Source organism: Micromonospora sp. MA102 (assembly GCF_025460765.1).
In the GTDB taxonomy this organism is placed as follows: domain Bacteria; phylum Actinomycetota; class Actinomycetes; order Mycobacteriales; family Micromonosporaceae; genus Micromonospora; species Micromonospora halotolerans.
In genome coordinates this window covers 57,672-115,342 of the sequence record NZ_JAMWEG010000021.1, presented here as the reverse complement: position 1 = coordinate 115,342, position 57,671 = coordinate 57,672, and the positions used below count along the sequence as shown (strand labels likewise).

General features: G+C 70.0%; 47 protein-coding genes and 2 pseudogenes (1 of these 49 only partly in view). 23 read left to right on the top strand and 26 right to left on the bottom strand.

Going from position 1 to position 57,671, the window contains the following annotated elements:
* Positions 1–170: 170 nt before the first annotated feature.
* The 5 genes from NFX44_RS29260 to NFX44_RS29240 all read left to right on the top strand — a co-directional run bounded on the left by NFX44_RS29260 (position 171) and on the right by NFX44_RS29240 (position 5,613).
* A complete protein-coding gene (locus tag NFX44_RS29260; RefSeq protein WP_262286834.1) occupies positions 171–665 on the top strand; it encodes a YfbM family protein in 495 nt (164 codons plus the stop codon).
* Positions 666–998: 333 nt separating this feature from the next.
* Entirely contained in the window at positions 999–3,479 is a 2,481-nt protein-coding gene (locus tag NFX44_RS29255; RefSeq protein ID WP_262286828.1) for a M14 family metallopeptidase, read from the top strand.
* Positions 3,480–3,568: 89 nt separating this feature from the next.
* On the top strand, positions 3,569–4,393 hold the full coding sequence (locus NFX44_RS29250; protein WP_262286827.1) for a hypothetical protein: 825 nt from the start codon (positions 3,569–3,571) through the stop codon (positions 4,391–4,393).
* Between the two features lie 259 nt (positions 4,394–4,652).
* Complete coding sequence (locus NFX44_RS29245; RefSeq protein WP_262286826.1) at positions 4,653–4,799, top strand: hypothetical protein; 147 nt, start codon at positions 4,653–4,655, stop codon at positions 4,797–4,799.
* A gap of 1 nt (position 4,800) precedes the next feature.
* Positions 4,801–5,613, top strand: a complete 813-nt coding sequence (locus NFX44_RS29240) for an aminoglycoside phosphotransferase family protein (RefSeq protein ID WP_262286825.1) — start codon at positions 4,801–4,803, stop codon at positions 5,611–5,613.
* A gap of 94 nt (positions 5,614–5,707) precedes the next feature.
* Here NFX44_RS29240 and NFX44_RS29235 read toward each other — a convergent pair whose 3' ends face one another.
* Complete coding sequence (locus tag NFX44_RS29235; protein ID WP_262286824.1) at positions 5,708–6,295, bottom strand: GIY-YIG nuclease family protein; 588 nt, start codon at positions 6,293–6,295, stop codon at positions 5,708–5,710.
* Positions 6,296–6,444: 149 nt separating this feature from the next.
* Between NFX44_RS29235 and NFX44_RS29230 the strand changes: the two genes are divergently transcribed.
* Entirely contained in the window at positions 6,445–6,618 is a 174-nt protein-coding gene (locus NFX44_RS29230; RefSeq protein WP_262286823.1) for a pyridoxamine 5'-phosphate oxidase family protein, read from the top strand.
* A gap of 228 nt (positions 6,619–6,846) precedes the next feature.
* Positions 6,847–7,725 (top strand): macro domain-containing protein, encoded by an 879-nt coding sequence (locus tag NFX44_RS29225; RefSeq protein WP_262286822.1) that lies wholly within the window; start codon positions 6,847–6,849, stop codon positions 7,723–7,725.
* Positions 7,726–8,027: 302 nt separating this feature from the next.
* On the opposite strand, the gene NFX44_RS29220 is transcribed toward NFX44_RS29225, so the two are convergent.
* Positions 8,028–8,315: a hypothetical protein gene (locus tag NFX44_RS29220; protein ID WP_074310625.1), complete on the bottom strand. Its 288-nt coding sequence runs from the start codon at positions 8,313–8,315 to the stop codon at positions 8,028–8,030.
* Positions 8,316–8,724: 409 nt separating this feature from the next.
* Between NFX44_RS29220 and NFX44_RS29215 the strand changes: the two genes are divergently transcribed.
* The gene (locus NFX44_RS29215; protein ID WP_262286821.1) at positions 8,725–9,876 is read left to right on the top strand and encodes an epoxide hydrolase family protein; all 1,152 of its coding nucleotides are present in this window, start codon (positions 8,725–8,727) and stop codon (positions 9,874–9,876) included.
* A 264-nt stretch (positions 9,877–10,140) separates the two neighbouring features.
* On the opposite strand, the gene NFX44_RS29210 is transcribed toward NFX44_RS29215, so the two are convergent.
* Positions 10,141–10,770, bottom strand: coding sequence for a VOC family protein (locus tag NFX44_RS29210; RefSeq protein WP_262286820.1), 630 nt, complete (start codon positions 10,768–10,770; stop codon positions 10,141–10,143).
* A 275-nt stretch (positions 10,771–11,045) separates the two neighbouring features.
* Here NFX44_RS29210 and NFX44_RS29205 point away from each other — a divergent pair, with 275 nt between their 5' ends.
* Positions 11,046–11,615 carry an ATP-binding protein gene (locus NFX44_RS29205; protein ID WP_262286819.1) on the top strand — a complete coding sequence of 190 codons (570 nt, stop codon included), beginning with the start codon at positions 11,046–11,048 and terminating at the stop codon, positions 11,613–11,615.
* Between the two features lie 250 nt (positions 11,616–11,865).
* The gene (locus NFX44_RS29200) at positions 11,866–12,786 is read left to right on the top strand and encodes a tetratricopeptide repeat protein (RefSeq protein ID WP_262286818.1); all 921 of its coding nucleotides are present in this window, start codon (positions 11,866–11,868) and stop codon (positions 12,784–12,786) included.
* Between the two features lie 303 nt (positions 12,787–13,089).
* Here the strand turns inward: NFX44_RS29200 and NFX44_RS29195 are convergent, their stop codons facing one another.
* Positions 13,090–14,496, bottom strand: a complete 1,407-nt coding sequence (locus NFX44_RS29195; protein WP_262286817.1) for a PLP-dependent aminotransferase family protein — start codon at positions 14,494–14,496, stop codon at positions 13,090–13,092.
* Between NFX44_RS29195 and NFX44_RS29190 the strand changes: the two genes are divergently transcribed.
* Positions 14,495–15,523, top strand: a complete 1,029-nt coding sequence (locus tag NFX44_RS29190; RefSeq protein WP_262286816.1) for a DMT family transporter — start codon at positions 14,495–14,497, stop codon at positions 15,521–15,523. The two genes, NFX44_RS29195 and NFX44_RS29190, sit on opposite strands and share 2 nt — an antisense overlap.
* A 171-nt stretch (positions 15,524–15,694) precedes the next feature.
* Here the strand turns inward: NFX44_RS29190 and NFX44_RS29185 are convergent, their stop codons facing one another.
* The 3 genes from NFX44_RS29185 to NFX44_RS29175 form a co-directional block, all read right to left on the bottom strand.
* Complete coding sequence (locus NFX44_RS29185; protein ID WP_262286815.1) at positions 15,695–16,561, bottom strand: aminoglycoside phosphotransferase family protein; 867 nt, start codon at positions 16,559–16,561, stop codon at positions 15,695–15,697.
* Positions 16,562–16,654: 93 nt separating this feature from the next.
* Entirely contained in the window at positions 16,655–17,854 is a 1,200-nt protein-coding gene (locus NFX44_RS29180) for an MFS transporter (RefSeq protein ID WP_262286814.1), read from the bottom strand.
* Positions 17,855–17,887: 33 nt separating this feature from the next.
* Entirely contained in the window at positions 17,888–18,655 is a 768-nt protein-coding gene (locus NFX44_RS29175; RefSeq protein ID WP_262286833.1) for an SDR family NAD(P)-dependent oxidoreductase, read from the bottom strand.
* 71 nt (positions 18,656–18,726) lie between these two features.
* Between NFX44_RS29175 and NFX44_RS29170 the strand changes: the two genes are divergently transcribed.
* Positions 18,727–19,716 carry a winged helix-turn-helix domain-containing protein gene (locus tag NFX44_RS29170; RefSeq protein ID WP_262286813.1) on the top strand — a complete coding sequence of 330 codons (990 nt, stop codon included), beginning with the start codon at positions 18,727–18,729 and terminating at the stop codon, positions 19,714–19,716.
* 327 nt (positions 19,717–20,043) lie between these two features.
* On the opposite strand, the gene NFX44_RS29165 is transcribed toward NFX44_RS29170, so the two are convergent.
* Positions 20,044–20,985, bottom strand: coding sequence for an NAD(P)-dependent alcohol dehydrogenase (locus NFX44_RS29165; protein ID WP_262286812.1), 942 nt, complete (start codon positions 20,983–20,985; stop codon positions 20,044–20,046).
* A 474-nt stretch (positions 20,986–21,459) separates the two neighbouring features.
* Here NFX44_RS29165 and NFX44_RS29160 point away from each other — a divergent pair, with 474 nt between their 5' ends.
* Positions 21,460–22,680, top strand: a complete 1,221-nt coding sequence (locus NFX44_RS29160; RefSeq protein ID WP_262286811.1) for a glycoside hydrolase family 3 N-terminal domain-containing protein — start codon at positions 21,460–21,462, stop codon at positions 22,678–22,680.
* Positions 22,681–22,908: 228 nt separating this feature from the next.
* Here the strand turns inward: NFX44_RS29160 and NFX44_RS29155 are convergent, their stop codons facing one another.
* A complete protein-coding gene (locus NFX44_RS29155) occupies positions 22,909–23,937 on the bottom strand; it encodes a DUF2267 domain-containing protein (protein ID WP_262286810.1) in 1,029 nt (342 codons plus the stop codon).
* Positions 23,938–24,536: 599 nt separating this feature from the next.
* On the opposite strand from NFX44_RS29155, the gene NFX44_RS29150 reads away from it, so the two are divergent.
* Positions 24,537–25,427 carry a hypothetical protein gene (locus NFX44_RS29150; protein WP_262286809.1) on the top strand — a complete coding sequence of 297 codons (891 nt, stop codon included), beginning with the start codon at positions 24,537–24,539 and terminating at the stop codon, positions 25,425–25,427.
* A 403-nt stretch (positions 25,428–25,830) separates the two neighbouring features.
* Here NFX44_RS29150 and NFX44_RS29145 read toward each other — a convergent pair whose 3' ends face one another.
* Positions 25,831–26,412, bottom strand: a complete 582-nt coding sequence (locus tag NFX44_RS29145) for a type 1 glutamine amidotransferase domain-containing protein (protein ID WP_262286808.1) — start codon at positions 26,410–26,412, stop codon at positions 25,831–25,833.
* Positions 26,413–26,652: 240 nt separating this feature from the next.
* Between NFX44_RS29145 and NFX44_RS29140 the strand changes: the two genes are divergently transcribed.
* Complete coding sequence (locus tag NFX44_RS29140) at positions 26,653–27,495, top strand: aldo/keto reductase (protein WP_262286807.1); 843 nt, start codon at positions 26,653–26,655, stop codon at positions 27,493–27,495.
* Between the two features lie 183 nt (positions 27,496–27,678).
* Here the strand turns inward: NFX44_RS29140 and NFX44_RS29135 are convergent.
* The 3 genes and pseudogenes from NFX44_RS29135 to NFX44_RS29125 form a co-directional block, all read right to left on the bottom strand.
* Positions 27,679–27,915: pseudogene (locus tag NFX44_RS29135) on the bottom strand (nicotinate phosphoribosyltransferase); the annotation flags it as partial.
* A gap of 285 nt (positions 27,916–28,200) precedes the next feature.
* Positions 28,201–28,608 carry a DUF2267 domain-containing protein gene (locus NFX44_RS29130; protein ID WP_262286806.1) on the bottom strand — a complete coding sequence of 136 codons (408 nt, stop codon included), beginning with the start codon at positions 28,606–28,608 and terminating at the stop codon, positions 28,201–28,203.
* 73 nt (positions 28,609–28,681) lie between these two features.
* Positions 28,682–29,365: a TMEM175 family protein gene (locus tag NFX44_RS29125; protein ID WP_262286805.1), complete on the bottom strand. Its 684-nt coding sequence runs from the start codon at positions 29,363–29,365 to the stop codon at positions 28,682–28,684.
* 100 nt (positions 29,366–29,465) lie between these two features.
* Here NFX44_RS29125 and NFX44_RS29120 point away from each other — a divergent pair, with 100 nt between their 5' ends.
* The 6 genes from NFX44_RS29120 (at position 29,466) to NFX44_RS29095 (ending at position 34,460) form a co-directional block, all read left to right on the top strand.
* Positions 29,466–29,984, top strand: coding sequence for an alcohol dehydrogenase catalytic domain-containing protein (locus NFX44_RS29120; RefSeq protein WP_262286804.1), 519 nt, complete (start codon positions 29,466–29,468; stop codon positions 29,982–29,984).
* A 445-nt stretch (positions 29,985–30,429) separates the two neighbouring features.
* Positions 30,430–30,948 carry a hypothetical protein gene (locus tag NFX44_RS29115; protein ID WP_262286803.1) on the top strand — a complete coding sequence of 173 codons (519 nt, stop codon included), beginning with the start codon at positions 30,430–30,432 and terminating at the stop codon, positions 30,946–30,948.
* Positions 30,949–31,048: 100 nt separating this feature from the next.
* Positions 31,049–31,687 (top strand): hypothetical protein, encoded by a 639-nt coding sequence (locus tag NFX44_RS29110; protein WP_262286802.1) that lies wholly within the window; start codon positions 31,049–31,051, stop codon positions 31,685–31,687.
* Positions 31,688–32,164: 477 nt separating this feature from the next.
* Positions 32,165–33,367 carry an RNA ligase RtcB family protein gene (locus tag NFX44_RS29105; protein WP_262286801.1) on the top strand — a complete coding sequence of 401 codons (1,203 nt, stop codon included), beginning with the start codon at positions 32,165–32,167 and terminating at the stop codon, positions 33,365–33,367.
* Positions 33,364–33,972: a peptide chain release factor H gene (gene prfH / locus NFX44_RS29100; protein WP_262286800.1), complete on the top strand. Its 609-nt coding sequence runs from the start codon at positions 33,364–33,366 to the stop codon at positions 33,970–33,972. The genes NFX44_RS29105 and prfH overlap by 4 nt, the downstream gene beginning before the upstream one ends.
* A gap of 278 nt (positions 33,973–34,250) precedes the next feature.
* The gene (locus NFX44_RS29095) at positions 34,251–34,460 is read left to right on the top strand and encodes a hypothetical protein (RefSeq protein WP_262286799.1); all 210 of its coding nucleotides are present in this window, start codon (positions 34,251–34,253) and stop codon (positions 34,458–34,460) included.
* A gap of 38 nt (positions 34,461–34,498) precedes the next feature.
* Here NFX44_RS29095 and NFX44_RS29090 read toward each other — a convergent pair whose 3' ends face one another.
* The 5 genes and pseudogenes from NFX44_RS29090 to NFX44_RS29070 form a co-directional block, all read right to left on the bottom strand.
* Positions 34,499–35,194, bottom strand: coding sequence for an NAD(P)-dependent oxidoreductase (locus tag NFX44_RS29090; RefSeq protein ID WP_262286798.1), 696 nt, complete (start codon positions 35,192–35,194; stop codon positions 34,499–34,501).
* Between the two features lie 135 nt (positions 35,195–35,329).
* The gene (locus NFX44_RS29085) at positions 35,330–36,256 is read right to left on the bottom strand and encodes an RNA polymerase sigma-70 factor (protein ID WP_262286797.1); all 927 of its coding nucleotides are present in this window, start codon (positions 36,254–36,256) and stop codon (positions 35,330–35,332) included.
* Entirely contained in the window at positions 36,253–37,047 is a 795-nt protein-coding gene (locus NFX44_RS29080; protein ID WP_262286832.1) for an NAD(P)-dependent oxidoreductase, read from the bottom strand. The genes NFX44_RS29085 and NFX44_RS29080 overlap by 4 nt, the downstream gene beginning before the upstream one ends.
* Positions 37,048–37,870: 823 nt before the next feature.
* Positions 37,871–39,331 carry a S8 family serine peptidase gene (locus NFX44_RS29075; protein ID WP_262286796.1) on the bottom strand — a complete coding sequence of 487 codons (1,461 nt, stop codon included), beginning with the start codon at positions 39,329–39,331 and terminating at the stop codon, positions 37,871–37,873.
* 98 nt (positions 39,332–39,429) lie between these two features.
* Positions 39,430–39,633 (bottom strand): annotated as a pseudogene (locus tag NFX44_RS29070) (hypothetical protein); the annotation flags it as partial.
* Positions 39,634–40,728: 1,095 nt separating this feature from the next.
* Between NFX44_RS29070 and NFX44_RS29065 the strand changes: the two are divergent.
* Positions 40,729–41,871: an N-acetylmuramoyl-L-alanine amidase gene (locus NFX44_RS29065; protein ID WP_262286795.1), complete on the top strand. Its 1,143-nt coding sequence runs from the start codon at positions 40,729–40,731 to the stop codon at positions 41,869–41,871.
* 61 nt (positions 41,872–41,932) lie between these two features.
* Here NFX44_RS29065 and NFX44_RS29060 read toward each other — a convergent pair whose 3' ends face one another.
* The 4 genes from NFX44_RS29060 to NFX44_RS29045 all read right to left on the bottom strand — a co-directional run bounded on the left by NFX44_RS29060 (position 41,933) and on the right by NFX44_RS29045 (position 46,138).
* Positions 41,933–42,316, bottom strand: a complete 384-nt coding sequence (locus NFX44_RS29060) for a transposase (RefSeq protein ID WP_262286794.1) — start codon at positions 42,314–42,316, stop codon at positions 41,933–41,935.
* Between the two features lie 1,028 nt (positions 42,317–43,344).
* Complete coding sequence (locus NFX44_RS29055) at positions 43,345–43,827, bottom strand: LUD domain-containing protein (protein WP_315974649.1); 483 nt, start codon at positions 43,825–43,827, stop codon at positions 43,345–43,347.
* Between the two features lie 119 nt (positions 43,828–43,946).
* Complete coding sequence (locus NFX44_RS29050; protein ID WP_262286792.1) at positions 43,947–45,368, bottom strand: lactate utilization protein B; 1,422 nt, start codon at positions 45,366–45,368, stop codon at positions 43,947–43,949.
* Positions 45,365–46,138, bottom strand: a complete 774-nt coding sequence (locus tag NFX44_RS29045) for a (Fe-S)-binding protein (RefSeq protein ID WP_262286791.1) — start codon at positions 46,136–46,138, stop codon at positions 45,365–45,367. Before NFX44_RS29045 ends, NFX44_RS29050 begins: the two co-directional genes overlap by 4 nt.
* Positions 46,139–46,518: 380 nt before the next feature.
* On the opposite strand from NFX44_RS29045, the gene NFX44_RS29040 reads away from it, so the two are divergent.
* Positions 46,519–47,538 carry a LacI family DNA-binding transcriptional regulator gene (locus NFX44_RS29040; RefSeq protein ID WP_262286790.1) on the top strand — a complete coding sequence of 340 codons (1,020 nt, stop codon included), beginning with the start codon at positions 46,519–46,521 and terminating at the stop codon, positions 47,536–47,538.
* Positions 47,539–47,645: 107 nt separating this feature from the next.
* Here NFX44_RS29040 and NFX44_RS29035 read toward each other — a convergent pair whose 3' ends face one another.
* The 4 genes from NFX44_RS29035 to rhaD form a co-directional block, all read right to left on the bottom strand.
* Entirely contained in the window at positions 47,646–51,497 is a 3,852-nt protein-coding gene (locus NFX44_RS29035) for a glycoside hydrolase family 78 protein (RefSeq protein WP_262286789.1), read from the bottom strand.
* Positions 51,498–51,528: 31 nt separating this feature from the next.
* Positions 51,529–56,175, bottom strand: coding sequence for a family 78 glycoside hydrolase catalytic domain (locus NFX44_RS29030; RefSeq protein WP_262286788.1), 4,647 nt, complete (start codon positions 56,173–56,175; stop codon positions 51,529–51,531).
* Positions 56,176–56,760: 585 nt separating this feature from the next.
* Entirely contained in the window at positions 56,761–57,636 is an 876-nt protein-coding gene (locus NFX44_RS29025; protein ID WP_262286787.1) for a sugar phosphate isomerase/epimerase, read from the bottom strand.
* A protein-coding gene (gene rhaD, locus NFX44_RS29020; RefSeq protein ID WP_262286786.1) for a bifunctional rhamnulose-1-phosphate aldolase/short-chain dehydrogenase crosses the window boundary here: on the bottom strand, positions 57,633–57,671 show its final stretch. 1,974 nt of this gene lie beyond the right edge of the window; the window shows 39 of its 2,013 coding nt (coding positions 1,975–2,013); its start codon lies beyond the right edge, outside the window; the stop codon is at positions 57,633–57,635. The genes NFX44_RS29025 and rhaD overlap by 4 nt, the downstream gene beginning before the upstream one ends.

The following is a 57,671-nucleotide window of genomic DNA, read 5'->3' as shown; positions in this document are numbered from 1 at the left end:
ACGGACGCCCACCAGTCCCGGCCGGCCCGCTCCGCATTCTGCAACCCTGAGAACGCAGTCCAGCAGGACAGCCGAACCCCGGCGGAGAGCCGGTTGCGGTACGGTCCGCGTCACGACAACGTTGAGCGCGGGACAGCGCACCGCCGATGGAAGAGGACCGCTGCGTGGGCATGGTGTTGATCGGACGCAGATTGTCGGCCGAGGAACTGGCGATGGTGCGCGCCGATCCGACAGCGGTCGACGCGCTGCTCTACGGCGACCTCGACGACGATGAGGCCGAGATGCCCGAGCCGGAGCTGGATCTGGACAAGTCTTGGCATGGCCTCCACTACCTACTCACCGGCACTGACTGGCAGATCGGTGTGGGTGCCGGCGCAGCCATCCTCGGCGGCGCCGAGATCGGCCAGGATGGCGGATACGGTCCCGCTCGGCTGCTCGACCAGGACATGGTCCGCGCTGTGGCCACCGCGCTCGACGCGCTGGACGTGGAGGTGCTGCGCGCCCGCTTCGACCCAGACGCCATGACCGCGGCCGAGATCTACCCGGACATCTGGACCGACGGCAGCGACGAGCTCGGCTACCTCATGTCGCACTACACCGAACTGCGCCGGTTCTACGACGCCGCGGCCGCGAACGGCCAAGCCGTGCTGCTGGCCATCACCTGACGTCGACGCCCTGCTGCCCTCGATCGCCGCCAGCGGCCGGCGTGTCACAGCATGCGTACCGACCGCACCTGCGGCAGCCCATGAGCACCGATCACCCCGCAACGCCTCAAGTAACGCTCAAATTCAGTTCGACCGATCCTTCGATGCGCCGCACCTGCATACGCTCAACGCGCCCGGCTCTCCCAAGGTCCTCCCCGACCCGTCACGGTAACGACCATCGCCGTACACCGGTTGACCTGCGCGAGCTCGGCGTGACCATCGCGGATGGATCGGCCTACCCGCAGCAGCCGGCCCACCGCGTCAACCGCACGTCGCAAGCAGAAGGAGGGGAGAATGGGACCCGTACAGCGACGCGTCGCGCTTCTCGCGCTACCCATCCTGGTGGGAAGCGTCCTCATGGCGACCGGGCCCGCGGGTGCGAACCCCGCCGGGTCGGTGGCCACGGCAGGCTCGGAACGATCCCGGCTCGAGGTACCGGAGGCCGCACGCCTCGTCCACGTCAAGCTGACCGGCGCCGACATGCTGGACAAGGTGGCCGCCGCCGGCTTCGACCTCGAACATGGTCTCCGGCGCGTGCCGACCGGCATCGAAGGCGAGGCGGTGGCGACCGCCGAGCAGGTCGCCGAACTCGAGGCGCTGGGCGTCGAGATCCTCGGCGACGGCGAGGGCTTCGCCTGGAGCGAGGAGGCCGACGGCGGCCTCCAGGCCCTCCGCACGACTGCCGTCCAGCCACTCACCCACGAGGAGACGGTACGGATTGCCCGTGCCGACTGGTTCACGACGAAGGGCCAGGGCTTCCTGTACGTCGAGGCGCGGACCACCGAAGGGGCGCAGACGAACCCGGTCGTCTCGATGCAGCTCGAAAACGACTCGGGCCCGGGCACCTCGTTCGGCTCCGCCCGAACGATGAGCCGGTTCGTCGATTCCGGGCAGTACATGTTCCACCGGAACCTGTTCAAGCTCGACGCCCGCCCGAGCCAGATCCGCGTCACGAGCTCGACGGGGGGCGTCGCGACCGGGTTCGTCTCCAACTGGCTCGAGGACGGCGCGCCGCCGCTGACGGCGAACCCCGCCTACAAGTGGGACTTCGTCGACGGCTACCGGCACCCGCAGCAGCTGTTCAGCCGCGCCGAGGAGATCGCCCGCCAGTACCCGGACATCGCCGAGATCGTCTACCTGCCGAACAAGACGAACGGCTACCAGCGAAAGGCCCAGGCCACGATCGGCGGCACCGGGCAGAGTGCTGTCGTTGTCAGCTCGGCTGCCTGGGGCCACGAGGGCGGCAACGACATCACGGTCGAGTTCGTGGACAGGTCGGGGGCGAACCTTCCGCTCGTGGTCGAGGTTGCGGGCAAGGCGATCCGCGTCCTCCTCGCGAAGGACGCCTCCGGTGCGCCGGCGAGCACAGCCGCACAGGTGGCGTCGGCACTGGAAGGTCAGTCTCAGGGCCTGATCGACCGGGCGCACCCGTACCGGACCAACGCGGGCACCGGCATCGTCGCGGCGACCTCGGGCCCGGTCGCGCTGACCGACTTCCTCGACCAGAAGCGCGTCGGCGCGCCGGAGGGTGAGGTGCCGCGCGGACCGGCCACGATCCCCGTCCTGCGGATCGGCAAGCATCGCGACGGCCGGAACCCGGGCGTGCTGATCCAGGCGCAGGACCACGCCCGCGAATGGGTGCCCGCGACGACCAGCCTGGAGTCGGCCGAGCGTCTGGTGCACAACTACCGGTCCGACCAGGAGACCAAGAAGATCGTCGACAACACCGACATCTTCTTCATCCTGTCCAACAACCCGGACGGGGCGAACTACAGCTTCTACAACTTTGCCTCGCAGCGCCGGAACATGACGAACCACTGCCCGGACGACAACGCCGATCCGGCCCGGCGCAACTCCTGGGGCGTCGATCTGAACCGGAACTACCGGGTCGGGTCGGCTCACGACGGTTACTCGGGCGGGTCGAACAGCTGCATCAGCGACACCTACCAGGGCCCGGAGAAGCTGTCCGAGCCGGAGTCGAAGAACATCATTTGGCTGGTCGAGAAGTACTCGAACATCAAGTTCATGATGTCGGTGCACTCCAACGGCGGCCAGCTGTTCTGGCAGCCGGGTGCCTACATCGCGGACGGGCGGATCACCACACCGCGTCCGCCCCTGGGTGACGAGGCGTTCTACTGGCAGTCGGCCGCCCGGATCCTGTCGCAGGTGAAGGCGCACCGGCAGACCGTCGTCACGCCGGAGAACGTCGGCGGCTCGTCGGACGTCCTCTACTCCTCCGCGGGCAACGTGCGCGAGGACCTCTACTACACCTACGGGATCTACGCCTTCGGCTGGGAGGTCGGCGGCTCGGTCTACAACCCGGCCACCGGCAACTGGCAGGGCGGTTCGTTCCAGCCGGCGTGGGTGGGCGACCCGAACCTCGTCAGCGGCCACTCCGAGACGATGGAGTACGCCAACGGCATCATGGAGATGTTCCGGATCGCGGCGGACTGGGGCAAGGACCACCAGAAGCCGACGTCCCAGCTCGTTCCGGGCGGCGGGAAGTACACCGGGCCCGTCGACGTGCGCTTCGAGACGAGCGAGCCGGCCACCATCTACTACACGACGGACGGCAGCCGGCCCACCCTCGACTCGCCCCGCTACGCGGCGACCGAGTTCCGTGAGCCCGGACAGGTGTTCCACGTGACCGAGACGACCACGTTCCACTGGTTCTCGGTCGACAGCGCCGGCAACATCGAGCAGAACTACGACCCGTCGAAGAACGACAGGCGCAACAACTACCGTACGGCGACGATCACGATCGCCCAGCAGTAGTCAGGCCGACCGCACGGTTTCGTGATCATTGCCTCGTCAGTGAGGGCCCGCCCTCGCTGACGAGGCAATGGCACATCGAGGATGTATGTGTGGATCCCACAACGTTGCACTGGGCATCACGCCGGTATCTGACGATGCGATACGAGGAACTTCAGAGGGAGTATGGCCGGCTGCCCAACGGTGGCCGCCAAGCCGATGGACACCACTACACCACCGAAGCGAAGCAGATCTTCCCTCGATACAACGTCGTGCACGCCATACTCGTGGAGGTTGAGCGACTCGATCCAGACCGGCTTCCCAGCGTTGACGTAGTGGTCAGCAGTATGCTCACGGCTGCCGAGAGTGCGAACTCCCCGTTCATCGAGCTGTCGGACGACGAGGTACAAGCACAGGCTGTGGCCGATGAGCGCCGGCTGTTCGCTGCAAAGGTGCAGCATTGGACGGCGCAGCCCGATCTTCGCACCGAACCCCTTCCGTACCGGCGCGTGCTCGGGCCTGACGAGTCATCAGCCTGGTGGATGTCGCTGCAGCGGCGATGGGGCGTGCAGAACGGCTGGTGGCACCCGTTGCTCAGCGGCTCGGTACCGCCAGACGTGCTGGTGATGACCGGCGATTCGATGTGGGAGGGCGACGGCGTCGATCAGGTTCGCCGAGTGCTGCGAGACCTGGGCCGGTCGCGTGTCGTGGAGCTGCGCGAGTACGGGGCCGACTACCTGCTGGAGGTCGAAATCCTCTCCCCGAGGTACACCGGTCCGGAAGGTTTCTGGATCGACGAGCATCAGGACTGGGTTGCCTACGCCTCCCACGAGGGAACCGTGGCATTCGGCGGCGTCCTCTCCGCCGGGCTCGTGGCAACCTGGCCTGAGGTCGACAGGTGGCGGTGGCCCGGATGGCAGGCGCCCGGACGCGGCTGAACCACCCCACCCTCACCGGGGTCGGCGCGGACGCCGGCGGCTTCCCCATCCCAGCACTGCGCGCCTGGCTCACCACAGCGACAGCGGCAAACCATGTGGTCCAGGACCCTGCCCCTTGAGACGCGCTCTCCTTCTCCGGCGTGGTCGAAGCCGGCGTAGCGACCGGAGGGCACGCCGCCCCGAGAAGGCTTCGAGGCCATCCATCCTGCAGGCGGGCAAATGGCTCGGCCTTCGCCCCGCTGGCGCTTAGGGTCGACACGTGCCGCTGGTCCCGCTCGATCTCGACAATATGCTCATCGGCTATGCCGCACCATCGCGACACTGGGCCCTGCGCTCTGCGGCCTCGCCAATCGCGACGGTCGAGGGCCTACCGGCCGCGGCCGAAATCCCGCCGGGCGGAAACTGAGTTGGCGACGACGCACGCCCTGGCCGCGGCCCGATCGATCGCGTCGTCACTCGGATTGCCGAGCCAGGACGCGATCATTCTCCAGGAGTCGAACCGGATCACGCTGCGCCTGCTGCCGTGTGACGTGGTCGCCCGGGTGTCATCGGCGGCAGATCACGTCGCCCAGTTCGAGATCGAGCTCGCGCAACGGCTGACCGCCGGGGGAAGCCCGGTGGCGGTTCTCGACCCTCGCGTGCAGCCGCGCCTCTACGAACAGAACGGCTACACGGTCACGCTGTGGAGCTACTACGAGCCGTCCACTCGCAAGATCACGCCGGCTGACTACGCCGCGACGCTCCTGCGGCTGCACGCTGGCATGCGCGACCTGCGCATGCCGACGCCGCACTTCACGGACCGCGTCGAGCAGGCACAGCGGCTGGTGGCCAACCGTGACCGTACGCCCGACCTTGTTGACGCCGACCGTGAGCTTCTCGACTCGACCCTGCGCCGGCTTCGCCACGCCGTCGCCGAACGCGACCGGGCCGAGCAGATCCTGCACGGCGAGCCACACCCAGGCAATCTGCTGCCGACGAGGACAGGACCATTGTTCATCGATCTGGAGACCTGCTGCCGGGGACCGGTCGAAATCGATCTCGCGCACGCGCCCGAGGAAATAGCCGGGCACTATCCGGGTCTCGACCACGACCTGCTGCGTGACTGCCGGACGCTCACGCTGGCAATGGCCACCACGTGGCGCTGGGACCGGGACGACCGGCTTCCGGACGGACGCCGGCTGGCCGCCGAGTGGCTCAGCCAGATCCGAGCCCACGGCTGATCCCACGATTGGGACGAAGCCAGGCCAGCGTGCCGGCCACGGTTGATCCAGGCATGAGCGCGCAACCGCACCCGTACGCATGCCGGGCAACCAGTTACGGCGTTCGTGAGGGTTCGGCGGGACGGCTGCTGGTGTTGTATGAGCTCTTGGCGGCGACCACGGCCGCCTGGAGGTGCTCGGGGTCGACGCCGTGCACATTGAGCGGCGGGTGCACACGCCGGACAAGCTCGGCCTCGATGGTCGCCGGCTCCGCGTCTTCCGCCCAAGTCAAGCGCAGGTGCGTGTGCATCCACGCGGTCAGACGCGCTTCATCCTCGGGGACCAGGACGACACGGTCGGTCCAGGTCGTCCGGTAGCCCTCGGCCACCAGCAGCCCGGCCAAGGTACGGCGCAGCGTCGAGCTGCCCGAACGCCTCAGATGGTTGCGCAGGATGCGCCCGCGCAAGCTGGTCGCTCGTCCGAGGTACAGCAGTCGTAGCGACGGGGCGCTCTCATTCGGCGGCCCGGGGAGGTCAGGGAAGATCGAGGGAGCGGCCCACCAGGCGTAGACACCGCTGCCACGGCTGAGCCGCTTGACGGCGACATCGAGTCCGACCGGCACGCCGCAGAGCAGCCGCAGGGCCTCTTCGACCCGAGCATCGTCGGTAGGGACGTGGTCGGGTCGCCGTTCGGGAATGGTCATCGAGACCATCGTAGGTCCCGGGCGGATCGTGGCCGGCACCGGAAGGACCGGATGCCCCAAGCAACGGCACTTGCACCAGCTGGACGGAATGAGCTGCGTAGCCGGGCCTCGCGGCATGTGCGTACGTCGCATTCTGATCCACGTGCCAGGTGACCGGGCCTTCCGCCGTTCCGCCGACGGACGTTGAAATACGCCTGCCGCGGGAGTCGAACGCCTGGCTGTGTACGTTGCGGCCCGACGGCTCGCCGCACCTGACGCCGGTCTGGTTTGTCTACGCCGGGGGCCTGGTGGATCGGCTGCGACAGCCGCAGTGTCAAGGCTGATCCGCGGGTGTCCCTTGCCTTGGAAGGCGGTAAGGCTCCCGGCGTGGCGAAGGGCGCCGCCCGGGTGCACCGGAGCGGATTCCCGAGCACGATCGCCGAAGCGTTCGCCAGCAGGTACGGCGGTTGGGATGTCAGCAGGCAGGTCAATCCGCCGGCGCCCCACTCACATGTCCGACGTAACCAGATGGCCCTGGGTCTGTCGCCGGTGCCTACGGGCAGAATAGCGGCGTGCCAGTCCTCACCGTCGTCCTCGGGGACATCACGACGCAAGATGTTGATGCCATCGTCAACGCGACGAACAAGGCTATGCGCGGAGGCGGCGGTGTGAATGGCGCCATCCACGGCCGCGGAGGCCCAGCAATCTTGCGTGACTGCATCGCCCGGTTTCCGAACGGCCTCGCCACTGGCGACGCCGGCTGGACGACGGCAGGTGATTTGCCTGCCCGGTGGGTCATCCACACGGTCGGCCCGAATTACAGCGCCGGGCAGCGCGACCGATCCCTGCTGGAGGCGTGCTACCGGCGCGCGCTGGAGGTCGCCGACGAACTCGGCGCGCGCAGCGTCGCTTTTCCGCTGATCAGCACGGGCGGCTACGGCTGGCCACGCGCCGACGCCATCGCGGTGGCCGTCGAGACCATCGCGGCTGCCAGGACCGGCGTCGCCGAGGTACGGCTCGTCGCATCCGACGAAGCCGTGTACAAGCAGATACGTGCGACGCTGTGGGTTCGATGTCCGCCGCCCGTCGGCACAAGGACGGTCGCCGCGTTGTTCGAGCGCGAGCCGATTCAGTACTCGCTGCGCGGCGATGCCTATCTGTGGCGGGAACTTCGCGCGCGGTTCGCCGATACGCCGCTGCCGGACGACTGGTTCACCCTGCAGACGCTCATCACCCACACCATCGAGCAGGTCGTTGGAGAACCCCTCACCAACCGCGAATCCGCACCGTGGCACGACAGCACCGCAGCGATATACCTCCCCGAGTTCGACCCGGGCCACGGCATGTCCGCCGGCGCCGTTCACCTTCCGTGGTGGGCGCACACGGGAGTGCCGATCTTGCTCGACCGGTACGCCGCGCTACGCGGATCCGAGGCAGTCCAGGAGGATTGAGCACCACTCGGAGCCGCGGACCCGAAGCCAACCGGCGCAAATTGGCGCGGCGAGCGCATGGCGCAAACCCCGCTGGGAGCGGCTCGCTCGCGCGTCGAGCCGCCGCCCCCGACGTCAGCCGAGCCGGCAGAGCACGCGCGCGAACGCACGCAATCGGCGGCAGATCAGTACACCTCGACCTTCGTCGACGCCCAGCCGCCGACGAGGCAATGCGCCCGGCAGCTCTCCGAACGCATTGACATCGCAGGGTCGCATACCGGTCGTTCTCGAGCCGGTGGCGTCGGCGGCGATCAGTTTCCTGATCAGAAGGGGGGCGCGTCCTCCCCCATCAACGCCAGCACGACGCCTCCCTTCCCGCTCTTGAGGCTCTGGACCACCACCTTGCCGGTGCTGCCGTCGGGCAGCTCCAACGTAAAGGTCTTCCCGACCGCGTTTTTGGGGCCATTGCCGGCGCTGTTGGCGGGTCGGAAGTCGCCTGCCCACGGCGGGGTCCCACCCTTGCGGGCGGGCTCGGCGAAGAGCGCGGCCGTGCCGGGGGTCCTGGTGCCGTCCGAGGAGAGAAGCACTGAGGCGCTGCGATAGGTAGCCATATACGGCAAGGCTATCCCGGACTGCGCTCGTTCGCGCCACCACAACTGCCCCGTAACGCGAACGGCCACGGAGAGCGACCTTGATCTGCTCTCACCCCGTGGGTTGACCGTGCGTTGACCGCGACCCGAGCTGGACCCCGGTCCCCGAACCTGCAGCTTCGGCGACCGACAGCCCGCCGGCTCGGCCGACGTCTCGCCATCGCGTCCGCCGTTGCCCGCACCAGGCCCAAACGCCTCGCAGGTTGTCGGCGCGCACGATCGGCGGCAGAAGAGGATGTGTAGGATGACCCGCGTCAGCGATGAGGGGAGGTGAGCCCGGTGAACACTCAATGTCACGTCTGGGCGCTCCACCCGGCCATCCCTGTCCGCTGACTTCGCGTCGGGGAGCGCCCTCCTAGCCGGAGGAACAATGACCTTCTCCCCGTTCCGTATCGACGTATCCGACGAGGTACTCGACGACCTTCGGGCCCGCCTGGCCCGTAGCCGCTTCACCGACCGCAGCGGCGACCAGCCGTGGCAAGCCGGCACGGACCCCGACTACCTGCGACACCTGCTGTCCTACTGGCTCGACGGGTTCGACTGGCGCGCTCGGGAAGCCGAACTCAACGCACTGCCGCATTACCAGGCCCAGATCGGCGGCCGGCGCATGCACTTCCTGCACGTACGCGGGACGCGTCCGGAAGGGGCACCCGCGCCGCTACCGCTGATCCTGGGCCACGGCTGGCCCAGCAGCTTCGTGGAGATGCTGCCGCTGGTCGACCGCCTGACCAACCCCGCTCGCCACGGGGGCGACCCCGCCGACGCGTTCGACGTGGTGGTTCCCTCGCTGCCAGGCTTTCTGTACTCGGAGCTGCCGAAGGGTCCGCTCACCCGCGCTGCGATGGCGCAGACGTTCCACCTGTTGATGACCGACGTCCTCGGCTACCAGCGTTACGGCGCCTTCGGTGGCGATGTCGGCGGCGTGGTCACCGGTTGGCTGGGCGCGCTGTACCCCGAGCAGGTAGCCGGCATTCACATGATCCACCCACCGTTCCCGGCCAGCTTCGACTCCCACCCGTTGTCGCCCGCCGAGCAGGCGTTTCTCGACGCCGAAGCGGCGTACGACGAGACCGACGGCGGCTACAGCGCCATCATGGGCACCCGGCCGGACACCATCGCCGCGGCGCTGGTCGACTCGCCGGCCGGACTGGCCGCCTGGCTCGTCGACAAGTACCGCGACTGGAGCGACAACCACGGGGACCTGGAAAGCCGGTTCGACCGGGATACCCTGCTGACGATCATCACCCTGTACTGGGCGAGCGGCACGATCGGCTCCTCGTTCCGGCAGTACTTCGACTTCCACCACAACAGTCCACGACCCGACATCACGGTGCCAGCGGCGTTCACGCTGAGCACCGAACCGTCGATGGTCAACTTCCCCCGCGAAATCGCCGAACGCGCCTGCACCGACATCCGGCACTGGAGCGAACCAGGTAGGGGCGGACACTTCATGCCGCTGGAGGAACCGGACCTGCTCGCCGGCGAACTGCGGCAGTTCTTCACGTCGCTCCCCCCGTACTGATCAGCAAGGGAACCGGGCCGGGTCACACCCGGCCCGGCTCCCGCTGCCGGGTTCCGCATCCATCGATCGAGAAGCTACCGTGAACGCCGGCCCGTTCAACGCACCTGTCAAACGCCCTCAACTCGGCAGATCCGAGCGCTGAGCGCCGAGATCCATCCGTTACACGGCGTGCGCGCGGATCGCGGCAAATCCGGATGTGCCCGTGCGGCCGGGCACCGGCGGAGGACATGTAAGCACGATCATCGTTGAGGTGCGACAGAGCCCCTATTCGCGGCCAACCCAGGTGGCGACACACGCCTCGTTGCCCTCAGCGTCGGCCAGAATCCACCACATCGGCGCGTGCGCGGCGGAGACGAGGCGGCCGCCGGCCGCTAAGGCGGCGGCGATGCGAGCCTCGGCCTGATCGTGCGGGACGGCGACATCGAGGTGCATGCGGTTACGCTGTGGGCGCGCCGCGTCCATTGGCTGCAACCCGAAGCCCGGGCCGCGGCGCGCCGGGTCAGCCAGGTAATCGTCACCGATCTGGCGATAACCCAGCAGCGCCCGCCAGAACGGCAACACGTCCGCGCCGACGAGCGCGTCGAGAGTGACGTTGATGAGCTGCACGGCGGTCGGGTCGGCCGGGATGTCCAGTTCCTTGGCGGCGGCCGAGATCCGCCGAGCCAGCGCGACGTCGCGCAACGACAGGGACACCGTGACGCCGGCGTGGCGAAGGTCGACGTTGAGGTACTGCTGCTCCGCTCCGCCGACGAGCTGGCCGATCTCATCGACGAGCGCGATGCCCTTGGCCAGCGAGCCGGTCCGGAAGTAGGCCGAGACCATGTGGTAGAGGGAACGCCAGTCCTCGACACCATCGGCCCCGTGGAACTGCCCGGCGGTGATCTGCACGGTCATGTTGGCGAACCTAACATCGGCCGCGCAACGGATGCCCACACCGTGGCTCTCACACTCACTGACACGGACGTCTGCATCACCGACCCAGACCGGAGAGCGCAAGATCAGGTGCACGCCCTCAACTCGGCAGATCCGTGCGCTGAGCGCCGAGATCCATCCGTTAGACGGCGTGCGCGCGGATCGTGGCGGATCCGGATGGTTAGGCTCTCAGGTGGTTACGGACCTCCGTCCGCCGGCTTGGAACGTTGTCAGACGATCACGAAACCGCGAGGGACATGGCCAGCAACGGGATCGTCGTGCTGTCAGGCCCTCCGTGTTCGGGCAAGACCACGGTTGGAAAGGCTCTGGCTAAGGTACGGACCACCTCAGGTCGCGGTCGGATCCACCTGGAGGTCGACCCTTTGTTCGAGCTCCTGTTCCCTGAGTCCGATCGAAATCGTGACGACCGCTTGCGCGCGTACGCCGGTGCGCACCTCCTCGCCCGAATGTTCGTAGATGGTGGAGAGACCGTGGTGCTCGAGTGCACCTACGCCCGACGTGACCAGCGAGCCAGTCTGCTGGAAGCGTTGGCGGGATCCTCTGCGCCGCTCTGGGTCGTCGAGTTCTTCGTGACTCCCGACGAGGCCGTGAGCCGATTCCGGGAGCGCCACCAAGCCACGGATCTCGACGAAGCGCTCGTCCGCGAGCGCGCCGAAGCGTTCCCATACTTCGACGAGGCTCTACGAATGGAGTCGTCCTCGGGGGCACCCGAGGAGCACGCACAGAGCATCATCACGTGGCTGCAACAAGACCCCCGACCGGTGGACCAGGACGCGTGGACTCGGACTGGAAGAGGCTGGAACTGAGGACGGCGCTCACATCGGCTACTTGTTCGGACGGCAACCGGGCCAGCTCGGCGTGACGCTGTGTGGCGCGCGGATCGCGGCAAATGAGTGCACCCGGTCATCGGCGCTGGACGGCTGCAGTCGTAGCGACAGCGCCGGGCGTCTGGCTGCGGCCGCCCTGGGCAGCGTCCGCCTGGCCTGGGCCCCACCGCCCGTCAGTGGTGTACCGACGTCGCCGCCCGCGATGCCGGCCGGCGATAGGCTGTCGATCGTGTCGACGACGGGAGCACTCGCCCTCGCCCGGGTGATGGCCCACTGCGGCGGCTCGCCCGCCGCAGCGACGAGCTTCATCGCGCGGGCGATCACCGCCGATCCGCGCGATCCGGAGCCCTACTCGGCGCTGGAGAACCTGCGGCGCGAGCTGCCCGCCGAGGTCGCCGCCGTCGTCGCGGCGGCGAACACGATCGGACCGATGCTGGCCCGTGCCTACCTGTCCTTCGTCGACGGCGACATGGACGAGGCCGCGATGTCGCTCGGCGCAGTCACCGGCTACCAACCGGACGTCCCGTGGGCGTCCGCGCCGTGGTTCTGCGACGAGCGATTCCTGGGTGCCGTCACCCCGGCCGCCCTCGCTGAGGCCACGATGCGCATCCACGACTACGACCGTGACCTCGACACCGACGCCGTCCGCGAATGCCTCGCCCCGTGGTTTCGGGCGATCGAGGCGGTCTGCAACCGCGACCCGGACCCCGACGCGATGGCCCGCATGGCGATCTTGCTGCGCGCGTGCGGCCGCACCGACGCGTCGTTCGCCCTGTGCGACCAGGCCGACGCCGTGCGGCGCGTGACGTTCACCGAGGTCGTCCGCGCGGGCACCTGGCGCCATGTCGGCAACCTTGCCGAGACGGCTGCCGCCTTCCGGCGCGCCCTGGCGCTCGACCCTGCCAACTGGTCGCTGCACCTCGACCTGGCCGATGTGGCTGCCGAGGAAGGCGACTTCGCCGAGGCCGCCGCCCTGGCCGCCCGCGGCGAGGAGCTCGAGCCGGACGACGTCACGATGCGGGCGGCGGCCGCCGCATACCGTGCTCGCTCGACGGGATCGGTCGCCGACCTGAACACGCTCGCCGAACTGGCGCCGCAGGTGCCCGAACCCTACCGCCGGACGCTCATCGACTACGCCCGCGGCACCTAGGACATATCTCGATGCTTGCCAGTTTCCGGCGCCGCCTCGAACGCCGCGCCCCCTGGTTGCTAGCCGCGCCCGTCCACTTACGTACGGTGACGAGTCGTAGGAGATCGGCGCGCGCGGTCGGCGGCAGAACCATAGGACTCACGGTCTGGCGTGGCGCACATCGGGCGTTACCGAATCTCGGCACTTCCGCGCGCCGCCACCCGTGGGACAACCGGCTGCGTTCCGTGACCTGCGGTCCGCGGCAGAACCGCGCACGTGATTTTATTCGCGGGTACCAGCGAACTCTCTCGTGCAGTAGGCAGTCTACGAACGTGTCGTTTCTCGTCCGACTGCACGAGCGAGGCGGCGGACGGCCTCGTCCATGAGGTCGGGTGGGGCTGCGGCGTAGGTCAGCCGCAGGTGCGGCGCCGGAGGTTCGGCCGCGTACCAGGGGCGGCCGGGAAAGACGATGATGCCTTCGGTCGCCGCTGCGGCGGCCAGTGCGACGTCGTCGGTGCTGTCGGGCAGGCGGGCCCACAGGTGCAGGCCGCCCCGTGGAATCGTCGGTGGGGCGAGTTCCGGCAGGTACCGGCGCAGTGCGATCAGCAGTGCCTCGCGCCGTGCCCGAAGCGCCGTGCGCAGGGCACGGCGGTGCCGCGTCCAGGCCGGGGCGGTGACGAACTCCAGCGTGGCCTGCTGCAGCGGGCCGGCGACGAAGAAGTCGTCGAGCAACCTGCCCGAGCGCAGCCGAGCACCGGCTGGACCGCGGGCACCAATCGCGGCGACACGCAGGCCGGGAGCGGCGGACTTGGTCAGTGAGCGCAGGTAGATCACGTGCCCGTCCGAGTCATCGGCGGCCAGCGGTCGCAGAGCCTCTCCATCGATGGCGAGGTCGCGCGCGTAGTCGTCCTCGATCAGGAAAGCTCCAGCGTCACGTATGGCATCGGCGACCTCGCGTCGGCGATGAGCGGCCAGTGTCGCGCCTGTCGGGTTGGCGTAGAGCGGTTGGCAGTAGAACAGTCGCGCGCCGGTGCGAGCGAACGCAGCGGCGAGTTGGTCGGGCAGTACGCCGTCGGCGTCCGCGGGCACCGGTACTACCCGCAGCCCAGCCGCCCGGGCCACGGCCAGCGCTCCCAAATAGGTCGGGGACTCGACGAGCAGGGTGTCGCCGGGTGCGGTGAGGGCGCGTAACGCCGATGACAGAGCTGCCTGCCCGCCTGGGCAGATCACCATGTCGTCGGCGCGCAGCCGGGCCCCGGCCTCACGAGCGAACCAGGCTCGCAGGTCCTCACGTCCCTCGGCCGGTCCGCGCTGCCACGCCGCGGGCTGCCGGGCAGCGCGGGCGAGCGCGGCGCCGAGCGCCGCGGCCGGCTGCAAATCTGTGTCCAGGTAGCCGCCAGACAGCGGAATCGTTCCCGGCTGCGGTAACGCGAGTAACGCCTGCATCTCATCCTCGCCCGGTCTGCGGGCGCCGAGCGCCACCGTCTGCCACGACAAGTCGGGTGTGCGCCGCTCGTCGGGCAGGGCGGCCACGAAGGTGCCCTTCCCCGGTCGCGTCTCGATCAGCCCTTGTGCCACCAACTGTCGGACCGCTTCGGCGACGGTGACCGGCGAGGCCTGATGCCGGGCGGTCAACTCGCGCACCGAGGGCAGCCGTGTTCCGGGATCCGCTGCGGCCACGAGCCCCCGCAGATCTTGGATAACACGGGCCACTGCGTTACCGTCATCCATGAGAGAGAAGAGTAGCGCTACTGTCGCCACCGCGGTGACGGCGCATCGAGCCATCGGCCTCACCCTCGGCGCGCTTGGCGTGCTCGCCTTCAGCATGTCGCTGCCCGCCACGCGCGTCGCCGTACAGCAACTCGACCCGTGGTTCGTCGCCTTCGGCCGGGCCGTCGGTGCGGCACTACTGGCATGTGCGTACCTACGTTTTACCGGCGCGCCGCGGCCCACCCGGGACCAGTGGCGGCGGCTGCCGATCGTCGCCCTTGGCGTCGTCGTCGGCTTCCCGCTGTTCACCTCGCTGGCACTGACCACCCAGACGTCCGCACACGGCGCGGTCGTCATCACCGTGCTGCCCGCCATGACCGCCGTGTTCGCGGTACTGCGGGCCGGCGAGCGCCCACCGCTGCTCTTCTGGGTCGCCAGCGTCGGCGGGCTGGTGGCGGTCCTCGCCTTCCTGATCACCAGCGCGGCGGTGCGCGGCGCACTGTCGGCTTCCGACCTGTTCCTGCTGGCGGCGGTCGTCCTGTGTGGGCTGGGATACGCCGAGGGCGGCGCGCTCGCCCGGGAGCTGGGCGGCGCCCGGACGATCTGTTGGGCGCTGCTGCTCTCGGTGCCCGTCACCCTGCCAATTACGCTCGTCGCCGCCTCGGCCCACCCACCGCGCCCCGACGCCGCCGCTTGGTCGGCGTTCGGATACCTCACCGCGATTTCCATGTTCCTGGGCTTTTTCGCCTGGTACGCAGGTCTGGCCCGAGGTGGCATCGCCCAGGTCGGCCAGATCCAACTCGCACAGCCGGTACTCACCCTGCTCTGGTCCGCGTTACTGCTCGGAGAGACCGTCACCCCTGCCTCGATCGGAGCCGCGCTGGTCGTACTGGCCTGCGTCGTACTGATCCAGCGCACCCGCGGGTCCGCAACAGCCCAGGGCGCCACCGCCCACGCGTTGCACCGCACCCTTCCTCCCCGAATGCAGGGAAGCGCTCCCGGCACAAGGCATCCCCGCGACCAGCCGACCACACCCATCAACCCCTGAACTATCGACGTGGCCGACCCGGCCACACTCAACTCGGCATGTGCGTATGGCGGCCGAGTCGGCACTCCGTGGCGCCGCGTAGCGCGCGGATCGCGGCATGAGCGGACACTGGCGCGACGGGCCGATGCGTAGGTATCCGCTGGCTGCGACGACGCGTTCGGGCGTGCCGGCTCAGGCTGATGGCGGGTCGGCAATGATGCGCGCGAGAGTGCGTCGGCCCATCCGACTCATAGCGGGGTTGGTCTGGTGGTAGTACCAAACCACCCCCATTGCCTGCTGGAAGGCCCACGCTTTGCCGCGCTCCCATTCGAGATCGTCGCAGCCGAGTTGCTGCCGAAATGCCTGACGTGGCTCGCGTTCCAGCAGGTGCCAGGCACTTACGAGGTCAAGGGCAGGGTCGGCAGGCCCCAGGCCGCCCACGTCGAGAACCCCGGCCAGCCGCCCGTCGGAGACGAGGACGTTTCCCGGAATGAGATCACCATGGTTCATCCCGTCCGGGGCCTCACCCCGCGGCAACTCCCTCATGACCTCCCAGATCCGGCGGAGCAGCGGGACGTCCAGCAGCGTCTCGCTGTGCCCGAAGCAGGTCTCCATCCACCCGTCGTGCGCTGGTAGCTCGCCACCGCGCCCCTGGCCCGTGAACGTGCGTCCCTGTGCGTCGATGGCTCGCACGCCACCGACGAACTCGGCCAGATCGTGCGCGAACGCGAACGAGTTACCTGGGTCCTGGTCGGTGGCTACGACACCGGGCACCCACATCTGTACCGACCATGGAAGCGGGTAGCCGACGCCGGGTTCACCGATGGCGACCGGCTCGGGGGTGGGAAATCGCGTACGACCCATCAGTTCTCGGGCTGCTTCCGCTTCGCGTTCCAGCCGGCCCTGCGCCGCGTCAACCTCACGAGGCTGAAGGGGAAACCGGGCCGTGAACCGTTCCCCGATACGGAAGATGGCATTGACCGTTCCCTGCGAAGCGACGCGCCGGACAGGCAAGCTCCGCCACTCGGGGAACTGCGCGTCCACCAGCTCACGCACCACGTTGAGTGAGACTGTGAGCTGGCCATCGTGCATCGGCACATCCGCCGATAGGGGTACGCGGCGGGTAGAGGCTGACACGACAATCATCCTTGGTCAGGTGTTCTGGGCGGCGACTGTGGCTCGAGGGTGGCCGGTGGCAGGGCTTGACGCCAGGTGGCGGGCAAGAGCGATCGCGGCGAGGAGCGCCAGGACCGCGCATACACCCAGCCACCCGAAGTGGGCGTAGGCGCGGGCTCCGAGCCAGGAGCCGAGGCTGCCGCCGAGGTAGGCGCAGGTCATGTAGGCGGTGTTGAGTCTGCTGCGGGCTTCGGGCCGCAGGGCGTAGACGCGTACCTGGTTGGCGACCATGCCGGACTGCATTCCGACGTCGAGCAGCAACGTGCCGAGCGCCAGTGCCGCGAGGCCCCCCGCCCCGCCAAGACTGGCGAACGCGAGGACGGCGGCCGAGGCGATGATCCCGAGCAGACAGATCAGGTTCACCGCGTCGCTGCCCCGACGGTCCACCTGCCGTCCGGCGACCGGGGTGCACAGCATTGTCGCCGCGTTGACCAGTGCGAGCGTTCCGACCGCCGGGGCGCCCAAGCCGTAGGTGGGGCCGGTGAGCAGCAGCGCGACGGCCGTCCAGACCGCGGAGAAACCGGCGAAGACCGTCGCTTGGTAGAAGCAGGAGCGGCGCAGGTCGGCCTCGGTGCGCAGCAGGCGCAGCGACTCGGCCAGCAGCGCCGGGTATCGATGCCCGGACGGCGGTCGTGTTGTCGGCAGTACACGGGCCATGACCACGGCGATGAACAGCACGGATGCCGCCGCCGCCAGGTAGGGGGCCCGCCATCCGAACCAGTCGCCGAGGGTGCCCGCGACGGTGCGGGACAGCAGCATGCCAGCGATGGAGCCGCTCAGCAGGGTGCCACTGACCACGCCGCGCTGGTCGTCGCCAACGAGGCCGGCTGCCATGGGGCCGATGATCGGCGCGACCACGCTCGTGACCCCGACGAGGGCGCTCGCGCCGACGAGCGGCGGCAGCGCGGGTGCGGCGCTCGCGGCGAGCAGCCCCAGCCCGGTAAGGCCGAGCAGGGTGACGATCAGCGGGCGGTGCGGGAGCCGGTCGCCGAGCGGCACCAACAGGAAGATCCCGCCGGCATAGCCGAACTGCACCGCGGTCACCACCAGGGCAGCTGAGTCAGCGCTGACGTGCAGGCTGGCGGCGACCAGCGGGCTAATCGTCTGGGGGAAGTAGATGTTTCCGACGGCCACCCCGCAGGTGAGGGCGAGGAGCACCAGCAGCCTGCGACTCATGTGCGAACCGCCTGTCCGAAAGCATCGATCACGTCAGTCCACCGGCCCGCCGGCGACGTAGATCACCTGGCCGGAGACGAATCCGGCTTCGGCGCTGACCAGGTACGACGCGGTGTGCGCGATGTCCTCGGGCTGGCCGACCCGGCGCACCGGGATGGTCTGCGCCACGATCCGCTGGTGCTCCTCGAAGCTGCGGCCCCGCCGCTGGGCCCCGACCCTGGTCATGTCACTGACCACGAAGCCCGGCCCGATGGCGTTCGCCGTCACGCCGTGCTGCCCAAGCCGCAGCGCGAGCGATTTGGTGAAGCCGATCAGACCGGCCTTCGCGGCGGCGTAGTCAACGCGGCCGGAATCGCCGAGCGCGGAGATGCTGGACATGTTGATGATCCGTCCCCAGCCGGCCGCCATCATGTAGGGGGTCACGGCCCGAGTGAGGAAGAACGCCCCCCGCAGACTGACCCCGACGACCGCGTCCCACTGCTGGGTGCTCGTCTCCTCGACGCCGGCGTTGGGGCCGCCGATGCCGGCGTTGTTGATCAGCACCGTCGGTGGTCCCAACTCGGCGGCGATCCGAGCGACAGCGGCGGTCACGCCCGATTCGTCGTTGACGTCGGCGGCGAACGCCGCCGCTGTTCCGCCGTCGCGGGTGATGGCATCCACGGTGCCGGCGCAGTCTTGCTCGACCAGGTCGACCACGGCGACCGCGAGGCCATCGCGCGCCAAACGCCTGGCCACTCCGGCGCCGATGCCGCGTGCCGCACCCGTGACGATCGCCGTGCGCCGAATGGCCTGGTCTGTCATGTTGATCTGTGTCATGCCTGGAAGTCCACGGCACCTGGCGGCGCACGCCAAAGGATGTAGGGTATGGCTTAATGATCAGCATCATGCTCGGCGTCGAAGACCTCGCGGACACCCGTTTCGCGATCTCGCCGATCCACGAGGCCGTGCTCAGCCTGCGAGTGTTACGCGAGCCTGGCCTGTACGCGCTGCACCTGCCCTGGCGCAGGTCGGTTCTCGGCAGACTCGACGCGCCCGGTGCCGACCTGCTGATGTCCCTGGTCGGGCCAGACCGCTGCGTTCCGGACTTCCTCACGCCCCGGCCGGCGAGCTTCGCCGCGGCCTTCGAGGACGAACTGGCCGCCGTACGCCGAACACCTCCGGACGTCGTACGCCGCGACGTGCTGGCCGTGTACCCGCGTGGCGGGCTACCGGCCGTCTTTGAGGGAATCACCGCGAACGAGGATGAGCCGGTGCTCGCACTCCGCGACGCCATCTGCGACCGCCTGCACCGGTATTGGCAAGCAGCGATCAAGCCAACCTGGCCGCAGATGCGACTCGTCCTGGAAGCGGACACGACCTACCGCGCCCGACAACTGGCCGTAGGAGGCGCACGCCTGCTCTTCGCCGACATGCACCCGAATCTGCGCTGGCAGGACGGCGTCCTGCACATCGACAAGATGATCGGCAGGCACCACGTCGCGGCAGCCGGCCGAGGACTGCTGCTGGTGCCATCCATCTTCTCCCACAGGCCCGCCCCACCAGTCAGCCCGCACGAGCCACCACTGCTGGCATACCCCTGCCGTGGAGTAGCAACGCTCTGGGCACCGACACCGACCGCCGACGCGACCGCCGTCACATCGCTCCTCGGCGCGCCCAGAGCGCGACTGCTCCACCTCCTTGCCGAACCGCTACCGACCGTGGAGATCGCCCGCCGGCTCACAGTCACACCCAGCGCCGTGTCACAGCACCTACAGGTCCTCCACGCGACAGGCCTGATCACTCGCGCCCGCGACGGACGGCACGTTCTGTACCGGCGCAGCCCTCTTGGCGATCAGCTAGCCGGCCAGTCGGTCAACCGATGACCAGGCACCGACCTGTCGGACTGCAGACCAACTCTGGGCACTGTCCACGCATCGACAGAGCCGAGTCGCTCATCCGATAAGACCAGCTTCCCCGACAGCCGGCACAAGATCATTAGCGAATGTTTGGGTCTGCCCGGGTCCCTCAACTGGATCTGCATCAGATGCACTGCAAAAGATTTCGATCAAACGAGGCGGACACTGATACACGCCGAAATCATTGCGATCGACGAAGTCGAACGCCACCCAATTCACGCTGAACACGACGTACTCACATCGGCAGATCCGGTTGTTCGCGGCACCGATCGCGGAAAGATCTGCGGTCGCCGGTCAGTTGACGCTCACGACGACCTTTCCAAGGGCACGTCCCGTACCCACGTGGGCCAACGCCTCGGGCGCCTCTTCGAGCGTGAAGGCCCGGTCGATGTGGATGACGAGGTCACCCGCCACGCAGAGATCGGCCACCGGTTCGAAGTGGGTCGGCCCTTCCCGGACGGCGAGCACGCCCAGCCGGCGGTGGGTGAGCCGGCCGGCCACCGCGCCGATCGTCAGGACGCGCAGCAGCGCCGGGACCGATCCGCCGACGCACCGGTAGCGGCCGCCGGGGGCCAGTGCCCGGCGGTAGGCGAACACCGATCGGTGCGCGACCAGATCGAGGATGAGATCGTACGGGCCACTGCGGGTGAAGTCCCGGCTGCGGTAGTCGATCACCTCGTCCGCGCCGACGGACCGCATGAAGTCGAGCTTGCCCGCGTTGTCAACGCCGGTTACCTGAGCGCCGAGTCGTTTGGCTAGCTGGATCGCGAATGCACCGGATCCTCCGCCGGCGCCGTTGATCAGGACCCGGTCGCCGGCTGCGGCGCCCGCGGTGCCCTGCTGTGCGATCACGCCCGCCTGTGGGATCGCCGACGCCTCGGCAAAGGTCAGGGCGGCGGGCTTGTGGGCCAGGACCGATTCGGGCGCGATCGCGTACTCGGCGAAACCGCCCTTGAGCATGAGGTTGTCGCCGTACACCTCGTCACCGGGTCGGAATCGAGTGACGGCGGAGCCCACCGCGTCGACCCATCCGGCGATGTCCGAGCCGAGGGTCCGGCGTGCCGGGGAGCGCAGCCCACCGATGCGCGAATACAGTGGCGAACCTTGCAGAGTCTCCCAATCGCTCAAATTCACCGAGGTCGCCGCAATCTTGACGAGCACCTGTCGGGCAGCGGGTGAGGGCTTGGGGAGGTTCTCGATTCGCAACCCATCCGGGGGCCCGTACCGGTCGTACACGACTGCTCTCACCTGGTACCACCAGCCCTCCGGGAAAGTAGGCCAGCCGCAGTACCCGATGCCCTCAGGGCCAGCAGCCTACGCCTCTTGGTTAGCACGGCGGGACAAGCGGCTGGTCGACACCACGTGGTGGGCGACCTCGCCCTCGCGTACGAAAGCATGGAATTTGCGCGCCGAGCCGGACCTCACCATGACCACTAGTCACCGACAGATGTCCCGCACATACTGCTGATAGAGCCGCCGCACGAGGTCCGGTGACACAGGGAGGCACCAATACCGGCAGGCGCAGCGCTGGCGATCGCCGCCGGAGCGGACGCCACCGTTCATCGTCGCCGGCGGATGAGATCGGGACACCGCAGACCGGTCACCGTCGACTGACTGCCGGTTCTCGTCAGGCGCGCCGGGATCGGTGTGGGCTGTGCGGAGGTGGCCATGTACCCAGCGGCGAAGGTTCGCGTCGTACTGGCGGCCGGGGTGCTCGGCCTCGCCATGGCCGCGTGCCAGTCCTCACACGCCCGCACGCCGGGGCCGTCCACCCCTGATGCGGCGCGCTCAACCTGGTCCGCGTCCGGCGGGTCGGGTGGCGGACGGGTGGCATCGCCGTCCCCGTCGACCGCGCCGCTCACGACGGGCCCGGGCGCGTCCCCCGCGCCGGTGCCGTCCGTGCCGGCGCCGAGCAGGTCGGCCGGCCTGACCATGCGGCAACTGGCCGGGCAGCGGATCATCTACTCCTATCCCGGATTGACACCACCGGCGAGCCTGTTGAGGATCATCCGCGCCGGTGAGGCCGCCGGGGTGATCTTCTTCGGGGAGAACATCGCCGGCGCCGCTCAGATCAGCTCGGTGATCGCCCAGTTACGACGAGCCCAGGCGCAAAGCCCGGTCCACCTGCCGCTGCTGCTGATGGTCGACCAGGAGGGTGGCCTGATCCGGCGCCTGCCGGGAGCGCCCGCGCTGTCGGCGAAGCGGATCGGCCAGTCCGCCGATCCGGTGGCCGCGGCGACCGCGGCAGGCACCGGAGCCGGCCGCACCCTCGCCGCGGTGGGCATGAACGTCAACCTCGCCCCGGTTCTCGACATCTACTCCACTGCGGGCAACTTCATCGACCAGTATCAGCGCTCCTACAGCGCGGACCCCGGCACCGTCGCGCACCTGGGGCGGGCGTTCATCAGCGCCCAGCAGCGCACCGGCGTGGCTGCCACCGCCAAGCACTTCCCGGGACTCGGGCGGGCGGCAGCGGCACAGAACACCGACACCCGGCCGGTCACCCTGTCCCAGTCGCTGGCCACGGTGCGCGGCACCGACGAGTTCCCGTATCCGGCCGCCGTCGCCAGCGGCGTCGACCTCGTAATGCTGTCCTGGGCCATCTACCCGGCGTTGGACCCGAACCGCCCGGCCGGCCTGTCGCCGACCGTGGTCAGGCAGGAACTGCGCGGCCGCATCGGGTTCACCGGAGTGACCGTCACCGACGCCCTGGAAGCCGGTGCGCTGGCTCACTACGGCAGCACCGGCCAGCGCGCGGTTGCCGCCGCGACCGCCGGCATGGACCTCGTCATGTGCTCCGCCCGTGATGTCAGTCAGGGCGAAGCCGCCACCGCCGCCCTGGTCAGCGCGCAGACCAGCGGCAAGCTTGACGCCGCCGGCTTCATCGCAGCGACCGATCGGATCGCCGACCTACGGGCCCGTCTCCACTGATCTTCTAGTGAGGCGGCCATCCGACGCGCCTCCGCCCGCCCGAACCGGCCCGTGCACAACCCGTGCGGCTCAGAGGGCGTCGGGAGGAGCCCATCGTCACTGCAACCGGCCGGCGAACGCGGGCGGACCAGGGGCTGACTGCCCTGAATGAACCCGATCCGTGCGTGGTGCCCCGCGGTTCGGTCGCGACTCGGGCATGCGTCCGCTCACTCCCCGCCCACGGTGGGGCTACCCGTCCCTCTCGTCCCGCCAGCCGCCGGGTTCGGGATGGTAGCCGTAAGCGGCGGCTCGCACCGTTTCCTCGTTCTCCAGCCCGGAGCCGATCGCGCCACCGACGGTGGCCAGCGAACTGGTGACCCAGGCGAGCGTGAGGTAGTCGGTGACATCGACCGGTCGCTGCAAGGTCTGCTCCAGCACCGATGTGTCGATCAGCAGCGCCCCGACGAGCACCGTGCCAGCGAACAGGACCAGGTAGGACACCGCCGTGGCCAGAGTGAGGGTGAGGATCGTACCCAGGTTGAACAGCCTGGCCAGCTCAGGCGGTGTCTCGCTGCCTGGTTTCTCCCACAGGCCGTGGGCGACGATCAGCCAGGCCACCAACGCGGTCAGCCCGAGTACCATGATCACGGCGAGCCGGAGTCCGCCGAGCGCATCGCCCATCTGCCAGATGGTGTCCGTGGTGAGCGCGAACGCGGCAGTGCCAAAGGCGCCGACCAGCAGCTTGGACAGGCCCAGCAGAGCCCGTCCCGGTCGGTTGGCCCGGACCATGCCGGCCAGCAGCCGCACCCGGCCGATCAGCGGCGAGGCCACGTAACCCAGTTCCCCGGCCTTGCCGACCACCTGATGGATGGCCGTAACCCGGCTTACCATCTCGGCCGGCGCCCAGCCGGCCCGCGGCACCCGCTGGTCCGAGGCGTCGGTGAGTAGTCGGCTCACCATATCCGGAACGGCCGCGCGGGCTGCTCGCAGCTGCTGCAGTCCCAGCGCCGGCAGGGACACCATCGCGACCCGGCGCCGGCCGGAGGTCTGCGCGACCAGCGGCACCCCCTCGGTGTGCAGCGGCAGGTCGGTCAGGCAGATTGCGACGTCCCACCGGTCGCCGGTGCGCCGTTCCGCAACGTCGTCGAGCAGCGCCTCAACGCCACCGTCGCGGCGCGGCGCCAGCTCCCCCCAGCCTTCCCGAACGGTCCACCGTACGTCCGCGTCCACCCGCTCGGCGAGCCGGCCGGCCAGCTCGGCGGTGAGCCGCGCGGCCACCCGGGCTGGGTGGTCCGGCGGGGTCGCCACCAGCCCGACGACGATCTCCGGGCGGTGCTGTTCGCTGTAAGTCATCGGTGTTCCTCACGGGTAGCTGAGCTCGTCGCCGTCCACCGGCACCAACCGGTTCGTCGTGAGCCCTCCGACGGTTGTCATGGTGCTCCCTCTCGGTGTCGGCACGGAGGTCTTTCGCCACCCCGGTCGGCGCGGTGGCCACGAAGAAGGTGCCGACCAGCCCGACGGAATCAGCCACCACACCGCAGGCGCAGGCGCCGACTGCTGCCCACTCCCTGGGTCACCTGATAGACGGCCAGGCCCCGGGCGCACACAGCCATGAACGACCCGGTGGCGCAGCTTTGCCTGTCGTTGGCTCGTCGTGAGCGCGCGGGCACGGGTGGGAGCAGATGGTCACCCGATTGCCCCTCGCTTTCAGGCGCAGTTGATCCGCCGTCTCCTCGGCCGCACCGCTGAGCCGTTTGATGCTTCGGCACACGGGTAGACCGCGACCCGGTCCGAGGGGGTGGGCCGAGGATCGGAGCCACATACCGATGTTGGGCTCCATCCAGTCCGCATGCGAGGCGAGGCCCGAGGAGTGCGGGATGGCCGAACCGGAGAGCCGGGGCAGGGGCGCACGGGAGTCGCCCGCGCAACCGCGCGAACAGGTCGATCGACAGCGCGACGCCGAGGAGGGCGCGGGACTGTCCGGTCGTGGCGACAACCTCGGTCCCGCCGGTAAGCCAACGGGTGCCGAGCGGCGGGGCAACTACCCCGCCGCCCCGCAGCGTGGTGAACACGAACTTCCCCAGCCGGCTGGCGGGCACAGCAGCAAGACGATGGCAGACCCAGACGTCGTCCTCCAGATCCCGCAGGCCAAGGTCGAAGAGATCTACGTCGAGGTCGACGACCTGGACGCCTCCGTCTCACTGCGAGCCCGACTGGGTAGCCTGCTCCAACTCGACGTGGGCATTCAGGCGCAGCTCGGCACGGTGAAGATCGATATCAAGGGCGTTGAGGCCGAAGCGATGCTCGAGGTTCGGCTCGATGAGCTCCGCGGCATTCTCGACAGCGCCCTTCGCACCATCGAGCGCAACCCTCAGATCATCGAGTCGCTGGTCAAGACGGTGGACACCGCCGTAAACCAGGTCGGGCAGACAGCTCAACAGGTGCTCGGGCCGCAGGGGCCGCTAGCGCGGACGCTCGACCACGTCGGGCAGACGGCGCAGGAGGCGCTGGGGCCCAATGGGCCGCTGTCGCAGACGCTGCAGCAGACCACCCAGCAGGTCGGCCAACAACTCGGACAGACCACTCAGCAACTGGCTCAGAACCGCGCGGCGGCGGCTGGCGGCGGTGGGGGCCTGGGCGGCGTGCTGGGCGGATCTCCAGCCCGAAAGGCGTGGCAACGGATGAAGAAGGTCGTCAACAACAGCCAGCCACTGAGGCAGGTCACGGCTCGGCTGGTAGGACCGCAGGGGCAACATCGGCAGAGCTGACCGACGTCCACTCCCCCGGCCACGAACGATGAGAGAGCCCTGGTCAGCGGGTTGCCGGTGGGATCAGAGGTTTCAGCTCCCGGGATCCATACCGACGCCACTACGACGGCACCCAGAGCCGTACGTCGATGCAGCATGCCCTCGTGATTGGCGTCAGCGGGCCGCGGGACGACAGCCGGCACCGACCAGGCGGGGAGCCGGCGGACCCTGACCACTTCGGTCTTCTCTCGGAGGTCCCGTGCCGGACCGCGGCCGGCCATCCAGTCCATCCGGGAGCGTCGGTCAACCCCGCGATAGTCCTCGTCCGACCAGCCGAGGATCATGTTGTCCGGGTGGCCCATGAACCGGAAACCGGTGGGGGCTCAGGGCCGGGCTGATCCTCCCGGCCTTGAACCCCACCGGGTCAGGCTGTCGCCATTTGGCGGACGTGTTTGCCCTCGGCGAACTCCTCGACCATCTTGGCGCAGAAGGCCGGAAGGTCGCTGGGGCTACGGCTGGTGACCAGGCCGTTGTCAACCTGAACCTGTTGGTCCACCCAGTTCCCGCCGGCGTTGCGGATGTCGGTGCGCAGGCTGGGGAACGAGGTGACGGTCCGGCCGTTGACCATGCCGGTCTCGACCAACGACCAGGGGCCGTGGCAAATCGCCGCCACCGGCTTCTGTTGTTGGAAAAACGCCCGGACGAAGTCCATCGCCAGCGGGCTCATCCGGAGCCGGTCGGGGTTGACCGTTCCGCCCGGCAGCAACAGGGCGTCGTAGTCAGCCGCATTGGCCTCATTCACGGTCCGGTCCACCTGATAGTGGTTGGCCGGGTTAATGTCCTGGTTCATCGACTGAATCGCGCCGGATTTCAACGAGATCAGGTGGACCTCGGCCCCCGCCTGCTCCGCGGCGGCCCGGGACTGGGTGTACCCCACGTCCTCCACCCCGTCGGCGGCGAGGCAAGCGACTCGCTTGCCGGTCAGTGGCTGCTGGCTCTGCGCCATTTTTGCGGCCTTCCCTTCACGGCACCGCCCCGTCGGCGGCGCATCGTTCGCTCGCGGTCGCCTTCCCGGTTCCGGCACCGGGAAACAAGCCGGCGATTGCCGCTCGATGGCAGACAATCGGGCACATTCCCGCTGCACAGCGAGGGCCTGCGCGGAGAAAGGTCCGCACCGGGGTGTGCTGCCTGTCGCAGCGGGTAACGCAGGCAACCGCTGGTACCCAGGCTACGGAAAGGTCGCGACATGACCCTCGCTGCCGCCGCGATCGAGCTGCCGTCCGGCCAAACCATGCCCGTGCTCGGCCAGGGGACCTGGTATCTGGGCGAGCGCCCCGGGAGGCGGCAGGACGAGATAGCCGCCCTACGCGCCGGGCTCGACCTGGGGATGACCATGATCGACACTGCGGAGATGTACGGTGACGGCGCCTCCGAGGAACTCGTCGGTGAGGCGATCATCGGACGACGCGCCGAGGTCTTTCTGGTCGACAAGGTGCTGCCGTCCAACGCCAGTCGACAGGGAACCGTGCAGGCCTGCCGCCGCAGCCTGCAACGACTTGGCGTCGACCACATCGACCTCTACCTGCTGCACTGGCGCGGCGCGCATCCACTCGGGGAGACGATCGAGGCGTTCGCCGAACTCGTCGAGGCCGGTGAGATCGGGCAGTGGGGCGTGAGCAACTTCGATCTTTCGGACATGAGGGATCTATTTGAGGCGGGCGGGAACTCCTGCGCGACCAATCAGATCCTGTACAACCTCACCCGCCGCGGTCCCGAGTTCGACCTGCTGCCGTGGCTACGCGAGCACCGAATCCCGGTGATGGCGTACTCGCCGATCGAGCAGGGTCGACTGCTCGGCCACCCGCAGGTCGCGGAGGTCGCCGCTCGGCACGGGGCCACGCCCGCTCAGGTGGCGCTGGCCTGGCTGCTGGGGCAGGAGACGGTTGCGGCCATCCCCCGCTCGTCCAAGCCCGAGCACACCCGGGAGAACGCGGAAGCGCGCGACCTGCATCTGACTGAGGAGGACGTGGCGGCACTCGACGCGGCGTTCCCGCCGCCGACTGGCCCGCAACCGCTGGAGATGTTGTAACGTCACCGACCGTTTCGGCGGACGGCACCCGGTCCACGTCCGCGCCGTCCGCTCGGCGATCCGGCAATGGAGGGCGGTGGGCGCCGCCGGGCTGACGGTGACGGTCAGTGGCGTCGGTCGGCCAGCCTGCGGGCCGCCGACCGCCACCAGCTTGTACGGGCCGCTCCAGGACAGCGCTTGGTATGAGACGCCCATGCGAGTGCCGACGCCGTACGCGTCGATCGGCGGTCCTGGGCCACGAGCGCGGCGATGACGTCTTCGTCGAGGCTGCCGCTCGCCACGATCTGTGCCTGGGCCCGCCCGGCCGTCGAGGATCGGGTCGGCCTGCACGGCCAACGCGGCGAGGCATCCGGAGTCGAGCCGGACGCCGACCGGCCCGGTCAGGCCCGCCTCGGTGATGACGTCGACCGCCGCGCATACGGCACCGTGAGAGTCAGCCCGGACACGAGGCCCCGTCCAGCGCCAACCCGGTGGCGTACGGGGCACAGCGAACCAGCGGTCGGCGCCGGTCCGCTTCCGTACCGGCACGAGGAGATGGGTTCGCAGGTCGCCGACCCTGTGCCGCCGTTCGACGGGCAGGGCAGCCGCAGATAGCGTCCCTCTGATTCCAACGGGCGTTGGCATCCTCCACCGCCATGAATGGCGGAGACTAGCGGGGCCTCCGCCGCTACCGCCCGAGCTTTCTGGCGGGTAAGCCCGTCCGAGCTAGGTGCCGACCCGGCGGGGCTGGAGCCGTCCCGTCCCCGGCCCGGTCAACTGCCAGAACTCCTGCGGCAACTGGTCGACAAAGTCTCCGTACTCCTTCGCGCTGGCCGACTCACGAAGGGTATCCAGCACGGCCCGTGCTCCATCGGTTGCCACCTGGCGATCCACCCCGGCCCGTGACTGGACCCGTTCGAAGAATTCGGCGAGCCCGAACCGTTCCGGGTCTTCGGTGGGCCTATCCACCAGGCCTCGTAGCTCCTCAGGGAGCTGGGAGGCGAGGTCTCTCGCCTGGCCGCCAGTGATCCGTTCTGCCAACGTCTCGAGCGTGGCGCGGGTGACAGGTTCCGCCTGCCCCGGCGGGACCTTCGGTCGCGCTGCCACGGACTGGATGAACTCGGTGTAGTCCACCTCGGATCCCCTCTCGAACCGGATTGCGGCGGGTACCCGCGCCCGCCGGGGTGAAACGGTGGTTCCCCCGCCCTCAGCCGGGTGGTGGCGGAGGGCGGTGGGTGATCCGGCGGGTCACCCGGAACTGGTACAGGCCGGCGCTGGTGACGGCGTAGAAGACGGGCGGGAGGAGGAAGATGGCGAGGCCGACCAGCGGCGCCACCAGGTAGCCGACCACGCCCGCCAGGACGTACAGAACGATCCCGACGAGGGCCCGGATCCGCTCGACGTGGAAGAACCCGTGCTTCACCTGCTCCTTCAGCAGGTCGGGGTGCCGGGCCAGGTAGTGGTAGAACGCCAGCCAAGTCGCGCACAGCAACGCGCCGATCAGCGCGTAGAAGGCGATGGCCACACGCTGGTCCGCGTTGTCGTGCTCCTGCAGTGCGTGCGACACGACGATGGTCGGAAACGGCAGCAGCGCCGTGGTGAACAGCACCAGCAGGTTCATCCAGTGCAGGCCGCGATCGATCTGCTGGACGCGGTTGAACGCCGCCTTGTGGTTGAGCCAGACGACGGCCACGTACGAGTAGGACGCGAGATACGCGACGTACGCCGGCCACTGGCCGAGCAGCCCGGACAAAAGGCGGCCGGGCGGGACGTTCGGCACCCGGAGATCCAGGACCAGCAGCGTGATAATGATGGCGAAGATGGCGTCGCTGAACGCCACGGCACGGCTGGTGTCCGACCGGGTGCCCAGGTCCGTGTCTGGCCCGCTCACCGAGCGCGCCTACCCACGGGCGCCCGCGGTAAACAGCCGGGCGCGGCCGCGCCGAATGCGGATCAGACGTCTCGGAGAAGCTGGCATCACTGGGGCACGAATGAAGGCTGTCGTCTACTACGGACCGAAGACGGTGAGCGTGAAGGAGGTGCCGGACGCCCGGCTCGAGCGACCGGCGGACGCTCTCGTCCGGATCACCACGACCGACACCTGCGGCTCTGACCTGCACAGGTACGACGGACGCACGGACATGCAGCCGGGCCGGGTGCTCGGGCACGAGAACCTCGGCGAGGTGATCGAGGTCGGCGACACCGTCGAACTCGTGAACGACGCCCTGGGCATCGAGCGGGAAACCCCTGACCGCCGATCACAAGGCACAGCCCGGATGCTGGGTTGGTTCAGTCTCGGCCTCGGCGCGGCAGCCTTCGCCGCGACGTCGAGGCTCAGCCGGCTGTGCGGCGTCGACGACTCCCGCACGGCGCGGACCGTCCTGCGGGCCGCCGGGGTACGGGAGCTGGGCCACGCCGCCGCACTGCTGGTCCCGCGCCGGGCCGGTGGGGGACGTGGACGCGGGTCGCCGGGGACATCATGGACCTGGCTGCCTGCGGTTGGGCCATGAGTCGCCGCCGGGGGGAACGACGGCGGCGCCTGATCTACACCTCGCCGGGATCACCGTCGTCGACCTCTACACGGCGCTACGGACGACGCGTTCACCCACCTCCTCCTCTCCGTCGCTAGCGGGGCCGCGCTTTTCCACCCAGGCCATGGGTTACTCCGATCGGTTCGGTTGGGGTACGGCGGTGATTGACGCGTGACTTTGGGGTGGGGTCAAGTTGGCGGTGGAGGGTGGGCGTTGCCAAATGGCCCGTTGCCGTCCGATGGCGGGTTCGGCGGCGGCGATGATGGCGGCGCAAGTTGTCGAACCGCCTGGTGCGCGTATCCACGAGCAGTTGTACGGCGGCGGCGTCAGATGTACGGGCTCCGGCCGCCGAGTTCGCTGACCGAGCGAACTCGCGGGAAACTGGGGCAGCGCGGGAAGGCGTCGTGTGATCTGATCCCTGCCGATGACGACACCGGACGCTCCCGCCACCGATCCCGACGCCGCCACGGCCACGCCGCCGCACGTGCGCCGCATGGTCGTGCTCATGCTCGCCAACCTGGCCCTGAGCGCCCTGCTCGCCGCCTTGATGCTGGTCTTCCAGGAGCAGCTGCTGGACTACCGGCTCGCCCACCTCGACCTGCCCGCCGGCACCGACCTGGCCGCCGCCCGAGAGACGATGCGCTCCTCGGCGTGGTCCCGCATGCTGCCCGTGGCGCTGGTCGCGCTCGCCTACCTGTGGCTGATTCACGGGTTGCGGATGGGCCAGCGCAAGGCGTATCGGCAGGTGGTCCTCGTCTCGGTGGTCGTGCTGCTCGGCTCCGGCCTGACCCTGTTCCAGCCGTTGCCCTGGTGGTTGCGGGCGGTCAACGTCGCCAAGGTGCTCGTGGCGGTCGCGCTGCTGTTCCTGACCAGCCGCCCCCAGGTTCGCGGCTGGTTCGCCGCGACCAACCGACACGACCTGGCCGACCGCCTCTCGTCCTGACCTTCCCGCGGCCCGCGCCTGCCCAGCCCGGGACCCGACCTGCAGGTCGAGAACATCCCGCGGATGTGGTGGGAGCAGCCTCCCAGGGACACTGACGACGATGACGACTGACGACCTCAGCACCGGCTCACGCACCGCCACCGCTCGATCGCGATTTGAGCCGGCGATCGGCGGTGCCACACTGGCCGTCCTGATAAGTGGCTTTCTTCCCTGGTTCCAGTCAGGTTGGGCCGCTTCCACGAACGGGGTGAACAGCTACGAGACCAACAGGTCGGCATGGGCTGCGTCCACGGCCTGGAGCATGGCCCTCATGCTCAGCGCGACCTCGGGCGCAGCCGCGATCCTGCCGGCCCGCATCGATCGTCAGCCGCCAAGGTGGGCGTCCCTACGATGGGCACCTCCCACACTCTCCTTCCTTGGCATCGTGTTCGTGCTCTGGACCTGGATCGACATCCCCCGCGCCGACACTGTCGGCGCCGGCGGATGGACCACCGGTTCAGGCGGCCACATTGGCGATATCGCCCATGATCGGCTACAGATCCTGCACCTCGACGGCCTGCGCTACGACGTCGGTTGGGGTCTGTACATTGGCATTCTCGCCATGTCCTCGCTGTGCGCCCTGCTCGTTGGTCACGCTCTTCGCGCCCGCCGACACGCCGCCCGAAGTTGTGACGACGCGCGAGGCAGCCGCTCCGCAAAGACCCACGGCGACCCCGGATGGCCGCCAGGCAGTTGCTAGACAACCGGATCAGCGGAAACTACTCCCGCCTGGCCCGAGCCCTTTCGCGACCGCCACCCCATCGCACTTCACCGCTCAGCCACGCCCTCGCACGCATCCACTTCACGCCGGAGATGCTCACTAATCCAAGCCAACTCGGGTTGGGGTTCGACTCGATAGGCGACTCGAGGGCTCCAAACCCTACTGACCTGGACCGTTGGGTTTGGGTTTGTGCCGGGATCGACGAACCGATAGCCAACCCGGGCTGCGCGCTTCGGCGCCATCCCGCTCGTCTGAGAGCAGCTCACCTAGACCGGGCGAGGCCGTTCTCGGGCGGTGGGGTGGCCCGCCTGGACGGCGGACCCGAAAGTCGGTTGCCGGCGACGGTGAACGCCGGGACGCTGGGTGGCATGACGTTCTGAGGGCAGCACCTTCCTCGCCGCCACGCCATCGCGATCGGCGGCCGGCCATCCCACCTTTGGCGAGAAGTGATCGTCCTTGTCCGTTCAGCCTTTCCGGCAGGAGTACCTGCCGGCACCCACCCCTGCCACCGTCACCGTCTTCGCCTCCCCGACCAGCTGGGTCGAGTCCGACGCCGTCGACCAGTGCCGCCAGGTTGCCACCCTCGACGGCATGGTCCATGTCGCCGGCATGCCGGATCTGCACCCCGGCAAGGGCGCCCCGATCGGCGCCGCGATGGCCTCGACCGTGCTCTACCCGCACCTGGTCGGCTCGGACATCGGCTGCGGCATCGCCGTCTTCCCGATCGCGCTGAAGCGGGTCGTGCCGGAGCGGCTCGCCGCCCGCTTCCCCGACCTGGACCGCTCGCTCGACCCGGATCGGGACGCCGACGACCCAGCCTGGTCCGTGCTGGACGGTGACGTCCCCGCCGGCCACCTCGACGGTCTCGGTACCGTCGGGCGGGGCAACCACTTCGTTGAGCTGGCCCGCGTCGGCGAGATCCTCGACCCGGGCCACGCCGCGCGGCTTCAGCTCGCCGCCGGCGACACGGTTCTCGTCGTGCACAGCGGTTCGCGCGGACTCGGCGAGCGGATCCTGCGTGAGCACGCTGAGCTGCGAGGCGCCGGGCCCGCCGGCGACCCGGCCGCGTACCTGGCGCGGCACGACGACGCTGTGCGCTGGGGTTCGCTCAACCGGCGGCTGCTGGCCGCCCGGACCGCGATCGCGCTGGGTGCCGAGCCGACGGCGCCGGTCGTGGACCAGTGCCACAACCTGGTCGAGGTACGCGACGGGCACTACCTGCACCGCAAGGGCGCGGCGCCGGGCGACGGCCGGGACGTGCTCGTCGCCGGCACCCGCGGCACCCCGTCGTACCTTGTGGCCGCGCACGCGGGCGCGCAGGCCAACCACTCGGTGGCACACGGGGCGGGCCGCAAGATGTCCCGGGCCGACGCGTTGCGCCGGGGCCGGGCCAAGCACACGGTCGAGGAGCTGCGCCGCACCCCGGTGGGTTCGCTGGTGGTCTGCGGCGACCGGCAGCTGCTGTTCGAGGAGGCGCCGACCGCGTACAAGCGGATCGAGCAGGTAATCGCCGACCTGGTGGGCCACGGGCTGGCGACCCCGGTGGCGACCACGGTCCCACTGGTCACCTACAAGACGCCGGACGTGGGCGTGGCGGCCCGCGGCGACCGGCGACCCGAGCGCGGGCAGGCCGAGCACCGGCGGCGGGGGCGGCGGTGAGCCCGCATCTGCTGCTGTCGTCCGGCCGGGGCCCGCAGGAGTGCGCGTGGGCGCTGGCCCGGCTGCTGCGCCGGCTGGACGCCGACGCCGCCCGCCACGATGTGGGCGTAGTACGGCTGGAAAGCGTCTCCGGCGACCGGCCCGGCACCTACCGGTCGGTGCTGATCCGGCTCACCGGCGCGGGTGCGGAGGCGTTCGCCGTCGGCTGGACCGGGACCCTGTGCTGGCAGGCGCCCAGCCCATACCGTGCCGGCCATGGCCGGAAGAACTGGTACGTCACCGCCCGGCGGTGCGAGGTCGACGCGCCGGTGACCCCGTTCATCGAGGCGGACGTGGAGGTGGTGGCCGTACGTACCGGCGGGCCGGGCGGCCAGCACCGCAACAAGGCCAGCACCGCCGTGCGGGCCACCCACCGCCCGACCGGTACCGTCGTGGTGGTCGACACCGAGCGGCAGTTCGGCCTCAACCGGGGCATCGCGCTGCGACTGCTGCGGCAGCGGCTCGCGGCCGGTGACGAGGCGGCCGGGCGGGCGGTCGTGACCGCCCGATGGCGCGTCCACGACGAGTTGGTACGGGGCGATCCGGTGCGCATCGAACGCCCCTGACCGCCTTCCCAGCCGCCACGGCGTTCCCAGCAGGATCAAGGCGCACGGCGGTTACAACAGCGAGGCGCTGTCGTGCCGCGGGGTAGCAGGCCAGTTGTCGTCCGACAGCCGCTTGCCCGGGCCGGGGTCCCGGTCGGCCTCGGCGATCACGGTCTGGGCCAAGGCCTTACCTTCACCGAGGCCATCGAGAGCGGCGCCGCCTCGGCGTCCGGCGACGGCGAGGCTCTGCGCAGGCTGACGGGCCTGTTCCGGCTGCCGCCTCCGCACACCCGGAACCGTTGACCACAACGTCAGACGGCATTCGCGCCAATGAAAGCGGCTCAGATCTGATCCGAAGCGGCCCGGACACCATGGTCGTATCGCTCAACGACCCCTTCCCGGACATCCGCATCTGCCGCAAACCCGCGCGGACGCTGCAACGCCAGGTCAACATCCGTGCAGGCCGTCCGAGCTGGTTGACGGCGTTGATGAGGGCGGGAATCCGCTGACCGCTACCAGCGCCTCGGCGGGATGCGGACGAATCGGCTTAGCTCTTGGCGAGTGCTTCGCGGCGGATCCACTGGGGCAAGGTGGGGTTGTCGATGGTGGTGATGACGCTGACGGTGGTGCGGAGGCGGCGGTCGTCGTCCAGCAGAGCCAGCATGCTCGCGGCCAGGTCTACACGGGCGGTGAACCTGCCGTCGGCGTGGCCCTCCACGAGGGTGTAGTCGGTGGGCGACGGCAGGTGGTAGAGCCCGCTCGGGCGCACGATCGTCCAGTCCAGATCGCTGGCGCGGACCAGCGTTTCCATCCGCCGCATGTCGTCGTACAGCGTTCTACCCAGCACCCGCGTGACGTACGGCAGTAGTACTCGGTTGAACAGGAACCCGCCATCGGAGTACGAGCGCGGGGCGACCCCGCTTGAGCTGACCACGACGAGGCGACGCACGCGATGCCGTTCCATCGCGGCGACAATATTGGCCACACCACGCGAATAGGTGCTGATCGGTTCCTTCCCAGCGGGCACCCCGAGCGTCGACAGCACCGCATCCCGCTTTGCGACCGCGGCGTCGACGGCCACCGGATCGAGCACGTCGGCACCGACCACCTCAAGGCGATCATGGTGCAGCGGGAACGAGTCCGGCTGCCGGGTGACCGCGGCGACCTGATGCCCGGCGGCGAGTGCCTGGCCGGTGAGCAGGCGGCCGGTGGGACCGTTGGCTCCAAAGACTGTGATACGCATACGGACTGTCCTTTCTTGGTTACGAAACCTTTTGGTGTACGGATCGGAAGGCTGCACACAGCGGGTCGAGTGCCTGCGCCCACGCCGGCAACTCGTCGACCAGCCGGTGTACCTCCGCGCTGGCGGCGCCTGTGGTCAATTCATGGGCCGCCGGTGGGCCTGGTTCACTTCACGGACGACCGTCCAGGCGTCCGCCACCCGGCCCAGGTGTCCGAGCTTGTCGGGGTTGAGCATCGCGCGGATCGCGTAGATCTGTCCGTCGAGGATGTCGAGCGTCAAGGTGTTGACGACCTTGCCGTCCCGGTCGCGAAAGATGGCGCCCGGCTGGCCGTTCACCTCGTGCGGTTCCATGACGCCGCCGATCCGGAGGAACGGCGCGACGATCGCGGACAGCAGCCGGGCCACGTTCTCCGCGCCGAAGACGCCCCCACCCCACTGCGGGGCCTTGCCCCCGCTGTCGCCGACCATCTGTACGTCAGCGGCGAGCAGCTCCCGCAGCCCGTCGACGTCCCCTTCCCGGAAGGCGTCGAAGAAGCGTTCCGCGAGTTCCTCTCGCTCCTGGCGATCCGCCGCAAACCGAGGGCGTCCCGCGTCCATGTGGCGGCGCGCCCGCACCGCGAGCTGGCGGCACGCCGCCTCCGAGCGCCCCACCGCTGACGCGATCTCCGGGAAGCTGAACCCGAACGCCTCCCGCAGCACGAAGACCGCCCGCTCGAGCGGGCTGAGCCGCTCCAGCAGCAACAGGGCCGCCATCGATACCGAGTCGGCCAGCTCCGCCGAGCGTTCCGGGTCCTCGTACGGGTCGGTGAGCAGCGGCTCGGGGAACCACGGCCCGGCATACTCCTCACGCCGGACCCGCGCCGAGCGCAGCACGTCGATCGAGATCCGGGACACCGTGGTCGACAGGAACGCCTTGACCGAGGCGGGTCGGGTCGGGGAGGCGTCGTAGCGCAGCCAGGTCTCCTGGACCGCGTCCTCGGCCTCGCTCACGCTGCCCAGGATCCGATAGGCGATCGAGAACAGCAGCGGCCGCAGCTGTTCGAATTCCTCAACCCGGGTCACGCCAGCTCCTCCTTGAAGCCCTGCCGCCAGGAGGGGTAGCGCAGCTGCCAGCCGAGCTCCCGCTTGGCCTTGGCGTTGGAGAAGAAGCGCCCCTCGGTCATCATCGCCACCGCCGTTTCCCCGGCCACCAGCCGGGCCAGCCACGTTGGTACCTGCATCGGCCGTTTGGCGCCCGCGCGCGCCGCCAGGTAGGGCAGCCACTCACCAGCCGGGGCCGGCTCGTCGTCGACGATGTTGAACACCCCCCTCGCCCTCTGCTCCACGGCCAGGACCGTGGCGCTCGCTGCGTCGTCGAGATGCACCCACGAGCTGTAGCCACCGCCGTTGCCGATGACCGGGTACTGCCGCTTGCGCACGAGTTCGACCTGATCATCGGTGGCGCCCGGCCCGTAGAACGCGCCGTACCGCAGGACCGCGCCGCCAGCCTTGACCACAACGTCCTCGAGGTGGCGGATCGCCTCGGCGGCGGCCAGCAGATGGCCGGTCCCCTCGGCGCGCAGCCGGTTGGTGGTGGCGAACCACCGGTCGAAGTGCTTGATGTCGGGCTTGCCGGAGATGGCGGTCATCTGGTGCACAATCACGTCCGGCCGGGCCTGAGCCACCACCTCGCCGACCAACATCGCATCCAGCCCATCCATCACCACCGCCTCAGCGCCCAGCCGCTCCAACACGCGCAGCTTGTTGGCGCTCGTCGTCGTAGCCGTCACCTCGTGGCCACGCGCCACCAGCCGCGGCACCAGCCGCCGCCCCAACACCCCGGCCCCGCCCGCCACGAACACCCGCACAACCATCACTTTCCTGATTCCAGAGCTTGTCTCCGCTACCCGAGACGAGACAGCCCCAGCCGCCTGTGACATGGGAGGTACGACAGCCGGGAAGAGATCGTTCGCGGCTGTGGGCCGACGCCCCACAGCCTCATGGGTAGTGAGCTGACAGACGGCATTGAGGCGTGTTCCGACGCTCACCCATCTGCCGCCGATCGTGTGCGCTGGCCAGGCGGTAAGCGTCACGCTCGGTGGTCGGCCCGCTTGCCGGCCGGCCGTCCTAAGCTGTCGATGAACGGGTGCGGCCATGGTGGCCCGGACCTGCCAAGCTCTTTTGCTGCCGCTTGGAGAGTGGAAACCGAGGCGGCCCACCCGGCTCAACCAATGCAGTGCCCGTCGGCGCCCGGACACCACGACCACGGTGGCGATGAAGCCTGCACCTGCCGATGGTGGGCAGGTGCTGACGCCTCGCTCGGTGTCGAGGGGAGCCGGGCCGCGCTGACCCGGAGGACCGGGCTGTCCGTCTTGGACGCCCGGTCCCCGGAAGGCTCCCGGTATTCAGAGGAGGAGGAGGCTCAGCGTTCGAAGTGTTGCCTGTCCTCGAGCGCCATCGGGATGAACTTCTCCTGTTGTCAGGCGCTCCGGCGCCTCGTCCGAGGCGAGGAGTTGTCCCCGGTACTACTCGCGGCGCCTTTTCGTAGCGGTCCTGATCGTGGATCGTGTGCTGTGCCAGAGCAACCGCGGTCATCGCGGCATGTTGCCAGCCGGTGGTCGTCCGCTCCGTGGCGCTGTTTGTTGTCGATGACGGCGCCGGCTGATTTCGCTACTGCGCCGTGGAGCTGATCGGCCGTCAGGCAGGTGCCGCCCCCATCAGGACCGCGGCAGCGTACGCGTCGACGAGGCCGGTCCCCTTGTCGACTGCGCTGGTGTAGGGCCCGACGGTCTGGTAGGCCGCGCCGTCCGTGAACTTGTACGCCGTGGCCTTGAGCGCGTCCTCGACCTGGGCCGGGGTCGCGTTCGGTGCTACCTGGAACAGCTGGGTGACGATGCCCACGACATGTGGGGTTGCCATCGAGGTACCGCTGATCGTGTTGAACGTGCCGAGGTCCAGGGGCCCGGGGCCGTTGTGCGGGTCCAGACCGGTCGAGCAGATCAGCAGGTATGGCCGGCAGGCTGAGGTGATGTTCGATCCGGGTGCCGAGACGTCCGGGTAGGTCTCCGGGTGTCCCGCAGCCCCGCGGCTGGAGAACGTGGACACGCTACCGTCGCGGGTGCCGATGCCATGGTCGTCGTAGGAGGCGACCATAAGGATGCCCGGAGTGGGGTCCTGACCCGGAGGGTTGGTGGCGCTGTTGTCCGGGCCGTCATTGCCGGCCGCCCACACGGTGACGACACCCTCGGCGGCCAGCGCCCGTTGCAACTTGGTGGTCGCCGAGTTCGGATCGAACGCCCCACCGCCACTGGGGCCGTACGAGTTGTTGCTCACCTTGATCGGTGGGCAGCCCGCGCACGGGTTCAGGTGATGGTCGAGCACCCAGTTCAGCGCGCTGTCCGCACCGAAGATGCTCAGTCCCGCGCCGACCGACAGACTGATCAGCGTGGCGTCAGGGGCAGCGCCGTGCAGCCGGGTGCCGTCGGTGAGCGTCGTGTCCCGCCCGGCGACGATCCCCGCGACGTGCGTGCCGTGCCCGCCGGCCGACAGCGTGTCGGTGTCGTTGGCCGCGGTCAGGTCGAGGAAGCACGAGTCGTTGGGTAGCGGGAGCGGCAGACCCAGGTCGGTGAGCGGGCCGCACATGTTCTTCAGATTGAGCTTCACTGCGCTGGTGCCGTCCGCGTTGCGGAGGAACGGGTGGTTGCCGTCCACGCCCGTGTCGATGATCGCCGCCGAGACACCGCGGCCGTCGACCGGCCCTCCCTGTCCGTCGCGCAGCTCTGCGCGCGCCTGCTCGCCTCGGGTAGCGACGTTCGAGGTCGACAGGTATGGCCGCAGAGGCTGGTCACCTTCGACGTACGTGACACCGGCATGACCGCGAACGGCCACGATCTGCTCGGCGGTGCCGCGCGCAACCGCAACGCCGATCTTGTTCCAGGTTGTGATGAGTCTGAGGCCGGTGTCGGCGGCCGCCTGCCGGGCGGCGCCGACGCTCGTACCGTGCACAAACACCGGGATCGTGCCGGAGGCTGTCGTCAGCGTCCGCGCCAGGGAACTGGATATCGGGGCGAGTGGGTTGCTCGCCTGCGCCGGTGCGACCGGCGCGACGAGCGCGGCGGCAAGGACGCCGGCGATCAGGGGAGAAATGGCTCGAGGCATGAGGGGACTCCTCTGGGAGCATGTGTGGCGCCTATCTATGTCCTACATCGGCGATCACCAACCTTTCGCAACACGGCTATGTGCTAAGGGCGCGAATGCGCAGCGCAGCTGCTGTCGGCGACGACGGAGGTGCCGTCACGCTTGAGGACGGTCTCGCGGGTGTTGCAGGCGCCGGTGATGGTGATCCAGTGAGGGAACAGGTCCCGGGAGTACCCGCTCATCGAGCCTTCGGTCCTGACGGTGAGAGCGTTGAGCTGCGACTGGGCGGTCGACTTGGAGGGGATGCCGGGCGGCGTGGCCATCACCGGCGCCGCGCTCGCTACGACCAAGGCGCCGATGGCGGTGAGGGCTGCTGCCGTCACGGCGACCCACCGTCGCACGACTGTGGATCCGTTGGATTGCGGTCGTACTCACATGCGGGCCTCCTGGTGACGTCCTTGGGCATCGACCTTGCCGAAGAATGATGTTCGTTGACGGACGTCTCTCTGAAGAGGTGGGGATCGGTCCGCGACGGGCAGCCAGATGACCGGCCGGACGCCGGGGGGCCGGACCTCTAGCCGCCCACCGCGCCGTAGACGCTGTGACGCTGACCATCAGGCCGATGCCAGGTTTCGGGGCGTCGGTCGGGCGGGGCATGTGGGTGTACGCCGCCGTGCCTGCCGAAGATCTGGTGAGGAGAGGGCCGACCTCGGGCGGCATGGCCTGGGGGCTCTGATGCCGGCAACGAAGATGGTTCCTTATCGGCGGGACTTTGGCGTGGTCACGGACATCGAAACCAGGCCGGACCTGTCCGTCGTTCCGACGCGGTGTGGCCGCCGCGCTCGGCACGGGCGTTTGCGGTGCCACCGACGGGTGCAGGGCCGGACCCGCCGCCCCGCCGTGGTAGCCGTTGTCGTGGGGAGCTCCCACCGGGTAACAGCAGGAGCGCGCAAGGTCGGGCCTCGCGGCGCATCGGTCGGCGGCCTAGCCGGCCGCGGCGTTCCACCATCCAACCGGTCCATGACTCTTGACCTGTTGAAAATTGCCAAGCGGTGCGGTGGAATAGTCGAAAGGTTTCACCACCGTCCTCGCGGATGAAGGTGGCATCATGTCAGTCCGCCCACCGCGTCTTTTCGGCACGACGACAGCCGGCACTCGGCGACGTGTACTTCAGCGCCGTGCAGGTGCGGGCGAATCGGCTGAACTCGAGACGATTCTCGCCGCCGAGGACCACAGCCGCCCGGCGTTCCTGCCCGCGTGGCGCGACCGCGCCAACGCTGCTGCCCTCGTGGCGACGATGCACGGCGCGACGGCTGAGCCGGGCAGGCGGTACATGCACGTGACTGACATGCATCAATATTGTCAGCCGATCCACAACGTTTGTCGTGGTTGTTCCACACCCCTCATGGAGGCAGCGCATGTCAGCTCATCGGCACGAGGTCGGTCGTCGCACCCTGTTCAAGGCAGGTCTGGGTACTGGGATCGCGGCGATCGTCGGCACTGAACTGTTCGCGGTGGCACCAGCGGGTGCCGCACCCAGCGACATGTTCCCCTGGATCATCGATTGCGATACCTGGGGTGCGCGCCCGCCAAAGGGAGCGATTCAGATCACCGGCAACGTCACCAACAAGATCATCCTGCACCACATGGCATTCCCGAACGTCACGGACTACTCGCGCGACCACGCGATGCAACTGGCGCGGGACTGTCAGAACCTACATATGGACGTCAACGGCTGGGTGGACACCGGACAGCACTTCACGGTCAGCCGTGGCGGCTACGTGCTGGAGGGCCGCCACCGGAGCCTGCAGACGCTCGACACGGGCGGGCACCAGGTCAGCGCCGCACACTGCCCGGGCGAGAACGGGAACGCGATCGGGATCGAGAACGAGGGCACCTACATCACTGAGACGCCACCGGACGCACTGCTCGACGCGCTGGTGGGGTTGTGCACCGCGGTATGCCAGCAGTTCCGGCTGCAGCCATGGGACATCTTCGGCCACTGGGACTTCTACACCACCCAGTGCCCCGGCATCGCCTTCTACCGGTTGTTCCCGACGGTGCGCTCGCGTGTCGCGGCAGCACTCGGTACCCAACAATCGGACATCCCCGCACGCCGGTGGCCCGACATCTGGCGCTTCGTCGACGGCCCGGTTGTGCAGGTCGCGCAGTACCTGCTCGCGGATCTCGGGTACCCGCTGACCCCGAACGGCGACTTCGGCTACGACATGAATGCCGCCGTGGCCGACTTCCAGGCCAACCACGGGATTCGGGTCGACCCGGACGCGACCTTCGACACGGCCACCTGGGAAGCGCTTGTGCCGACACTCGACAAAGACGCCAACGGTCTGCCCGTCAACGCGCTGCAGTACCTGCTCGGCCGCAAGGGGTACGACGACGTCACGATAATCGGCGAATTCGACCACAGCACCATGAAGGCGGTCCAGGACATGCAGCGCCTCCACGGCCTCGTACCCAACGGCAAGGTCGATGTGGACACGTGGTGCGCGATTGTCGGTGGCGCGGTCCGTTCGGCCTTCCAGCAACCGCACGCCGCGTAGGCACCGACACGGTCGCAGATGCGTGCCTCGTTGAGTCGGCTTCGAGGACGATGGCACCACGTCACCGGGCCGTCGTGGATCCCGCCCCAACAGGCATGGCCGTGCCGGTGACATCCCGGACGGCCTGCATCGTTTGAAGATCGCATGCTTGCCGTGGGGCCATCCTGGACCTCACCGACGGTGGCCGCACCCCGCGGCGCAGGACCTCGTTCTCCTGCTCCAGCAGCCTGATCCGCTTGCGCGCTTCGCGCAGCTCGACCGACTCACCGCTGACCGTCCCGGGCGTGGCACCGGCGTCGATGTCGGCCTGACGCAGCCACTTGAACAACGTCATCGGGTGTACCCCGAAGTCCTTGGCGATCTGCTCGACGGTCACTCCCGTCTCACGGTTACGGGCGACACGCACGACGTCATCGCGGAACTCTCGGGGGTAGGGCTTGGGCACAGCGACATCCTCCGAGCCTGCCCACAGGGCAAGCCATCTCAGATGTCACCTATCGGTGCAGCAGACCCCAACTTGCCGACTTCTGCCGGTGCCCTACCGCGACGAGAAGGGCGCGCCAGCGGGGATGTGAGGTTGTCAGAAGCTGTACCGCCGCAAGGCTCGGTTGCGATGAACCTAGCAAGCCTTCCTGCCATTCCGTGTGCCATCGGCCCACCCTCCAAGGGGGCGGTGGTCTGCTCGGCCCAGCCGGCACCGGCAGCCGAGACCATCACGGTCGATCCGCCGGCTCCCGCAGGTCCGGCCTCGATTTCGCACCAAGCCCGCGCTGAACCGCACGCCCGGCGCCGGTCCCGTGGTGGCGGCGTCCCTGGCCGGTGGTCGGCGTTGTAGCGTCCACCGCCGCAGCGGCCCCATCGGGACAGTGGCCTGGTATGCGGTTCACGCGCGCGTCGATCCCAACCGCGACATCGGCGCGCTGGTCGTGGCGCATCCGGCCGACTCGACTCCCACCACGCCTGCCGGCTGGCGCGGGGCGGGCCGATGACCGTCATCCCTGGCGCAGCCCGGCCTCGGGTCAGCCGCTCCGGAGTCCCGAGGCCGAGATGCCGGCTGCTCGGATGCTCATGTCCCGGGCCGAGCGCCGCTCGGTGCCGTTGGGCGCGGTTCAACGCCGTTCAGTGCACCCGGCTGCTCCCACCCTGCTCCCCGGTCTCGGGCCCTCGAGACCGACGGCACTGATCGGTTGAACCGGCCTCGTGTTGGGCAGGCCGACGCCCGTGTGAACGCCGGTTACGCCGTACTGGGGCCCTCCACTTCGACACGGGCGCTGCCCGGAGGTCAGCGCATTCCGAGGCTCCCAAACCGCTCCTCCGGGTATACGCCAGCCCGCTCGCCGAGCCGACCGCAGCCGCCCAAACTGCCCGAGGCCTGAGATGCCAGGCACCCAGACGGATCAGGAAGGCGTCGCCGACGGATCCGACGGAGGGGTCGATGCCAGCGGAAGCGCCTTCCGAGTCATCCTCGGCCTCCTACGGGTACGTCGTGATTACGACGTGCAGGTTGCGAGGGCCGTGGACGCCCTCGACCCGGTTGAGTTCGATGTCGCTCGTGGCGGAGGGTCCGCTAATCCAGGTCAACGGCCGGTGCGGATCGACCCGGGCGAGGGCGTCCGGCACGGTGGCGACGACCTGGTCAACCCGCAGTACGCAGACGTGCACGTCCGGCACGAGGCTGATGACCCGGCGTCCCTGGTCTGGAGCGGCGTCGAGAATGATGGTGCCGGTTTCGGCGATGGCCACTGCTGCCGCGGTGACCACCCCGTCCATGTCGTCGATCTGCTCCGCGGCGTGGTTCTCGTCGGCCGTCGCCGCGACGGTGGCGGGCAGCCAGTGCCGGGGAAGTCCGGACGGGATCACGACGCGCCGGCCGCCGAGAACCTGGTCGACGACCTGCGCTACTTCGTTGTCGGCGCATCTGTGTACGGTCGCCCGGTAGTCGGTGAGCCGGCGCACCAGCACCTCAAGGTCGACGGCGGCGCCAGCCGACCGAAGGTCCCGGGGGACCGCAGCCGGAGCCGGTGGCGGCTCGCCGAGGGCTGCACGGATTCGGCCGAGGATGAGCTCGCGTGCGTTCACCGTTCGGCCCACCACTGGCGGAACGTCTGCCGCGGTGCGGCCGGGATGTCCCGGCTGGTGGTCCAGCCGTTCAACGGTGGTGGTAGGGCGCGGCCGGCCAGCCGGCCGAGGCGCGCGGTGCGCTGCGCGGCCGCGTACAGCGCCGGGTGGTCCATGGTGTATGCGGCTGCGGCCATGGCGATCGCCTCACTGCGCGGATGGGGTGCCTCGCTACGCAGGTGGACCAGGATCGACGGGATGTCGATCATGACGGGGCAGGCGTCGTAGCAGGCGCCGCAGAGCGACGAGGCATACGGCAGGGAGGCGTTGTCTGCGACGCCGGTGAGTTGCGGGGAGAGCACCGCCCCGATGGGCCCCGGATAGACCGACCCGTACGCGTGCCCGCCGGTGCGCTCGTAGACGGGGCAGACGTTGAGGCAGGCGGAGCAGCGGATGCAGTGCAGCGCCTGCCGGCCCACCGGGTCGGCGAGCACGGCGCTGCGCCCGTTGTCCAGCAGCACCAGGTGAAACGCCTGCGGTCCGTCGCCGGCGGTGACGCCGGTCCACATCGACGTGTACGGGTTCATCCGCTCCCCGGTCGAAGCCCGAGGCAGCAGTTGCAGGAACACCCCGAGGTCCGCCCAGGTGGGGATCACCTTCTCGATGCCCATCACGGTGATCAGGGTTTCCGGGAGGGTCAGGCACATGCGCCCGTTGCCCTCGGACTCGACCACGGCGAGGGTGCCAGTCTCGGCGACGGCGAAGTTCGCCCCCGACACCGCCACCCGCGTGGACAGAAACGTTTCGCGCAGGTGCCGGCGCGCCGCGGCTGCCAGCGCGGCCGGCTCGTCGGTGAGGTCGCGGTCGACGCCGGGCATCGCCCGCAGGAAGATCTCCCGGATCTCCGCCCGGTTACGGTGGATCGCCGGCACCAGGATGTGGCTGGGCCGGTCCCGGCCCAACTGCACGATCAGCTCCGCCAGATCGGTCTCCACCGGGGCGATCCCGGCCGCCTCGAGGGCCTCGTTGAGACCGATTTCCTGCGTGGCCATCGACTTGACCTTCATCACCTGGTCGGCGCCGGTGGCCCGGACCAGGTCGGTGACGATCCGGTTCGCCTCCACCGCGTCGGCCGCCCAGTGCACGGTGCCGCCGGCCGCGGTGACCGCCGCCTCCAACTGCTCGAGCAGCTCGGGCAGGCGGGCCATCGTGTCGGCCTTGATCGCGGCACCGGCGGCGCGCAGTTGCTGCCAGTCCGGCACCTCACCGATCACCGCGCCGGACTTGGCGCGGATCGTGCTGGTGGCGTGCCGCAGGTTGCGGCGTAGCTGCGCGTCGCCCAATGCCCGCCGGGCGGCGACCGGGAACGGCTCGTCGCCGCGCAGGTGCCCCACGCCGGCCGGGGCGGTCGCCGGCATGCCGAGGAACGTCCGGGTCATGGCCGCACCCCCAACCGGTCCCGCTCCCCCGCCGTCTCGCTGCCCTCCGTGCTGGCCAGGATCTCCGCCAGGTGCACCGTCCGCACCCCCGCCCGCAGCCGGGACAGCCCGCCGCCGATGTGCATCAGGCAAGACGCGTCCCCGGCGGTGCAGACATCGGCGCGGGTGGCCAGGACGTTGCGCATTTTGTCGGCCAGCATGGCCGTGGAGGTGTCGGCGTTCTTCACCGCGAAGGTGCCGCCGAACCCGCAGCACTGCTCGGCCTGCGGAAGCTCCACAAGGTCCAGACCGCGCACCTCGCGTAGCAGCCGCAACGGCCGGTCCCCCACCCGGATCATCCGCAGTGAATGGCAGGTCGGGTGGTACGTCACCCGGTGCGGGAAGTACGCCCCCACGTCCGTCACCCCTAGGACGTCGACGAGCAGTTCGGACAGTTCGTAGGTGTGCCGGGCCACCTCCTCCGCCCGGCTGGCCAGCCGCTCGTCCCCCGCCCGGCGGGCCACCATCGCATGCTGGTGCCGCACCGACCCCACACACGAACCCGAGGGCGCCACCACCACGTCATACGAAGCGAACACCCGCACGTGCCGGCGCACCAGCCGCAACGCCTCCTCTGGATAGCCGGTGTTCACATGCATCTGCCCGCAGCACGTCTGATCAGGCGGGAAGATCACCTCGTGGCCGAGGCGCTCCAACAGCCGTACCGTCGCCTTCGCCGCCTCGGGGAAGAGCGTGTCCGCGAGGCAGGTGACGAACAGGGCGATACGCATGCTCAGCCACCTATCTGCTCCATGGCAGCCCGCCAGGCCGCCCCGCCCGACGCCCGGTGTGCCGGAGCTCATCCGAGCCCGTCCTGAATCGTTTCATGTCCTGGCTTGGACCGTAGGGGGAGGCATTCGCGAGCGTCAAGGCTTTCCCCAGGATTTCTTGCCTGTTGCTGGACCGAGTCCGTGGCATGTTCGAGACCCTCCCGCTTCAGGGCGACCCGGGCGCCGGCCACCCAGGACCGGGTCGATGAAACGTTTTAGGCGCTATAGACTGCGCGTCACCAGCCGGTCGAACCGGTTCCGGCCGGTGCCCGTACAGCTGCGGACACTGCGCCCGCACCGGCGGCGGGCCCGCAACCCAGCCCGAGCGGTCGAGGGGAGCTATGGCAACGGCGAACATCAAGCAGGTAGCCCGGCACGCCGGCGTCTCCCTCGGTACCGTCAGCAACGTGCTCAACCGGCCCGACACGGTTGCCCCCGCGACCCGGCAGCGGGTACTCGATGCCATCACCGAACTCGGCTACGTCCGCAACGACTCCGCTCGCCAGCTGCGCGCCGGCCACAGCCGCACCGTCGCCATCGTCGTGCTGGACGTGGCCAACCCCTTCTTCACCGACCTGGTGCGCGGCGCCGAGCAGGTGGTCGAGGACGCCGGTGCCATGCTCGTCGTCTGCAACAGCGGCGAAGACAGCGCCCGGGAACGCCGGCACCTGGACCTGCTGCAGGAGCAGCGGGTACGGGGGGTGCTCATCACCCCGGTCGGCCACGGGTCCCAACCCCACCTGGACATGCTCATCGACCGCGACATCCCGGTGGTGCTCGTCGACCGGGGCACGGGTCAGGCCAGCCGCTGTTCGGTGGCCGTTGATGACGTGCGCGGCGGGCGGCTGGCCATGGACCACCTGCTAGAGCGGGCCCACCGCCGCATCGCATACGTTGGCGGCCCGTTCTCCATCGCCCAGGTCGCCGACCGGCACGCCGGGGCCGCGGCCGCGCTCGAGGACCACAGCGACGCCGAACTGCGGGTCGCAACCACCACCAGCCTCACCGTGGCCGCCGGACGGCACGCCGCCGAGGACCTGCTGGCCCTGCCCGCCCTGCAGCGACCCACCGCCGTCTTCTGCGCCAACGATCTGATCGCGCTCGGCGTGCTGCAGGAGATGACCGCGCGCGGTCTGCGGGTGCCCGCCGACGTGGCCATCGTCGGCTACGACGACATCGAGTTCGCCGGTGCGGCGGCGGTGCCGCTGTCCTCGGTGCGTCAGCCCCGCGAGCAGCTCGGCCGTACCGCGGCCCAACTGCTGCTGGAGGAGGCATCCTCGGGCGAGACACATCGGCACCGGCACGTGGTGTTCCAGCCGGAGCTGGTCGTACGCCAATCGAGCGACCAGCCCCGCCGCTGACCCACGAGCGCGCCCACGATGGCGCGGATCGCGGTCCCGGCGTCGTCGGCGCTCCCGCACTGCGGCGCCGGCCGCGCTCCTCGCGTGGCCGGCGCCGTCGATGTGCTTCAGGCGGTCGGCGCGGAACTGCTCACGAACCGCCAGGTACCGGAGCCCACCGTGTGCACCAGGTAGCCGTCCGCCATCCGCCGGGCGGTCACCAGCCCGCCGGGCGACGCCTCGACATCCTCGGCGCGCGCCGCCGGTACGTGCACCTCGGCGGTGGCGCCGACCGGCACCTGCACGGTCAGCTCGAACGCACCCTCCTGGAGTCGCCAGGCCGACGACGCCCGGCCGCGGACCGTGTCGACCGCCGCCGACGCGGCGGACAGCTCGGCGCGGGCGTCCGGGCGGACAACGATGCTCCCCCAGCCGTCGGCGATCGGGCGTAAGCCGGCCACGTGCTGGTAGAGCCACTGCACAACCGTCCCATGGAAGTAGTGCTGCCGGGAGCGCGTCGACGTGGGCCACATCTCCCACATCGTGTCGGCGCCGTTGTCCACCCAGTAGCCCCAGCTCGGATACGTCCGCTGCAGCGCCACGCGGGCTGCCACGTCGGCGTGGCCGCGCTCGGTGAGCACCGGCAGCAGGACGCTGGTGCCGAGGCAGCCGGTGTTGAGGTGCCAGCCCCGCTCGCGGATGTCGGCGACCAGGTTGTCCACCACGGCGCCGACCAGATCGTCGGGCACCAGTCCGAATGCCAGCGGCACCGCGTTCGAGGTCTGCCGGTAGCCGGGGTCCCGGGCGGTGCGGTACAGCCCGCGCGCCCGGTCCAGGAAGGTCTCGTTGAGCCGGTCCCGCAGCCCGGCCGCCGCCGTCCGGAACCGGGCGGCCTGCGCGTCCTGGCCGGTCAGCTCGCCGACCTCGGCCGTGGCCACCAGCGCCCGGTACAGGTAGGCGGTGGCGGTCAGGCGGGTGTCCTCCGGCGGGTTGCCGCCGGTGCCCGGCGACAGGTAGTCCCCGAGTGCCGTCACCGCCAACCCGTCGCGCAGCCGGCCCAGCTCCCACTCCAGGTAGTCGTTCACCGGCTCCCAGTGCTGCCGCAGCAGCCGGTCGTCGCCGTACCACCGGTGCATCTCGCGCAGTAGGAACGGGTAGACGGTCGTCCACTCCGGCGCCGGGGCCAGCTCCTGGTAGCCCCAGCCTCCGCTGGGCACGATCACCGGCACCTGCCCCGAGGAGACCTGGCTGTCGCGCAGGTCGCCAAGCCACTTGGTGAAGAACCGGGACAGGTCGAGCAGGCCCGCCATGGTGGGCGCGGCCACCTGCGCGTCGCCGGTCCAGCCGTTCTTCTCGTACATCGGGGTGTCGGTGGGGATGCCGTGCAGGTTGTTGCGCACTGTGCGGCGCATCATCCGCTCGAACTGCTCGAACAGCGGTTCGCTGCAGTGGAACTCGCCGACGTCGCGGACGTCGGAGTGCACCACCTGCATGGTGACGGTGCCGGTGGTGGCCGCGCCGGGCAGTCCGTCGAGTTGGACGTACCGGAAGCCCTTGTAGGAGAAGCGGGGCTCCCACACCTCCTCGCCGCCGCCCCGGGCGACGTACTCGTCCTGCTGGAATCGGGCGGTCAGCACGTTGCCGTTGGCTGCCTCGACGGTGCCGTCGGCGCGCAGCTTCTCGCCGTACAGGATGCGGATCGTGGTGCCGGCGGGGGCGGTGACGTTCAGCCGGACCCAGCCGGCGGTGGTCCGGCCGAAGTCGGCCACCCAGACGCCGCCGGTCGGCGAGGTGAGCCTGACCGGGGCGACGGACTCGACCACCCGGATGGGTTCGTGCTCCTGCGCGCGCACGGTGCCGGCCGGGGCCTCCAGGACGCTCGCCTTGTCCCATTCGGAGTCGTCGAAACCGGCCGTTGACCAGCCCGCCGGCTCCCGCCGGGCGTCGTAGGTCTCTCCCTCGTAGAGGGAGTTGGAGAGGGTGGGGCCGTCGCTGACCCGCCAGGCGTCGTCGCTGACGATCTCGGTACGCGACCCGTCGGGGTGGTCGACGACGAGGCGGGCGAGCAGCCGGGGCTCCCCGTGCCACGGCGGCTGCTGCCAGCGCCACACGTTGCGGGTGATCATGCCGTAGAAGCCGCGGCCCAGTTCCCCGCCGAGGACGTTCTGCCCCTCGGTGAGCAGATCCGTGACGTCGTGGGTCGCGTAAAGCACGGTGTCGGCGTAGTCGGTGAACCCGGGGTCCAGCACCGCGTCTCCGACCCGCTTTCCGTTCAGGTGCAGCACCTGGTAGGCGAGGCCGCTGGCGTACAGCCGGGCCCGGGCCACCGGTTTGGTCAGCCGGAACGCGCGGCGCAGCACCGGTGCGGGCCGCTCCTGCACCGGCGGTTCGATGCCGCTGCCCCACGGCCCCTGCCCGTACGGGGCGAGCACCACCACGGGCGACCAGCCGCCGTCATCGTGTCCCGGCTGCTCCCACCCGGACTCGAGGGTGCCGGTGGTCCGCCAGCCGGCGGCGGTGACCAGCACCAACTCCTGGCTGTCGGCGGTCCGGACGACGAGTTTCGCGATGAGGCCGCCCGGGTTGACTGACGGGCCGGGCCGGTTGGTGGCGATCACGGCCAGCACCAGGTCGCCGCCGACGGCGCCCCGGGCCAGTTCGGTGACGTCCGCGACCCGGCCGGTGCGCCAGCCGTCGGTCTGCTGGGGCGCGGAGAGGGTGAGCTGGCCGGCAAGGTAGACGGTGAAGTCGTCGTCGGCGCTCATGATCAGCCGGGCGGAGGTGACGTCGAGCCCGGCGGGCAGGGCCAGCCTGCCCCGGAACCAGCGCGGGCCGGCGGGAGCGTTGTTCACCGTCGCGCCCGGACCCCAGACCCACGACGCACCGGCCAAATCCAGGGCGTGCGGCTGCGGCACCGTGACGTTGCTGCTCCATGGTCCCTGCCCGTAGGGGGCGAGCACCGCCACCCCGGCCCAGCCGGCGTCGTCGTAGCCGGCCTCCTGCCAGCCGGGCTGCTCGGTGTCGCTGCTGCGCCAGGAGCCGTCGGTCACCAGCACGAGCCGCTCGCCGGTGGAGGTGACCACGACCAGCTTGGCGAGCAGGCCGGCCGGGTTGACCGTGGCCCCGGGCCGGTTGACGGCCACCGCCGCCAGGGTGAGCGTACGGCCGGCGGCGGCGCGGGCCAGTTCGGTGACCTCGGCCAGTTTCGCCTTCTGCCAACCGTCGCTCTCCTGTGGGGCGTGTAGCACCTGTCGCCCGTCGAGGTAGGCGGCGAAGTCGTCGTCCGCGGTGACGACGAGGTACGCGACCGCGATCTCGACCCCGGCGGGAACCGCCAGCCGGCCGCGGAACCAGCGGGCACCGACGGGGGCGTTGCTCGCGGTGGCCCCCGGGGACCAGATCCACGAGGCGCCGGCGACGTCCAGCGGGGCGTCCGCCACGTCGGGCTTGGCACCGACCCAGCGGGCCGCGCCGAAGCCCTCGTCGAGCAGGCCCGTCTCGAACCAGGTGGGGGTACTCCACCCGCTCTCCCGGCCGGCACCGTCCCACAGCCGGACGGTCCAGTGGTAGCGGGTGCGCGGGGCCAGCCTCGGCCCGTCGTAGGCCACGCCGACGGAGCGAGGCGAGACCACCCGGCCCGAGTCCCAGACATCGGCCGTGTCCGAGGTGAGCCGGTCCGGGCTGGTGGCCACGAGCACCTGGTACGCGCTCTGGGTGGCGCCGTGGCCGGGGGCGGTGCCGGTCCAGGAGAAGCGGGGCTGCGCGACGTCGGTGCCAAGCGGGTGGTCGGCGTACTCGGTGCGCGGACGGCCGACCGCGAGCGGCCCGGCGCCGGCGCCCGGAGGCGGGGCGGCGGCGGCCGGCGCGGCGGTGGTCGCGCCGAGCGCGACGGCTCCCGCGCCGGCGACGCCCCAGCCGAGCAGTGACCGGCGGCTGAGTTCCGTCCCCTGTCCAGGAACCGGTGGTGGTGTCTGCGCCATGGGCGTGCTCCTTGCAATGGTGGTGGGGCGGTCAGGACGGCAGGGGCGCGGACCAGACGTCGGCGACGGATGGGTCGTAGCCGTCCCCGGCGTCGCGGAAGCGCACCCGGACCACGCCGTCGCGGGTCTGGTCAGGCAGGTCGACGACGAACTGGTAGCTGACGGTGCCCGCGCCGCTCTCGGTGCGCTGCCAGGAGCGGGCGTGCGCCACCACGCCGTCGACGACGATCTCGTAGTCCTTCAGCTGTGCCTGGTCGTACGTCTCGACGGCGCGCAGCACGAACGGTTGACCGGGTGCCACGGCGAGGTCGAACTCGAACCAGCCGCCCGGGTAGCTGACGTTGGTGTAGCGGCGGGTCAGCCCGGCCTCGGTGTTGGTGCCCGAGTGGGTCGAGGCGGTCAGGTGGTGCGCCTGCTCGGATGCCGAGTCGCCGAGGTCGACGTGGTCGTACGCGTCCGGCGGCGGATTGGTGAACCGGACCGAGACGGCGAGGGTGCGCCGTTCCGCGTCGGTGACGCCGGTGGCGATGGTGACCTGCGCGGGCCCTTCGGTCACCGCGATCGGTGCGGTGAGGACGGCCGACACGGTGGTCTCCGCGCCGGCGGCGAGGTCGTACCCGGCGGTGGCCGGCGCCGCCCGCCAGCCGTCCGGGCCGGTGGTGGTGAGCTGCCCGGACACCGGCACCGTGGCCCGGTTGCGCAGCAGCGCGGTGACCGTGTTGGTGGCGCCGGGCGCCACGGCGGCGGGGGTCGCGGACGCCGACACGACGACCACCGCCGGAGCGGTGGTGATCGTGCCCGCGACCGGCAGCGTCGCGGTGCCGCCCTCGTGCCGATAGCTGGCGGACCCGTCGACGGAGACGGTCGCCGGGGCCTGCCCGGCGGGGATGCGCAGGTCGTAGCGGTGGGCCGCGGTGGCGCCGGGGGCGACGGAGGTGGCCTGGTCGCCGACCGGCGTCGCCGTCCAGCCCTCGGGTACGCGCAGGGTGGAGGTCACCCCGGTCAGCGGCTTCGTGCCGCCGTTGGTGACCGCGACGGTCGCGGGTACGACGTCGCCGGGCAGCCGCTCACCCACCGGCAGGTCGAGCTTGACGACCGCGCCGATCAGGTCCGACGAGGCGGCGGAGAGCAACTGGTCGACCCGGGTGAGCAGGGCGGTGAATCGCTCGGCGTTCGCTGCGGCGACCCGACCGGCCTTGACCTGGGTGCGCAGCCAGCGGTCCAGGTCGGCGGCGGTGGCCAGGGCCCGGTGCACGCGGGTGGCGGCGTCGGTGGCGTCGCCGGCCAGGTGCGCGGTGCGCGCCGCGGCGGTCTCCTCGCTGAGCTTCCCGAGCTGGGCGTTCAGGTGCGCGACGACCGGCTGGCCCAGGTCGTCCGCGAGGTCGTCGGTCAGCGTCGCGAGCGCCTGCACCGCGTCGGCGGTGTCGCCGAGCTCGCCGAGCACCCGGTCGACGGCGAAGGAGTAGGAGCCGGATCCGATCTCGTAGACGGCGACGTCGCCGTCCATCCGGACGAACCGCACGCTGTCGGCCGTCTCCGCCGGTCGGCCGCCCTCGGTGACCGCGTGCCGGCTGGGCGTGGGGATGCGGACGGTCGCGGTGGTGTTCGCCGGGACGGTGAGGCGAAGCTGCATGTCGCCGCGGGCGTCGAGGCTCCAGTCGCTGCCGATCGTGCCCTGCGCCGACCGGTACGACGCGCGCGCCGAGGTGAGGCCGCCGCCCGGCTGGGGCGCGAAGGTGAGGTGGCTGTAGCCGGGGTTGGCGGAGTCGGGTTGGATGCCGGCGACGGTCTGGTACATCCAGTCCCCCACCGCACCGTAGGCGTAGTGGTTGAAGGAGTTCATCGACACGTCGCCGAAGCTGCCGTCCGGCATGATCGAGTTCCAGCGTTCCCAGACGGTGGTGGCGCCCCTGGCGATCTCGTAGCCCCACGACGGGTAGGTGTCGTTGAGCAGCAGCCGGTAGGCGACGTCGAGGTGTCCGGTGTCGCTGAGAGCTGGCAGCAGGTCGGGGGTGCCGAGGAAGCCGGTGGACAGGTGCCAGTCGTGCCGGCGGACGTTGGCGACGAGCTTGTCGGCGGCCTTCGCGCGCAGCGGTGCCGGCAGCAGGTTCATGCCGATGGCCAGCACGTACCCGGTCTGGCTGTCCCCCTGGACGGTGCCGTCGGCCGAGACGTACGTGCCGACGAAGGCCTGGGCGATGTCCGTGGCCAGCGCCGCGTAGCGGGCGGCGTCGGCGTCCCGGCCGATGGCGGCGGCCATCTCGCCCAGCAGCCGGATGCTGTGGGCGTAGTAGGCGGTGCCGATGACCCCCGCGGGCGTCGGGTCGTTGAGGTTGAGCCAGTCCAGGTACGGGCCGGCGTTGGGGCGCCGGTTGCCGGAGCTGGTGCTCTGCAGCCAGGACGCGTACCGCACCATCGACGCGTATTGCTCCTCGATGACCCGCGTGTCCCCGTAGCGTTGCCACAGCGTGTACGGGACGGTGATGCCGGCGTCGCCCCAGCCGGTCGCGCCGTCGCCGCAGCAGGCGCGGGGGGCGACGTCCGGGTACGCCCCGTTGGCCGACTGCGCGTCGCGCAGGTCCTGCAGCCACTTGGTGAGGAACGTCAGGCTGTCCATGTTGAACGTCGCGGTCTCGGCGAAGACGTTGATGTCGCCGGTCCAGCCGAGCCGCTCGTCCCGAGCCGGGGTGTCGGTGGGGATGGACAGGAAGTTGCCGCGCTGGCCCCAGGTGATGTTGCTGTGCAGCTGGTTCACCATTGCGTTGGAGGTCTCAAACTCGCTGGTGAGCGCCCCGTCGGTGTGCATGACCAGGCCGGTGACCGTGGCCAGGGTGGGGGTGCCCGGGTAACCGGTCAGCTCGACGTAGCGGAAACCGTGGAAGGTGAACGTCGGCTCGTAGACCTCGGCTCCGCCACCGCGCACGGTGTAGCGGTCGGTGGCCTGGGCCGAGCGGAGGTTCGCGGTGTACGCGGTGCCGTCGGGGTTCAGTACCTCCGCGTGCCGAATGCGGACCGTGGTGCCGGCGGGGCCGTCGACCGTCAGCCGAACCTTGCCGACCATGTTCTGGCCGAGGTCGAAGATCCAGGTGCCGGGGGTGGGCTGGGTCAGCGTCCGGGCCGGCAACTCCTGCACCACCCGCACGGGCGGGTCGGCCTGAGCGACGACCGGGCCGGTGGCGGCGGGGTCGTCCACGGTGGCCGGCGACCAGCCGGCGTCGTCGAAGCCCGGGGTGTCCCAGCCGACGGGCAGCCGGCGCGCGTCGTACGTCTCGCCGTGGATCAGGTCGCTCTGCAGGAACGGCCCGGGCGTGGCGCGCCAGGAGCCGTCGCTGCGGATCGTCTCGGTGCGCCCGTCGGTGTACTCGACGATCAGTTGCGCGCCGAGGTGGGGCCGGGAGCCGTAGTGGTCGGTGCCGAAGGAGGCGATGGTGCCGGAGTACCAGCCGTCGCCGAGCAGGGCGCCGAGCGCGTTGTCGCCCTGGCGGAGCTGGCGGGTCACGTCGTACGTCTGGTACTGCACTCGCTTGCTGTAGTCGGTCCAGCCGGGCGCCAACTCCTGGTCGCCGACCCGTTGGCCGTTGAGCGAGAGCCGGTAGACGCCGAGCGCGGTGGCGTAGATGCGGGCGCGGGCGATCTCCCCGTCGACGCGGAAGCCGCGACGCAGCAGCGGGTTCGCGTCCAGCGCGGTGAGCATCGCCTCGGTGGTGCCGGTGACCCGCAGCCCGCCGGCCGTGGGGGTGCCGCCTCCGAACGGGTTCTGGCCATCGGTGAGCAGGGCGGTGAAGAGGGTGTCGGTGCCGCGGGTGACGGAGAAGTCGGAGAAGACGCCGGTCTCGGCTCCGTCGGTGCGCAGGCCGACCGAGCCGCCCTGGTGCCGGGTGTCGCGGGTGACGTCGACCTGGGTGCCGTCGACCCAGGTGGTGATGGTGTCGCCGGCGGCGGTGATGCGCAGGGTGTGCGGGGCGGTCAGCTTGTCGGCCGGCACCACCGCGTCGAGGGGCACCTCCTTGAGCACGCTCCACGCCCCGTTGACCCGGGCGTGCGGGCGCAGCTTCGCGGTCCCGCCCGTGATCGAGAACTGCCACATGTAGGCGTTGGTCGGGCCGTGGGCACGCAGGTAGATCCCGGCCGCGTCGCGTTCCAGGCGCACGGTGGTCTGCACGGTGTAGTCGGTCCAGGACTCGGTGGGGGGCGGCAGCCCGATCCAGTCGGCGCGCCAGCCGTCGGCGCCGCCGAGACCGGTCTCCCACGAGGCGGGGGCGCTCCAGCCAGAGGTACGGCCCGTGGTGTCCCAGACCCGGACCTGCCAGACGTAGCGGGTGCGGGGTTGCAGCGCCGGGCCGGCGTACGGGACGAGGGTGCTCTGCTGGGAGGTGACGCGGCCGCTGTCCCAGACGTCGGCGTCGTCGAGGCGGGCCTGGCTGGTGGCGACCCGTACCTGGTAGGACTCCTGGAGCACGCCCCGGGCGGCGGACTCGATCCGCCAGCCCAGACGGGGCTTGGCCACGTCGAGTCCGATCGGGTCGGTGGCCCGTTCCGTGGTCAGGCCGACCGCCGCGAGCTGGAGGGCCGATGGTTCGGCGGCGGCCGGGGCCGCCGTCACCACGGTCGGCGTCAGCCCGAGGAACAGGGCGAGGAGCGCGGAGAGCACCGGTCGGCGCCGCGTCGTGAGCGTCATGGTCCTCACCCTTCTGTGCGGCGGTCCCGCACCGAGGTTTCGCAGGGTGTCCCGAGGGGACGGGGGTCAGCGGGGTTGGGCGGCGGTGTCGGCGAGCGGCTGGACGCTGGACCGGCGGGAGCCCGCCTCGAACACGGCGCGGCCGTTCTGGGTTCCGACGAAGGAGGCCCTGGCCAGGACCACAGGGCTGGGGTTGGGGCGCGCGGCCGCTGCGACCACTGTCTTTCGGCGCGGCAGCAGCGGCTGGGTTCCGGAAGTCCGAGGTGTCACGGCTGCCTCCGCGCGGGTCGTGAATCGATTCAGAACGCTACGTGCTTATGTTCCTCGGGTGAAGAGATCCTTCGTGGCCGGATCCGGACACGAAGGTCGGCGCCGGCTAGCGGGGCGCTCGAGACGGGGTGCGGCGTCGCGCCACTCCCTCGACCAGCGCGCCCGCTGGTGACCGGGTCGGTCACCAGCGGGCGCTTTCGCCTCCCCAGGACGACTCGGCGGAGCGTCAGCGGATGATCCGGACGCTGTCGATCTGGACCTTGCCGGGGACGGTGAGCCGGTACGGGTCAGGGCCGCGCCCGGCGGTCGCCGGTCTCAGCCCGCCGGGTCGGCCCGCCCGATCCGGGCCGACATGTACGCGTGCGCGTGGGCGGCGAGGTCGTCGGCGTCCTCCCACAGGTCCCGCCAAACGCCCAACCGGTCGGACAGGTCGGCGGAGACCACCGCCCGGGAGAACGACTCAAACGTCACGGTGCCGCCGTAGCCGACCTGCCGCAGGGCCTGAAAGAGCCCGTCGAGGTCGGCCGACCCGGTGCCCAGGTAGCCCCGGTGCGACTCGCCCACGTGGACGTACCCCAGGTGGTCGCCGCAGTCGGCGACCGCCTGGGCGATCGAGTTCTCCTCGATGTTGGCGTGATAGACGTCGAGATGGACCACGACATTGCCCGCCCCGACGTCCTTGATCACCTGGACCGCCTGCGCACAGGTGTTGATGACATTCGACTCGTAACGGTTCACCGCCTCCAAGCCGAGCGTCACGCCCAGGTCGGAGGCCCGCGCGGCCAGCCGGCGCAGGATGGCCACCATCGAGTCACGCCCGCGCGGGTCCATCGGCCGGCCGTACTTGCCGAGCGCGCTGTAGATCACGCCGCCCATGAATCCGCCGCCAAGGCCGGCCGCCACGTCGAGGGCCGCCAGCAACCGCGCCTCGCCCCGGGCGGCGATCTGGGGATCGGGGCTGGAGATGTCCGCGTCGAAGTCGAGGCCCAGCGAGCAGACCCCGGCCAGCCCGTGCTCATCCAGCACGGCGCGGGTGTCGGCGATGTCGACGGCCGCGGGGTCCAGCGCGGGGATCTCCAGCATGTCGTAGCCGGCCCGACGGGCCCGCGCGGCGGCGCTGCGGCGTTCCTCGGGGCTCCAGCCGCCGACGAAGACGGCGGCGTGGATGCCGAGCGGGTTGCGGACGCTCATCGCAGGAACGCCTGGGGAACGCCGCCGTCCACGGG

Bases quoted from the DNA above. Each gene is read 5' to 3' on its own strand.
- NFX44_RS29040 (WP_262286790.1), top strand. From the start codon at position 46,519: ATGGCAACGGCGAACATCAAGCAGGTAGCCCGGCACGCCGGCGTCTCC.
- NFX44_RS29110 (WP_262286802.1), top strand. From the start codon at position 31,049: ATGACGACTGACGACCTCAGCACCGGCTCACGCACCGCCACCGCTCGA.
- NFX44_RS29205 (WP_262286819.1), top strand. From the start codon at position 11,046: ATGGCCAGCAACGGGATCGTCGTGCTGTCAGGCCCTCCGTGTTCGGGC.
- NFX44_RS29210 (WP_262286820.1), bottom strand. From the start codon at position 10,770: ATGACCGTGCAGATCACCGCCGGGCAGTTCCACGGGGCCGATGGTGTC.
- NFX44_RS29215 (WP_262286821.1), top strand. From the start codon at position 8,725: ATGACCTTCTCCCCGTTCCGTATCGACGTATCCGACGAGGTACTCGAC.
- NFX44_RS29180 (WP_262286814.1), bottom strand. From the start codon at position 17,854: ATGAGTCGCAGGCTGCTGGTGCTCCTCGCCCTCACCTGCGGGGTGGCC.
- NFX44_RS29035 (WP_262286789.1), bottom strand. From the start codon at position 51,497: ATGGCGCAGACACCACCACCGGTTCCTGGACAGGGGACGGAACTCAGC.
- NFX44_RS29145 (WP_262286808.1), bottom strand. From the start codon at position 26,412: ATGGCGCAGAGCCAGCAGCCACTGACCGGCAAGCGAGTCGCTTGCCTC.
- NFX44_RS29235 (WP_262286824.1), bottom strand. From the start codon at position 6,295: ATGACCATTCCCGAACGGCGACCCGACCACGTCCCTACCGACGATGCT.
- NFX44_RS29030 (WP_262286788.1), bottom strand. From the start codon at position 56,175: ATGACGCTCACGACGCGGCGCCGACCGGTGCTCTCCGCGCTCCTCGCC.
- NFX44_RS29190 (WP_262286816.1), top strand. From the start codon at position 14,495: ATGAGAGAGAAGAGTAGCGCTACTGTCGCCACCGCGGTGACGGCGCAT.
- NFX44_RS29150 (WP_262286809.1), top strand. From the start codon at position 24,537: ATGGCCGAACCGGAGAGCCGGGGCAGGGGCGCACGGGAGTCGCCCGCG.
- NFX44_RS29025 (WP_262286787.1), bottom strand. From the start codon at position 57,636: ATGAGCGTCCGCAACCCGCTCGGCATCCACGCCGCCGTCTTCGTCGGC.
- NFX44_RS29115 (WP_262286803.1), top strand. From the start codon at position 30,430: ATGACGACACCGGACGCTCCCGCCACCGATCCCGACGCCGCCACGGCC.
- NFX44_RS29175 (WP_262286833.1), bottom strand. From the start codon at position 18,655: ATGACAGACCAGGCCATTCGGCGCACGGCGATCGTCACGGGTGCGGCA.
- NFX44_RS29120 (WP_262286804.1), top strand. From the start codon at position 29,466: ATGAAGGCTGTCGTCTACTACGGACCGAAGACGGTGAGCGTGAAGGAG.
- NFX44_RS29065 (WP_262286795.1), top strand. From the start codon at position 40,729: ATGTCAGCTCATCGGCACGAGGTCGGTCGTCGCACCCTGTTCAAGGCA.
- NFX44_RS29045 (WP_262286791.1), bottom strand. From the start codon at position 46,138: ATGCGTATCGCCCTGTTCGTCACCTGCCTCGCGGACACGCTCTTCCCC.
- NFX44_RS29080 (WP_262286832.1), bottom strand. From the start codon at position 37,047: ATGGTTGTGCGGGTGTTCGTGGCGGGCGGGGCCGGGGTGTTGGGGCGG.
- NFX44_RS29260 (WP_262286834.1), top strand. From the start codon at position 171: ATGGTGTTGATCGGACGCAGATTGTCGGCCGAGGAACTGGCGATGGTG.
- NFX44_RS29140 (WP_262286807.1), top strand. From the start codon at position 26,653: ATGACCCTCGCTGCCGCCGCGATCGAGCTGCCGTCCGGCCAAACCATG.
- NFX44_RS29220 (WP_074310625.1), bottom strand. From the start codon at position 8,315: ATGGCTACCTATCGCAGCGCCTCAGTGCTTCTCTCCTCGGACGGCACC.
- NFX44_RS29075 (WP_262286796.1), bottom strand. From the start codon at position 39,331: ATGCCTCGAGCCATTTCTCCCCTGATCGCCGGCGTCCTTGCCGCCGCG.
- NFX44_RS29090 (WP_262286798.1), bottom strand. From the start codon at position 35,194: ATGCGTATCACAGTCTTTGGAGCCAACGGTCCCACCGGCCGCCTGCTC.
- NFX44_RS29050 (WP_262286792.1), bottom strand. From the start codon at position 45,368: ATGACCCGGACGTTCCTCGGCATGCCGGCGACCGCCCCGGCCGGCGTG.
- NFX44_RS29170 (WP_262286813.1), top strand. From the start codon at position 18,727: ATGATCAGCATCATGCTCGGCGTCGAAGACCTCGCGGACACCCGTTTC.
- NFX44_RS29255 (WP_262286828.1), top strand. From the start codon at position 999: ATGGGACCCGTACAGCGACGCGTCGCGCTTCTCGCGCTACCCATCCTG.
- NFX44_RS29195 (WP_262286817.1), bottom strand. From the start codon at position 14,496: ATGGATGACGGTAACGCAGTGGCCCGTGTTATCCAAGATCTGCGGGGG.